General features: G+C 67.7%; 52 protein-coding genes and 3 pseudogenes (2 of these 55 only partly in view). 28 read left to right on the top strand and 27 right to left on the bottom strand.

The features are described from left to right. The 3 genes from ppc to J7528_RS13740 all read left to right on the top strand — a co-directional run. On the top strand, positions 1 to 1,035 hold the final stretch of the coding sequence (ppc, locus tag J7528_RS13750; protein WP_291875252.1) for a phosphoenolpyruvate carboxylase. The gene continues 1,695 nt to the left of window position 1, outside the view; 1,035 of the gene's 2,730 nt are visible here — the last part of the coding sequence; its start codon lies beyond the left edge, outside the window; the stop codon is at positions 1,033 to 1,035. A 668-nt stretch (positions 1,036 to 1,703) separates the two neighbouring features. Continuing rightward, positions 1,704 to 2,378, top strand: a complete 675-nt coding sequence (locus J7528_RS13745) for a bifunctional 4-hydroxy-2-oxoglutarate aldolase/2-dehydro-3-deoxy-phosphogluconate aldolase (RefSeq protein WP_099582329.1) — start codon at positions 1,704 to 1,706, stop codon at positions 2,376 to 2,378. A gap of 6 nt (positions 2,379 to 2,384) precedes the next feature. Beyond that, complete coding sequence (locus tag J7528_RS13740; RefSeq protein WP_099539265.1) at positions 2,385 to 3,491, top strand: sugar kinase; 1,107 nt, start codon at positions 2,385 to 2,387, stop codon at positions 3,489 to 3,491. Here the strand turns inward: J7528_RS13740 and J7528_RS13735 are convergent. After that, positions 3,488 to 3,769, bottom strand: coding sequence for a hypothetical protein (locus tag J7528_RS13735; RefSeq protein WP_291875245.1), 282 nt, complete (start codon positions 3,767 to 3,769; stop codon positions 3,488 to 3,490). The genes J7528_RS13740 and J7528_RS13735 overlap by 4 nt on opposite strands. 687 nt (positions 3,770 to 4,456) lie before the next feature. Further along, positions 4,457 to 4,819: a hypothetical protein gene (locus tag J7528_RS13730; RefSeq protein WP_291875244.1), complete on the bottom strand. Its 363-nt coding sequence runs from the start codon at positions 4,817 to 4,819 to the stop codon at positions 4,457 to 4,459. Positions 4,820 to 4,961: 142 nt separating this feature from the next. Between J7528_RS13730 and pip the strand changes: the two genes are divergently transcribed. Together pip and J7528_RS13720 are read left to right on the top strand one after the other, a co-directional pair. Next, positions 4,962 to 6,047: a prolyl aminopeptidase gene (gene pip / locus J7528_RS13725; RefSeq protein WP_291875243.1), complete on the top strand. Its 1,086-nt coding sequence runs from the start codon at positions 4,962 to 4,964 to the stop codon at positions 6,045 to 6,047. 88 nt (positions 6,048 to 6,135) lie between these two features. Then, entirely contained in the window at positions 6,136 to 6,903 is a 768-nt protein-coding gene (locus tag J7528_RS13720; protein ID WP_291875241.1) for a hypothetical protein, read from the top strand. Between the two features lie 3 nt (positions 6,904 to 6,906). Here J7528_RS13720 and J7528_RS13715 read toward each other — a convergent pair whose 3' ends face one another. Beyond that, entirely contained in the window at positions 6,907 to 7,407 is a 501-nt protein-coding gene (locus J7528_RS13715) for a PIN domain-containing protein (RefSeq protein ID WP_291875240.1), read from the bottom strand. Next, a complete protein-coding gene (locus J7528_RS13710; protein ID WP_291875239.1) occupies positions 7,407 to 7,649 on the bottom strand; it encodes a type II toxin-antitoxin system Phd/YefM family antitoxin in 243 nt (80 codons plus the stop codon). The genes J7528_RS13715 and J7528_RS13710 overlap by 1 nt, the downstream gene beginning before the upstream one ends. A 208-nt stretch (positions 7,650 to 7,857) precedes the next feature. Between J7528_RS13710 and J7528_RS13705 the strand changes: the two genes are divergently transcribed. Beyond that, complete coding sequence (locus J7528_RS13705; protein ID WP_291875238.1) at positions 7,858 to 9,222, top strand: cation:proton antiporter; 1,365 nt, start codon at positions 7,858 to 7,860, stop codon at positions 9,220 to 9,222. 106 nt (positions 9,223 to 9,328) lie between these two features. Next, a complete protein-coding gene (locus tag J7528_RS13700) occupies positions 9,329 to 12,775 on the top strand; it encodes a hypothetical protein (RefSeq protein ID WP_291875236.1) in 3,447 nt (1,148 codons plus the stop codon). Here the strand turns inward: J7528_RS13700 and J7528_RS13695 are convergent. Beyond that, a complete protein-coding gene (locus tag J7528_RS13695) occupies positions 12,772 to 14,319 on the bottom strand; it encodes a tryptophan halogenase family protein (protein ID WP_291875234.1) in 1,548 nt (515 codons plus the stop codon). The two genes, J7528_RS13700 and J7528_RS13695, sit on opposite strands and share 4 nt — an antisense overlap. Before the next feature lie 112 nt (positions 14,320 to 14,431). Between J7528_RS13695 and J7528_RS13690 the strand changes: the two genes are divergently transcribed. Beyond that, a complete protein-coding gene (locus J7528_RS13690) occupies positions 14,432 to 15,541 on the top strand; it encodes an epoxide hydrolase (protein WP_291875232.1) in 1,110 nt (369 codons plus the stop codon). Here J7528_RS13690 and J7528_RS13685 read toward each other — a convergent pair. The 3 genes from J7528_RS13685 to J7528_RS13675 are packed head-to-tail and all read right to left on the bottom strand — an operon-like array spanning position 15,529 to position 18,350. Continuing rightward, a complete protein-coding gene (locus J7528_RS13685; RefSeq protein WP_291875230.1) occupies positions 15,529 to 16,200 on the bottom strand; it encodes a helix-turn-helix domain-containing protein in 672 nt (223 codons plus the stop codon). The two genes, J7528_RS13690 and J7528_RS13685, sit on opposite strands and share 13 nt — an antisense overlap. Beyond that, the gene (locus J7528_RS13680; protein WP_291875228.1) at positions 16,200 to 17,426 is read right to left on the bottom strand and encodes a PQQ-dependent sugar dehydrogenase; all 1,227 of its coding nucleotides are present in this window, start codon (positions 17,424 to 17,426) and stop codon (positions 16,200 to 16,202) included. The genes J7528_RS13685 and J7528_RS13680 overlap by 1 nt, the downstream gene beginning before the upstream one ends. Positions 17,427 to 17,459: 33 nt before the next feature. Then, a complete protein-coding gene (locus J7528_RS13675) occupies positions 17,460 to 18,350 on the bottom strand; it encodes a LysR family transcriptional regulator (RefSeq protein WP_291875226.1) in 891 nt (296 codons plus the stop codon). 111 nt (positions 18,351 to 18,461) lie between these two features. Between J7528_RS13675 and J7528_RS13670 the strand changes: the two genes are divergently transcribed. Further along, a complete protein-coding gene (locus J7528_RS13670; protein ID WP_291875224.1) occupies positions 18,462 to 18,854 on the top strand; it encodes a RidA family protein in 393 nt (130 codons plus the stop codon). Here the strand turns inward: J7528_RS13670 and J7528_RS13665 are convergent. The 3 genes from J7528_RS13665 to J7528_RS13655 all read right to left on the bottom strand — a co-directional run bounded on the left by J7528_RS13665 (position 18,851) and on the right by J7528_RS13655 (position 22,100). Beyond that, entirely contained in the window at positions 18,851 to 19,891 is a 1,041-nt protein-coding gene (locus J7528_RS13665) for an oxidoreductase (protein WP_291875221.1), read from the bottom strand. The genes J7528_RS13670 and J7528_RS13665 overlap by 4 nt on opposite strands. Positions 19,892 to 19,964: 73 nt before the next feature. Continuing rightward, complete coding sequence (locus tag J7528_RS13660) at positions 19,965 to 21,239, bottom strand: MFS transporter (protein WP_291875218.1); 1,275 nt, start codon at positions 21,237 to 21,239, stop codon at positions 19,965 to 19,967. Positions 21,240 to 21,278: 39 nt separating this feature from the next. Then, positions 21,279 to 22,100 (bottom strand): fumarylacetoacetate hydrolase family protein, encoded by an 822-nt coding sequence (locus tag J7528_RS13655; RefSeq protein ID WP_291875215.1) that lies wholly within the window; start codon positions 22,098 to 22,100, stop codon positions 21,279 to 21,281. Between the two features lie 352 nt (positions 22,101 to 22,452). On the opposite strand from J7528_RS13655, the gene J7528_RS13650 reads away from it, so the two are divergent. Beyond that, a complete protein-coding gene (locus J7528_RS13650) occupies positions 22,453 to 24,462 on the top strand; it encodes an ATP-binding protein (protein ID WP_291875213.1) in 2,010 nt (669 codons plus the stop codon). Here the strand turns inward: J7528_RS13650 and J7528_RS13645 are convergent. Genes J7528_RS13645 through J7528_RS13635 form a run of 3 tightly spaced genes read right to left on the bottom strand, consistent with a single transcriptional unit; the run spans position 24,377 to position 26,812 of the window. Beyond that, the gene (locus J7528_RS13645; protein WP_291875209.1) at positions 24,377 to 24,706 is read right to left on the bottom strand and encodes a hypothetical protein; all 330 of its coding nucleotides are present in this window, start codon (positions 24,704 to 24,706) and stop codon (positions 24,377 to 24,379) included. The two genes, J7528_RS13650 and J7528_RS13645, sit on opposite strands and share 86 nt — an antisense overlap. Before the next feature lie 29 nt (positions 24,707 to 24,735). Further along, positions 24,736 to 26,385 (bottom strand): pilus assembly protein TadG-related protein, encoded by a 1,650-nt coding sequence (locus J7528_RS13640; protein WP_291875206.1) that lies wholly within the window; start codon positions 26,383 to 26,385, stop codon positions 24,736 to 24,738. Position 26,386: 1 nt separating this feature from the next. Continuing rightward, the gene (locus J7528_RS13635) at positions 26,387 to 26,812 is read right to left on the bottom strand and encodes a TadE/TadG family type IV pilus assembly protein (RefSeq protein ID WP_291875204.1); all 426 of its coding nucleotides are present in this window, start codon (positions 26,810 to 26,812) and stop codon (positions 26,387 to 26,389) included. Positions 26,813 to 27,049: 237 nt separating this feature from the next. Between J7528_RS13635 and J7528_RS13630 the strand changes: the two genes are divergently transcribed. Beyond that, the gene (locus J7528_RS13630) at positions 27,050 to 27,943 is read left to right on the top strand and encodes a PAS domain-containing protein (RefSeq protein ID WP_291875201.1); all 894 of its coding nucleotides are present in this window, start codon (positions 27,050 to 27,052) and stop codon (positions 27,941 to 27,943) included. Positions 27,944 to 28,001: 58 nt separating this feature from the next. After that, positions 28,002 to 28,367, top strand: a complete 366-nt coding sequence (locus J7528_RS13625; protein WP_291875199.1) for a BlaI/MecI/CopY family transcriptional regulator — start codon at positions 28,002 to 28,004, stop codon at positions 28,365 to 28,367. 139 nt (positions 28,368 to 28,506) lie between these two features. Here the strand turns inward: J7528_RS13625 and otsA are convergent, their stop codons facing one another. The 5 genes and pseudogenes from otsA to J7528_RS13600 form a co-directional block, all read right to left on the bottom strand. After that, complete coding sequence (otsA, locus tag J7528_RS13620) at positions 28,507 to 29,994, bottom strand: alpha,alpha-trehalose-phosphate synthase (UDP-forming) (protein ID WP_291875196.1); 1,488 nt, start codon at positions 29,992 to 29,994, stop codon at positions 28,507 to 28,509. Next, entirely contained in the window at positions 29,991 to 30,770 is a 780-nt protein-coding gene (gene otsB / locus J7528_RS13615; protein WP_291875193.1) for a trehalose-phosphatase, read from the bottom strand. The genes otsA and otsB overlap by 4 nt, the downstream gene beginning before the upstream one ends. A gap of 142 nt (positions 30,771 to 30,912) precedes the next feature. Further along, a pseudogene (locus J7528_RS13610) lies at positions 30,913 to 31,026 on the bottom strand (hypothetical protein); the annotation flags it as partial. 11 nt (positions 31,027 to 31,037) lie between these two features. After that, positions 31,038 to 33,971 (bottom strand): TonB-dependent receptor, encoded by a 2,934-nt coding sequence (locus J7528_RS13605; protein ID WP_291875191.1) that lies wholly within the window; start codon positions 33,969 to 33,971, stop codon positions 31,038 to 31,040. Positions 33,972 to 34,069: 98 nt separating this feature from the next. Next, positions 34,070 to 35,878, bottom strand: a complete 1,809-nt coding sequence (locus J7528_RS13600; protein ID WP_291875189.1) for a glycoside hydrolase family 15 protein — start codon at positions 35,876 to 35,878, stop codon at positions 34,070 to 34,072. Between the two features lie 208 nt (positions 35,879 to 36,086). On the opposite strand from J7528_RS13600, the gene J7528_RS13595 reads away from it, so the two are divergent. From J7528_RS13595 to J7528_RS13575, 5 genes and pseudogenes are all read left to right on the top strand, one after another. Continuing rightward, entirely contained in the window at positions 36,087 to 37,571 is a 1,485-nt protein-coding gene (locus tag J7528_RS13595) for a L,D-transpeptidase family protein (RefSeq protein WP_291875349.1), read from the top strand. A gap of 72 nt (positions 37,572 to 37,643) precedes the next feature. Further along, positions 37,644 to 38,297, top strand: coding sequence for a DUF882 domain-containing protein (locus tag J7528_RS13590; RefSeq protein WP_291875187.1), 654 nt, complete (start codon positions 37,644 to 37,646; stop codon positions 38,295 to 38,297). A gap of 119 nt (positions 38,298 to 38,416) precedes the next feature. Continuing rightward, complete coding sequence (locus J7528_RS13585; RefSeq protein WP_291875185.1) at positions 38,417 to 38,761, top strand: hypothetical protein; 345 nt, start codon at positions 38,417 to 38,419, stop codon at positions 38,759 to 38,761. Positions 38,762 to 38,770: 9 nt separating this feature from the next. After that, positions 38,771 to 38,885: pseudogene (locus J7528_RS13580) on the top strand (hypothetical protein); the annotation flags it as partial. 123 nt (positions 38,886 to 39,008) lie between these two features. Beyond that, on the top strand, positions 39,009 to 39,368 hold the full coding sequence (locus J7528_RS13575) for a GFA family protein (protein WP_291875182.1): 360 nt from the start codon (positions 39,009 to 39,011) through the stop codon (positions 39,366 to 39,368). 55 nt (positions 39,369 to 39,423) lie between these two features. On the opposite strand, the gene J7528_RS13570 is transcribed toward J7528_RS13575, so the two are convergent. Continuing rightward, positions 39,424 to 40,464, bottom strand: a complete 1,041-nt coding sequence (locus tag J7528_RS13570; protein WP_291875180.1) for a substrate-binding domain-containing protein — start codon at positions 40,462 to 40,464, stop codon at positions 39,424 to 39,426. Positions 40,465 to 40,668: 204 nt separating this feature from the next. Here J7528_RS13570 and J7528_RS13565 point away from each other — a divergent pair, with 204 nt between their 5' ends. After that, positions 40,669 to 41,043 (top strand): VOC family protein, encoded by a 375-nt coding sequence (locus J7528_RS13565; protein ID WP_291875178.1) that lies wholly within the window; start codon positions 40,669 to 40,671, stop codon positions 41,041 to 41,043. 8 nt (positions 41,044 to 41,051) lie between these two features. Here the strand turns inward: J7528_RS13565 and arsC are convergent, their stop codons facing one another. From arsC to J7528_RS13550, 4 genes are read right to left on the bottom strand one after another with little or no spacing between them, the layout of a single operon-like run. Continuing rightward, entirely contained in the window at positions 41,052 to 41,471 is a 420-nt protein-coding gene (gene arsC, locus J7528_RS13560; protein ID WP_291875175.1) for an arsenate reductase (glutaredoxin), read from the bottom strand. Continuing rightward, positions 41,468 to 41,758 carry a hypothetical protein gene (locus J7528_RS25585; protein WP_363269847.1) on the bottom strand — a complete coding sequence of 97 codons (291 nt, stop codon included), beginning with the start codon at positions 41,756 to 41,758 and terminating at the stop codon, positions 41,468 to 41,470. Before J7528_RS25585 ends, arsC begins: the two co-directional genes overlap by 4 nt. Beyond that, the gene (locus J7528_RS25580; protein ID WP_363269845.1) at positions 41,725 to 42,135 is read right to left on the bottom strand and encodes an aquaporin; all 411 of its coding nucleotides are present in this window, start codon (positions 42,133 to 42,135) and stop codon (positions 41,725 to 41,727) included. Before J7528_RS25580 ends, J7528_RS25585 begins: the two co-directional genes overlap by 34 nt. Beyond that, complete coding sequence (locus J7528_RS13550) at positions 42,132 to 42,476, bottom strand: helix-turn-helix transcriptional regulator (RefSeq protein WP_291875172.1); 345 nt, start codon at positions 42,474 to 42,476, stop codon at positions 42,132 to 42,134. The genes J7528_RS25580 and J7528_RS13550 overlap by 4 nt, the downstream gene beginning before the upstream one ends. 55 nt (positions 42,477 to 42,531) lie before the next feature. Here J7528_RS13550 and arsH point away from each other — a divergent pair, with 55 nt between their 5' ends. Continuing rightward, positions 42,532 to 43,260 (top strand): arsenical resistance protein ArsH, encoded by a 729-nt coding sequence (gene arsH, locus J7528_RS13545; protein WP_291875170.1) that lies wholly within the window; start codon positions 42,532 to 42,534, stop codon positions 43,258 to 43,260. Here the strand turns inward: arsH and J7528_RS13540 are convergent. Next, positions 43,257 to 43,679, bottom strand: coding sequence for an Rrf2 family transcriptional regulator (locus tag J7528_RS13540; protein ID WP_291875168.1), 423 nt, complete (start codon positions 43,677 to 43,679; stop codon positions 43,257 to 43,259). The genes arsH and J7528_RS13540 overlap by 4 nt on opposite strands. A 141-nt stretch (positions 43,680 to 43,820) precedes the next feature. Between J7528_RS13540 and hmpA the strand changes: the two genes are divergently transcribed. The 7 genes and pseudogenes from hmpA to J7528_RS13505 form a co-directional block, all read left to right on the top strand. Then, positions 43,821 to 45,026, top strand: a complete 1,206-nt coding sequence (gene hmpA / locus J7528_RS13535; RefSeq protein ID WP_291875166.1) for an NO-inducible flavohemoprotein — start codon at positions 43,821 to 43,823, stop codon at positions 45,024 to 45,026. Between the two features lie 21 nt (positions 45,027 to 45,047). After that, complete coding sequence (locus tag J7528_RS13530; RefSeq protein ID WP_291875164.1) at positions 45,048 to 45,491, top strand: hypothetical protein; 444 nt, start codon at positions 45,048 to 45,050, stop codon at positions 45,489 to 45,491. 115 nt (positions 45,492 to 45,606) lie between these two features. Beyond that, the gene (locus J7528_RS13525; RefSeq protein WP_291875162.1) at positions 45,607 to 46,116 is read left to right on the top strand and encodes a sigma-70 family RNA polymerase sigma factor; all 510 of its coding nucleotides are present in this window, start codon (positions 45,607 to 45,609) and stop codon (positions 46,114 to 46,116) included. After that, positions 46,113 to 47,201 (top strand): FecR domain-containing protein, encoded by a 1,089-nt coding sequence (locus tag J7528_RS13520; protein ID WP_291875160.1) that lies wholly within the window; start codon positions 46,113 to 46,115, stop codon positions 47,199 to 47,201. Before J7528_RS13525 ends, J7528_RS13520 begins: the two co-directional genes overlap by 4 nt. A gap of 57 nt (positions 47,202 to 47,258) precedes the next feature. Beyond that, entirely contained in the window at positions 47,259 to 49,823 is a 2,565-nt protein-coding gene (locus J7528_RS13515) for a TonB-dependent receptor (protein WP_291875158.1), read from the top strand. 151 nt (positions 49,824 to 49,974) lie between these two features. Continuing rightward, a complete protein-coding gene (gene treF / locus J7528_RS13510) occupies positions 49,975 to 51,537 on the top strand; it encodes an alpha,alpha-trehalase TreF (RefSeq protein WP_291875156.1) in 1,563 nt (520 codons plus the stop codon). Positions 51,538 to 51,546: 9 nt separating this feature from the next. Continuing rightward, positions 51,547 to 51,662, top strand: a pseudogene (locus tag J7528_RS13505) (hypothetical protein); the annotation flags it as partial. Positions 51,663 to 51,665: 3 nt separating this feature from the next. Here J7528_RS13505 and J7528_RS13500 read toward each other — a convergent pair. Then, positions 51,666 to 53,990 carry a TonB-dependent receptor gene (locus J7528_RS13500; protein ID WP_291875154.1) on the bottom strand — a complete coding sequence of 775 codons (2,325 nt, stop codon included), beginning with the start codon at positions 53,988 to 53,990 and terminating at the stop codon, positions 51,666 to 51,668. A 189-nt stretch (positions 53,991 to 54,179) separates the two neighbouring features. Between J7528_RS13500 and J7528_RS13495 the strand changes: the two genes are divergently transcribed. Then, complete coding sequence (locus J7528_RS13495; protein ID WP_291875152.1) at positions 54,180 to 55,664, top strand: esterase-like activity of phytase family protein; 1,485 nt, start codon at positions 54,180 to 54,182, stop codon at positions 55,662 to 55,664. A gap of 23 nt (positions 55,665 to 55,687) precedes the next feature. Next, the gene (locus tag J7528_RS13490) at positions 55,688 to 56,092 is read left to right on the top strand and encodes a DUF1636 domain-containing protein (RefSeq protein ID WP_291875150.1); all 405 of its coding nucleotides are present in this window, start codon (positions 55,688 to 55,690) and stop codon (positions 56,090 to 56,092) included. Positions 56,093 to 56,231: 139 nt separating this feature from the next. Here the strand turns inward: J7528_RS13490 and J7528_RS13485 are convergent, their stop codons facing one another. Further along, positions 56,232 to 56,575, bottom strand: partial view of a PaaI family thioesterase gene (locus tag J7528_RS13485; protein WP_291875149.1) — the 3' portion only. Its footprint extends 121 nt past the window's final position; the window shows 344 of its 465 coding nt (coding positions 122–465); its start codon lies off the right edge, out of view; the stop codon is at positions 56,232 to 56,234.

Here is a 56,575-nt window from a genome sequence, read left to right as displayed (position 1 = left end):
GTGCAGGAAATCATGCTCGGCTACTCCGACAGCAATAAGGACGGCGGCTATGTCGCGTCCCGTCGTGGGGTGGCGCGCGGCGCCTCGGCCCTGGCGTTCGAGGCTGACCGCATGGGCGTCGGTTTGCAGCTGTTCCACGGCCGTGGCGGCAGCGTCGGCCGGGGCGGGGGCCCCGCCGCCGAGGCCGTGCTGGCCCAGCCGGCTGGCACAGTCCAAGGACGCATCCGCATGACCGAGCAGGGCGAGATGATCGCCCGCCGCTTCGGCGACCAGCCCACCGCCCGCCGCAACCTGGACGGCCTGGCCGCCGCTGTGCTGATCTCCAGCGACCGCCCGGTCCTGCAGCCCGACCCCAAGGTCGAGGCCGCCATGACCGCCCTGGCGGAAGCGTCGTTCCACGGCTTCCGCGCCCTGGTCTATGACGACCCGGCGTTCGAGGACTTCTTCTGGTCGGTCACCCCGATCAGCGAGATCGTGGGCCTCAACATCGGCAGCCGTCCCGCCAGCCGCACCGCCAGCCGCAAGATCGAGGACCTGCGCGCCATCCCGTGGGTGTTCAGCTGGTCGCAGGCCCGCTTCATGCTGCCCGGCTGGTACGGCTTCGCCTCGGGCGTCGAGCGGGCCAACCTGTCGGTCGAGCAGCTGCGGGATCTTGCCGGAAACTTCGATTTCTTCGCGTCCCTCCTGTCCAACATGGAGCTGGCCCTGGCCCAGAGCCACATGGGCATCGCCGCCCGCTACGTCGCCCTGTCGCCCGACAAGGCCGACGCCGAGCGGATCTTCGCCACCATCCAGCGCGAGCACGACGCGGCGACGAACCTGGCCCTGCAGATCCGGGGCGGTTCGGCCCTGCTGGACAACCAGCCGGACCTGGCCGAGTCGGTGGCCCTGGCCGGCCGCTCGGTCGACCCGCTGAACCACCTGCAGCTGGAACTGCTGTCGCGCCGCCGGGCAGGGGACCAGGACGAAGAGCTGCGCCTGGCCATCCAGCTGACCGTGGCCGGCATCGCGGCCGGCCTGCGCAACACGGGCTGATCTCGCTTACCTTCCTTCCGTTTCCCCGGCGAAAGCCGGGGCCCAGATCGAACCCGCAAGCGCGCCACGCGCTGACGGGGCGCATCTCGGATCAACCCCAACCCCTCCGGATGAATCTGGGCCCCGGCTTTCGCCGGGGAGGCGGGGGAGGGGGATATCCAAACCCGATGAATTTCAAAGTCTTGCTGGCTCTCATTTCCCAGCTTCACGGCGCTTGCGCTCCCTGGCGGTTTCTGGTTATCTCCACATGACACCGGTGGCGAAGTGGCCTGGCCACTTCTGGTAACCGGTGTCATAACGTTTCGGTCCGACGTCGTGGTTGGTCCGTCTCGTTTGCGGCTCTTTGAGCTCGCTCCTGCGCAAACTTTTGGGGCGTCGGCGAAATCCGACGCCCTCAATTTTGCGCCTCGGAGCGGAGCCCCGAAAGCCGAAAGGAAGAAGGTTCGGGGAAGGAAGCGACGATCAGAGACGGCACGCGGACGGGCTGAAATAGTCCGACAATACCGCGCCTTACGACCCTTTAGTTTGACGCTGCGGCAAGCCTGGTATGGCGCCCGCGCGCGACGCGGTCTAAGGGAACCCCCTGAGCCACTACCGGCGAAATATTGCGCGCGCGGCGGCCCTGGTGGCGGTCCGCGCAAGATCGATCCTTCGGGAAGGAGAATACGATGGTGAAAGACCGTATGGCGGTGCTGACCGCTCTGATGGACCAGGGCGTCATCCCGGTTTTCTATCATCCGGACGTCGAGGTCTGTAAGGCCGTGATCCAGGCCTGCGCCGACGGCGGCGCGCCCTGCATCGAGTTCACCAACCGCGGCGACTTCGCCAGCCACGTGTTCTACGAAGTGACCCGCTACTTCCACGAGGCCGACCCGCGCGTGATCATGGGCGTGGGCTCGATCGTCGATGCTCCCACCGCCGGCATCTACATCGCCAACGGCGCCAAGTTCGTCGTCGGCCCGATCCTGAACGCCGACGTCGCCAAGGTCTGCAACCGTCGCAAGATCCCGTACTCGCCGGGCTGCGGTTCGGCCTCGGAAATCTCGTACGCCGAAGAGCTGGGCTGCGAGATCGTCAAGGTGTTCCCGGGTTCGTCGGTCGGCGGTCCCGATTTCGTCAAGGCGGTGCTGGGCCCGATGCCCTGGACCCGCATCATGCCGACGGGCGGCGTCGATCCGGACGAAGCCTCGGTCAAGAAGTGGTTCGGCGCGGGCATCGTCGCCGCCGGCATGGGCTCCAAGCTGATTACGCAAGAGCTGCTGGACGCCAAGGATTACGCGGGCATCACCAAGAAGGTCCGCGAAACTGTCGACCTCATCAAAAAGGTTCGTGGGAAGGCCTAAAGACCAATGACCGATCAGATCCTCAACATCCGCCCGGCTTCGGAAACGAAGTGGGACTGCGCTTCCTTCGGTGAAGTGATGCTGCGCTTCGACCCGGGCTTTGGCCGGGTCCGCAACGCTCGCCAGTTCAACGTCTGGGAAGGCGGCGGCGAGTACAACGTCGCCCGCGCCTTCAAGAAGTGCTGGGGCAAGCGCTCGACGGCCGTGACCGCTCTGCCGGTCAACGACCTGGGTTGGCTGGTCGAGGACCTGATGATGCAGGGTGGCGTCGACACCTCGCACGTCATCTGGCGCGACTTCGACGGCCTGGGCCGCAACACCCGCGTCGGCCTGAACTTCACGGAAAAGGGCTTCGGCGTTCGTCCGGCCCTGGGCTGCTCGGACCGTGGTCACTCGGCCGCCTCGCAGATCCGCCCCGGTGAAGTGAACTGGGAAAAGCTGTTCGGCGAAGAAGGCGTGCGCTGGTTCCACACCGGCGGCATCTTCGCGGCCCTGGCCTCGAACACGGCCGAAGCCGTGATCGAAGCCGTCGAAGTGGCCCGCAAGTACGGCACCGTCATCTCCTACGACCTGAACTACCGCGCCTCGCTGTGGAAGTCGCAGGGCGGCAAGGAAGGCGCCCAGAAGGTCAACCGTCACATCGCCCAGTACGTCGACGTGATGATCGGCAACGAAGAAGACTTCACCGCCTGCCTGGGCTTTGAAGTCGAAGGCCTGGACGAGCACATCAGCTCGATCGACCCGGCCAACTTCAAGAAGATGATCGAGACTGCCGTGAAGCAGTTCCCGAACTTCAAGGTCGCCGCGACCACCCTGCGCAACGCCAAGACCGCCTCGGTCAACGACTGGTCGGCGATCCTGTACGCCGGCGGCGAGTTCTACGCCTCGATGATGCGTGAGAACCTCGAGATCTATGACCGCGTCGGCGGCGGCGACGGCTTCGCCTCGGGCCTGGCCTTCGGCTTCATGGAAGGCAAGGGCCCGCAGGCCGCCGTCGAATACGGCGCGGCTCACGGCGCTCTGGCCATGACCACCCCGGGCGACACCTCGATGGTGCGCCAGGCGGAAGTCGAAGCCGTGATGAAGGGCAAGGGCGCGCGGGTCATCCGCTAGTCCGCTAAAACTGTCATCCCGGACAAGCGCGTAGCGCGCCGATCCGGGACCTCGGCAAGCGCCTGCGTTTCCGGCGGTCCCGGGTCTTCGCCCGGGATGACAACATTGGATGAGCCCCCGGTCGCAAGGCCGGGGGCTTTTTCTTTGGCCGCCAGGCGCGCGAACTCGGCCGAGGCTCGGAACTTCCGCATCTTCTTCCAGATCGTCCGGCGTTGCTGGGCCTTGCGGGCGCGCGGCCATTCGGGATCGGGCGGGAAGCGGCAGGGATGTCGCGCCATGGGGTCTCCTTCCAGGCAGGGCGATACGCTCCGACGCGGTGCGCCGGAGTTGCGGGGAGGGGATGGGGCGCTCCGGACCTCGTCCGGAGTCATGAAGAGAAATACCGTTTCGACGAAGCGCAGCGCCCCGCGCGGTCGTTTTCCGGAAGCGTGACGCCGTGATGCTGTTCGCACCCCGACGTCCTTGAAGCCTCCGACGGGCGGGCCTGGCCGCGAAGCCTGGTCCCGGCCACGGACCTTTCGATCCGCCCGTCGCGCCGCCGACCCGCATCCCCCGTCGTTTCTGTGTTCCAGGGCCGACCGCCGTAGGAGGGATGCAGTTGCGGAGCTTCCCCCGCGCCGACGAGCACGCCCGCTCGACCGCCCCCCGAAGCCGCGAAGGTCGCTGGCCGCGCGCCCTCCCCAGTGCTTCGAGGTGGAGACAGGATAGGGCGGGATTTAGGGCGGGGGATGGAGGGGCGTGAACGCTCGTCACTTACATCACCCTCTCTCATAGAGAGAGGGAGGGGCCCATGCGCAGCATGGGAGGGTGAGAGGTTACACTCTCAGCCGAATAAACTCAGGAAGTTCAGCTGCTTGATCAAGGCGGTCACCGGCTTCGCCTAACCTCTCACCTTCCCACGCCTACGGCGCGGGCCCCTCCCTCTCTCTATGAGAGAGGGGTTCAATCCCCGTATCCCGACGAGCTTAGTGCGCCGAGAACCGCACCATCGCCGGCTTGGCCGCCACTCCGTCCAACGACTGGAAGCCCTTGAACCGCTCGCTGTTGAAGCCGATCCAGTAGTCCTTCCCGGCCTCGACGGTGCAGTCCAGGGTGAAGGTCCGGCCATCCGCCGACTGCACCGGGGTCTTGGCGCAGTCGGGATAGCTGGCCGGGTCGCGCATCACGAAGGACCAGCTGGCCCGCATCGGCTGGTCGAAGGTGACCTTGATCTGGATCTTGCCCGCCGCGATCTCGGCCCCGACGGCGGGGGAGACCGCTCGCACCAGCGGGATGGCGCCGGCGGGAGGGCCGGCGAGCGCAATGACGGCGACGGCGAGGATGATCATGGCGGGTTCCACCTGAGGGCGAGAAGGCAGATCAACACGCCTTCAAGACCGCTGCAACGCTCGGCGAACCCTGTTTCTTCTGGAGTCTGGCGCGGCGGGGCGCGAAACTGCCGGCGAGTGTTTCGACAGGGACTTGAGCGTCATGGATTTCTCGCGGCTGCGCACGACCAGCAAGGTCACCACCGAGTGGACCTACGAGCAGGGCGCGGCCCTGAGCAGCGGCTGGCTCAAGGTCGACAGCGCGCCCGACCACGAGCTCTACTGGGAGGAATACGGCAACGCTCATGGCGAGCCGGTGATGTTCCTGCATGGCGGTCCGGGCGGGGCCTGCGCGCCGGTGATGTCGCGGTTCTTCGATCCCAAGCGCTATCGCGTGATCCTGTTCGACCAGCGCGGCTGCGGCAAAAGCCGTCCGACCGTGGCGGCCGATGGCCCCGCCGTGGCCCTGGCCAACAACACCACCGACCACCTGGTGGCCGACATCAACGCCCTGCGCGACGCTTTGAACATCACCGGCAGGATGCACGTGTTCGGCGGCAGCTGGGGCAGCACGCTGGCCCTGGTCTATGCGATCCGCAATCCGGAAAAGGTCGCCTCGCTGATCCTGCGCGGCATCTTCCTGGGGCGGAAGGAAGACCTGCTCTACATGTACCAGGGCAATGCGGCGACGTTCGCGACGCAGCCCTACGCCCTGACCGAGCCGGGCGCCTATATCGCCTATCCCGACGAGTGGAAGGCCTTTGTCGAGGTGATCCCAGCCGAGCAGCGCGGCGACATGATGGGGGCCTACAAGGCCATCTTTGACATGGTCCCGGCCACCGATGCTGAACGTGAGTTGCAGCTGAAGGCGGCCCTGGCCTGGTCGGTGTGGGAAGGCACGATCTCGAACATGATCCCGGCCGACGAGGACGCGGGCAAGTTCGGCGAGGCGGAGTTCGCCCTGTGCTTCGCCCAGATCGAGGCCCACTTCTTCGCCAATCACCTGTTCCTGAAGCCCGACGAGATCACGGAGGGGGTCGGGGCGCTGAAGGGCGTGCCGGTGCACATCGTCCACGGCCGGTTCGACCAGGTCTGCCCGCTGACTCAAGCCTCGCGGCTGGTCGAGGCGCTGGAGGATGCGGGCATGCCGCCGGCGACCTATGTGCGCACCGATGCGGGCCACAGCGCCATGGAGGCCCAGACCGTCCTGGCGCTGACGGCGATCATGGACGGGCTGGACCGGATCTAGGCCGCTCATCACGAAAGCGCGCCTGACGGAACGGCTGGGGCGATTCCCGGGTTGAACCGGCATGGAACAACCGTGCGAGTTCACGAAGATGTCTTCGCCAGTTCAACAGCCTAACCCCGTCGGCGCGCTGCGCCGCTGCGGCGTGGCCATGCTGGCGCTGTGCGTGGGGATGGGGGCGGCCGACGCGGCGCTGGCGGGCAAGCAGGAGGCCAAGGTTCCCAAGACCTCGGCCGAGGCCAATACCGACAGCCTGGGCTCGGCCGTCGTGTCGCCGCTGCGCGACATCAATGTGGTGCGCTCGCAGATCCCGGATTTGCTGACCAAGGCCGTCGCCGATCCCTATGCCCCGCCCAAGACGGGCTGCGAGCCGCTGAAGGCCGAGATCGACAGCCTGGATGCCGTCCTGGGCGACGACTACGACGACCCCAAGGACGACAACAAGGCGCCGGGCATGTCCAAGCCGGTCCTGGGCGTGGTGGCCAGCACCATCACCGACGTCATCCCGATGCGCGGCTGGGTGCGCCGCCTGACCGGGGCCGAGCGCCACGACCAGCAGGTGCGCGAGGCGATCAAGGCCGGCTTCGTGCGGCGCGGCTACCTGAAGGGCCTCTACAACGCCGGCACCTGCAAGAGTAACCGCATCGTCTTCGTCTCGGCCAAGGCCGCGCCCAAGCCGGTGTTCGTGGCGGCCTCGGCGGTTCCGCCGCCGGCGCCCGTCCAAGTCGCGGCCAATCCCGCGCCGCCTCCGGCCCCGCCGCGCGACCCGGGCCTGCCGCCGCCGGGCGCCAGCGTTCCGTTCGGTCCCGCCGCGCCGCCGCTGGCCGTGGCCTCGGCCGCCGTCAGCGGAATCCAGTAGGCCTTAGCCCCGGACGAAGATGTTCCGCAGCCACTGGGTCCCGGCCTTGGCGGCCTGGCCCCAGTCTTCCTCATCGTCCAGCGCCTCGGGCTTGTAGCCCCAGGGATTGAACACCTTTAGCCTTGGGACCTTGGCGAAGGCGGAGAGGTCGCGCGTCGTCAGGGTCAGGCCGTGTTCGAGTGCGGTGGCGGCCAGCAGGGCGTCGCGGCTATCCGTGAGCGGCACATGAGCCCGGCGGCGGACCACGGCGGCGTCGATCGACAGGATGCGCCCCTCGAAGGCCGGCGCGACGCGGTTGTCCAGCCAATCCCGGAGCACCGCGCCCTTGGCCTTGTCCTTGCGCTCGGCGCGGGTCGTGGCGGTTTCCAGTTCGAGCAAGGTGAGGGCCGAGACGAACAGGCTGGAGCGCGCGGCGCGCGCGGCCCAGACGGCCAGGCCCTGATCGGTCGCGCCGGCCTTGGCGTTGCGCAGCTCGAAGACGACGTCGGTGTCGAGCAGATGCATCAGTCGTCTCTCCGGCTGTCCCAGGCCTCGGTCGAGCGCGGCAGCTCCACGGCGGGCAGGCCGGGCATGGCCAGCAGGTCGACGATGGTCTCGGTCTGGCCGGTCAGACGGCGGTAGTTCTCGACGCTCATCAGCACGTGGGTCGGGCGGCCGCGATCGGTGATGAACACCGGCTCGATTCTGGCCGCGCGCTTGGCCTGGCTGACATCCTGGTTGAATTCGCGGCTGGTGATGATCTTCACAGGCGTGCCTACGTACCCACAATGACAAGGCTGTTTTGTAGGTACGTTACTACCTTGTGTCGTTCTCGCAACAGAAATTTGGCCAGCAAAAACAATCGACTGACAAGGCTGTCAAAAATGGCCGCGCCGCATTGCGTCCGAAGCGGATTCCTGCGCGGCATGGGCTCAAGGCGAAAAGCCAGCAGACATCTATTAGGGGGCTAAGACAGTGTCAGACCTACTCGCGCAGACGATCGCCACGGCGGTCGACGTGTTCAACGCGCACGGACCGGTGACGAAAGCCGGGGCCAAGACGTTCTCTCCAACCGATTTTTCCGTGCACTTCTTCCTGCAGCTGGCCGTGATCGTGCTGGCGTGCCGCGTGGTCGGCTGGCTGGGCAAGAAGCTGCTGGCCCAGCCGCAGGTGGTGGGCGAGATGATCGCCGGCGTGATCCTGGGCCCGTCGCTGCTGGGCCTGCTGTTCCCCGACTTCCAGGCGACGCTGTTCCCCAAGGAAACCAAGAACGTCCTCTATGTCGGCGCCCAGCTGGGCGTGGGCCTCTACATGTTCATGGTCGGCACGACGTTCGAGGCCGGCCACTTCAAAGCCAAGGCCAAGAGCGCCATGAGCGTCTCGTTCGCCGGCATCGCCGCGCCGTTCGCGATCGCGGCGATCATCACGCCCTTCCTGCTGAAGGTCCCCGGCCTGTTCGCGCCGACCATCAGCCAGGGCAACGCCACCCTGTTCATGGGCGCCTGCATCGCCCTGACGGCCTTTCCGATGCTGGCCCGCATCATCAATGAGCGCGGCCTGGCCAAGACCTCGCTGGGCACGCTGTCCCTGACAGCCGGCGCCTTCGATGACGCGGTGTCGTGGTGCGTGCTGGCCCTGGTGCTGGCGACCTTCGGCGGCGGTCCCGGCGTGGCCGGCCTGGCCATCGGCGGCGGTCTGCTGTGGGTGCTGTTCGTCACCACCCTGGGCCCGAAGATCCTGGCCCCGCTGGGTCGCATCGTCGAGCGGGAGGGGGAGATGAGCACTCAGGTGCTGGCCCTGGTCATCCTGGCCTTCTGCACCTCGGCCTTCCTGATGGACGCCGTGGGCATCCACGCCATCTTCGGCGGCTTCATCCTGGGCGTGGTCATGCCGCGCGGCCTGCTGGTCGAGGAGCTGAAGAAGAAGGTCGAGCCGATCGCCGTCGTGCTGCTGCTGCCGATGTTCTTCACCTATTCGGGCCTCAACACCCGGATGGACATGGTCAACTCGCCGACCCTGCTGCTGATCGCCCTGGGCGTCCTGGCCTGCTCGATCCTGGCCAAGTGGGGCGCCTGCTACGTCGCCGCCCGCCTGACCGGCGAGAACCACTCGACCGCCATGGGCATCGGCGCCCTGATGAACTCGCGCGGCCTGATGGAGCTGATCATCATCAATATCGGCCTGCAGAAGGGCATCATCGGCCCGACCCTGTTCTCGATGCTGGTGCTGATGGCGATCGTCACCACGGTGATGGCCAGCCCGCTGTTCGAGGTCGTCTACGGCAAGAAGGCCCGGGAGAGCGGCGAACTGGGTGCGGTGCCGGATCCGGCGCGAGCCTGAAGGCATTTCAAAGAACGCTTCCCCTAGGCCCGCTTCGGCGGGCCTTTTTTCTTGAATTCCCACGCACGCGGCATCAGGCTGCCTCCACCAGAGGTGGAGAGTCCGAGTGGCGTATATTCAGGGAACGTCGGGCGCCGATACGCTTGTCGGTACGGCGGGTGATGATGTGATCGTCGGCGGCCTCGGCGCCGACACCCTGATCGGAGGCGCGGGCAACGATCAGATCGGCGGATCGGGAAACGGGCCGCGCGGGGCGGATGATCCCGACGACGCGATCGACATCCTGACCGGCGGCGCCGGCGCCGATATCTTCCACGCCGATCACTACGTCGCCGATCTGAAGAACCCCAAGATCGACGGCCTGAACATCATCGACCGGATTACCGATTTCTCGGCCGCCGAGGGCGATCGCATCGCGCTCGAACTGGACAACAACATCTACTTTCTGCAGGGCCGCTACACCACGTTTCGCGGGGCGGTGACGAACAGCGACTTCAGCCTGACCGCCGGCAAGGCGTTCGGCGACGTCTATCAGGCCGGCTATTCCGGGATCTTCACCTGGACCAGCGGTACCGTGAAGTACGTGATCGTCGACACCAATGGCGACGGGCTGCTGGATCGCACCGACTTCGTCATGGCGCTGGAGGGCGCGCCGCAGCTGGATCGCTACGCCTTCGTGGGCGACTACATCGTCGGGACGACGCCGAAGGCTGGCGGCAGCTGGACCGGTGCCGACATCGACGAGAAGTTCTTCGGTGGCGACGGTCCCGACGAAGCGTGGGGCCAGGGCGGCAAGGACGAGCTGCACGGCGCCGGCGGCGCGGACATCCTGCACGGCGGCGATGGCGACGATGTCTTGCATGGCGAGCGGGGCGGCGACACCCTGTACGGTGACGCCGGCAACGACATCCTGTGGGCCAGCCCGATCTATAACGGCTTCGTCGACGGCGCCGCGGACAAGCTCTATGGCGGCGCCGGCAACGACACGCTGTACGGCAGCGACGGCGCGGACGTGCTGGACGGCGGGGACGGCGACGATGTCATCGACGCCAATTGGCTGTCCGGGAAGACCGGTGACGTCATCTCCGGCGGCGCCGGCGACGACCGCATCCAAGCCTCGAACTCGGTCGTCTATGGCGGCGCGGGCAAGGACACGATCGTCATCGGAGGCAACGGCAGCATCTTGACCGGCGGGGAGGGCGCGGACCTTTTCAGCTTCGACTCGCTGTCGCCGCCGCACGCGCAGGTCCCGTCCTACCAGAACCCGAACCTGATCCGGGACTTTAGCATCGCCCAGGGCGACAAGATCAGCCTGCAGTCCACCTCCGGCGGCTTCTGGGCGCTGGCCTTCTATGGCGCGCTGGACAACAGCGCCTTCAGCCTGACGGTGGGCAGCAAGTTCTCGCTCACCGGCGCCGAATATGGTCCAGGCCTGAAGCAGGCCTGGACCTGGCAGAACGGCGGCTTCACCTACCTGATCATCGACGACAACGCCGACGGCGCGCTGGACGCCAACGATACCGTCCTGAAGTTCGAGGGCGCCGTGACGCTGAGCGCCGAAGCGTTCGTTGAAGGGTCCATCGCCAAGCTCGGCGGCGCCACCAACGGCGCTGACGTGATCACCGGCACGACCGGCCTCGACTACATCTATGGCCTCGGCGGCGCCGATTTCCTGCACGGTGGCGATGGCAATGACGAGATCTACGGCAACAACGGCGCCGACCAAGTGTGGGGCGACAACGGCCAGGACAAGCTCTACGGCGGCCCGGGCGACGACGTCCTCGATGGCGGTGACGGCGACGACTATATCCAGGGCAATGCTGGCGGAGACACCATCTACGGCGGCGCTGGCGACGACACGATCTTCACCCAGGGTTATATCCGGGGCGACCAGGGGCCGGGCGACACCGCCGACACCGTCAACATCGTTTATGGCGGGGCGGGCAACGACTCGATCTCCGGCGCGCAGATCGGCTACGCCGGAAGCGGCGCCTCCCTGCACGACCAGCTGAACGGCGGGGACGGCAACGATACCATCTTCGGCAATGGCGTGCTGCACGGCGACGCCGGCGACGACTATGTGCAGGGCAATGGCCAGCTGTATGGCGACGCCGGAGCCGACACGGTCCTGGCGGTCGAGTCCGCGACGCTTCATGGCGGCGACGGCAACGATGTGCTGATCGTCCGGAACGACTTCTACAACATCGTCGGCGTAGGCGTGCTGTACGGCGATGCCGGGAAGGACAAGCTCTACGGCGGCGCGGGCGCCGACACGCTCTACGTCGAGCTAGGGGATGAGACCGCGGTCGGCGGCGCCGGCGACGATATCCTGAACCTGTCCGATGTGCGGGCGGGCGAGACCGTGGCCCTCACGAGTGTTCAAGGGGGCGCCGACGCCGACACCTTCGTTGTTCAGTCCCTGCTCAGCGCCGCGCTCACCCTGGAGGGCGGCGACGGCGCCGATACGTTGGATCTGCGTCTGGCTTCGGGCAGCGTAAAGGTGGATCTCGCCGCCGACGCGCAGGACACCGGCTGGGGACGCCTGACTCTGCAATCCGTCGAAAACGTCGTCGGGGGCGACCATGGCGCGATCCTGTCGGGCAACAACGACGCCAACGTCCTGAGCGGCGGCGCCGCGGTCGACACCCTGAGCGGGGGCAAGGGCGGCGACACCCTGTCGGGTCGTGGCGGCGATGACCTACTGGACGGCGGCGAGGGGCTGGATACGGCGGTCTTCACCGGCGCGGCCGCCGACTACAGCTGGACGCGGTCAGCCGACGGCTCCTGGACGGTCACGGATCTCCGCACCGGTGCGAACGACGGTCGCGATACGCTGAAGAGCCTGGAAATCCTCAAGTTCTCGGACAAGACGATTTCGCTCACCCAGATCGCCGTCGATGCGTTGCTGCGCGGCGGAACGGGCGCGAAGACGGCGGACTTGGAAGCCAGCATCGCGACGGGCGCCCTGACGCTGGACGGAGCGGTCACGCAGATCATCAAGGCGGCCGGGTCCACGACCTCGGTGGCGACCTTGGCCTACGAGTTTTTCACCGGAAAGATCCCCGGGCAACCGGGCGTCGACTATCTGGTCTCGCCGACGGGCCCCAACGCCAACAACCTCAACAGCGCCTACTACCAGAGCTTCAATCTGGAGAACCGCTACATCAACTTCGCGGTCAATCTGGGCAAGGTCGGCGAGGGCAAGGACGCGTTCCTGGCCAAGTACGGGTCGCTAAGCTTCGTCGAGGCCACGCGCGAGGCCTACAAGACGATCTTCGGCGCGGCGCCGACCGACGCCAAGATCCACGCCATGATCGACACGCGCGTCGACTATTTCGCGGCCTATGGCGGCGATGGCGTGAACGGTATCGGGACCAAGGCGGCGATGGTCGGCTGGCTGCTGGCCGAGGCGCAAAAGGCCGACCTGGGCGTCATGGTGCGGTCCAACGACGCCTGGCTGACGGACCTGGCCGATGGCTCGGCCCCGTTCGCGATCGACATTCTCGATCCCGCCAAGGGCTACTACAAGGCCGACTTCATTTTCGGCGGCTAAGCCCCCTCCAGCACGAACCCGAACTTGTTGATCTGCGCGATCAAATCCCGGTGGCTGGGCAGGTCCTGCGTCGCCCGATCCGCGAAGCCGCGGATCTTCGCGAACAACTTCTGGGCGGCGGCGACGTCGGGGAACTCGCCCGCGCCGTCGGTCAGGTCGGTTTTGAAGTCCATGCCGTACAGGATGTACTGGTAGTTGAAGAAGGCGAAGGTCTCGAGGTCGAGGATGAAGTCGAACCGGGCCGGCGGGCGATAGCGCCATTGTTCCAGCAGGTCGACCAGGCGTTCGGGGATGGTCGCCGGGTCGGCGTTCTCGCGCCAGAACGGCTCGGGCCGCTGGCTGAGCGCGTAGTGCAGCTTCAGGAAGACGATGATGTTGTCGTAGCGCGCCGTCATCAGCTCGTTGAAGCGCCGGGCCGGCGCGCTGACCGGGCCTGAGTGCGGGAAGAGCTCGGCGATCATCGCCACGGCCGCTTCGATCAGCACGACGCCGGTGGACTCCAGCGGCTCCAGGAATCCGGCCGAGAGGCCGACGGCGACGCAGTTCTTGATCCACTGCTTCTCGCGATAGCCGGCGTCGAAGCTGATCTTGCGGGTCTCGATCTCGGCGCCGCCCAGGTGGTCGCGCAGGATCTGCTCGGCGCGATCGTCGTCGATGTGGTCGCTGGAATAGACGCAGCCGACGCCGCGGCCGTGGGCCAGGGCGATGTCCCAGATCCAGCCGGCCTCGTGGGCGGTGGCGACGGTGTAGCTCTGGATCGGCGCGTCCGGCCGCTCGTAGGGCGCGCGGCAGGCAATGGCGCGGTCGGTGAAGAGGATCGGCTTGCAGGACTTGAAGGGCGCGCCCAGGGCCTTGCCGATCAGTTCGGCGCGGAAGCCGGTGCAGTCGACATAGAGGTCGGCGGTGAGGTCGCCATGCTCGGGGCTGACCAGGTGGTCGATGGCGCCGGTCTCGTCCAGGACGACGCTCGACAGGTTGCCCTTCAGATGGCGCACGCCCAGCTCTTGAGCCCGCTCGGCCAGCACCGCCGCCAGCTTGGCCGCGTCGAAGTGGTAGGCGTAGTTCAGCGGGCCGGAGAAGTCGCTCTCGTGCGGGCGCTTGGGCGCGCGCTGGGCGTCGGCGACGCGGGCCTGGATGGTGACAGCCTCGGCGAACGGAGCGCGGGTGGCTTCGTTCTGCAGCAGCCAGTAGGGCGCGAGGCTGGTCCCCTCGGTCGAGAACGGCGCCTCGAAGGGGTGGAAGAAGGCGTGATGCTTGTCGCCTTCCGGCGCCTGGGCCCAGTCGACGAAGCGGATGCCCTGCTTGAACGTCGCCGAGGTCTCGCGGATGAACCGCGCTTCGTCGATGCCGAGGAACCGCAGGGTGTTGCGGATGGTCGGGAAGGTGGCTTCGCCGACGCCGATGATGCCGATGTCGGGCGACTCCAGGAGGGTGATCTCCAGGTGCGCCTGCTCGGCCACGCGCAGGGCCTTGGCCAGATAGGCGGCCGTCAGCCACCCGGCCGTCCCGCCGCCCACGATCAGAATGCTTCGCCTGCGTTGCATGGAGGATTGATAGCAGAGTTCGGCGAGGGGCGAGGGTTTTCGCATTTCTACAATTAGCGGCCGGGGGCGGTCGGTAGCCTGACTTCACTGAAACGAAGACAGGACCCCCGCCATGACCCCGACGCCTTTCACGATCGCCATCCCGGACGCCCAGCTGGCCGACCTGAAGTCGCGGCTGCAGCACACCCGTTGGCCGGACGAGCCCGCCGATTCCGCGTGGATGTTCGGGACCAGCCTGGGCTACATGCGGTCGCTGACCGACTACTGGCTGAACCAATACGACTGGCGCAAGGCCGAGGTCCAGCTGAACGCCCTGCCGAACTACAAGGTCGCCCTCGACGGCATCGATCTGCACTTCGTGCACAAGCCGGCCAAGAAGGCGAACGCCCCGGCGCTGCTGCTGGTGCATGGCTGGCCCGACAGCTTCTATCGCTATCACAAGGTGATCGACGCCCTGTCCGAGGACTTCCACGTCGTGGTCCCGTCCATCCCCGGCACGGGCTTTTCCAGCCGCGTGGCCCAGCCGGCCGACCAGACCGCCGACCTGTTCGTTGATTTGATGGGCAAGGTGCTGGGGCATGAGCGGTTCATGGTGGCCGGCGGCGACCTGGGCTCGGTGATCGCCATGTCGCTGACCCAGCGCCACGCCGACAAGATCATCGGCATCCATGTCACGGACGTCGGCTATCCGGACCACACCACCGACTTCTCGGTGCTGAGCGGGGCCGAGCAGGCCTATGCCGGCGCCATCCAGCAGTGGTTCTTCGCCCATGGCGCCTTCAACCTGGTGCAGGCGACCAAGCCGCAGAGCCTGGCCTTCGCGGTCAATGACTCGCCGGTCGGTCTGGCGGCGTGGATCATGAGCTTCATGGGCGGCATGGGTCTGGGCGACGGCGTCGATGAGCGCTTCGGCCGCGACGAGATCCTGACCAACATCATGATCTACTGGCTCACCGAGACGGCGGCGTCGTCCTTCCGGATCTACAGCCAGAACGCCATGAACGCCCCGACCATCAAGGGCGCTGGGACCAAGGTCCCGGCAGCCGTGGCGACCGAGGCCCCGATCCCCGGCGGCGTGCGCCTGCCGCGCGAATGGGCCGATCGCCAGACGGGCGGCAATGTCGTGCGCTTCACCGACATGGAAACGGCCGGCCACTTCGCGGCCTGGGAGGATCCGGCGTTCTACGTCGCCGACCTGAAGGCCTTCGCTCAGATCTTGTGAACCAGGTCGAGGTTCGAGGGCAGGGCGCCCATGATCTTCTTGATCGACTTGATCATGTGCGGCTGGTCGGTGAAGCCCAGGTCGACGGCGACGCCGGCCGGCGCTTCACCGGCCTTCAGCCGTCGCACGGCCTCCTGGGCGCGGCGGATCTGCTGGAAGCTCTTCTGGGTGATGCCGGTGGTCTGCTTGAAGTGCTGCTGCACCGAGCGTGGCGAAGCGGCCTTGGGGGTCTCGCTGAAGGCTCGGGCCACGAGGTCGTTGGAGAGCAGCAGGCCCGCGGCGATCATGGCGTCGACCAGGGGCTCGACGGTCTCGAAGTCAGGCAGCGGGAATTCGACGCCGTCCAGTTCGAAGGCCTCGCCGCGCACCGGCAGGACGCGGATCGCCGACCCGGTCCGCGTTTCCTTGTCCTGCGCCAGATAGACGTGGGCGGCGAAGGAGAGCACCACCGAGCTCTCCCCCGCCTTATACGGAACCTCGACGGGCTCGGTGGCCTGGCCGCTCAGGAACACGAACGACCCGCCGTCCGGCGCGATGCTGCGGATCAGGTCCCACGAGCCGTCAGGCGTCGCGGAATAGACGCCGTCGCTGAGGCACACCGTCTGCCAGACCGTGTCGATCCAGGGATGCGGCGACTGCCGGGCCGTGTGCTTCTGCATCAGCCTTTCGGCGTGATCTTGATCAGCTTGCCGTCGTCCTCGTCGGTGACGACATAGATCGCGCCGTCCGGGCCGGTGACGACATCGCGAACGCGGCCACCGATGTCGGTGAACAGGCGCTCTTCACCGACGACCTTGCCGTCCTTGAGGACCAGGCGGTCGACATGCTGCTCCTTCAGCGAGCCGATCAGCACGCTGCCCTTCAGGGCCGGAAACAGGCTGGCCTCATAGAAGGTCATGCCAGACGGGGCGATGACGGGATCCCAGTAGTAGACGGGCTGTTCCAGGCCGTCCTTCTGGGTGATGCCGTCGCCGATCGGCTTGCCCGAGTACTCCTCGCCATAGGTGATGGTGGCCCAGCCGTAGTTCTTGCCGGCCTCGGGGTGGTTCAGCTCGTCGCCGCCCTTGGCGCCGTGCTCGACGGTCCACAGCTTGCCGCTGGGGTCGAGGGCGGCGGCCTGCAGATTGCGGTGGCCGTACGACCAGATCTCGGGCTTGGCGCCTTCTTTACCCACGAACGGGTTGTCCGAGGGGATCGAGCCGTCGGCGTTGATGCGCACGACCTTGCCCAGGGTGGCGTCCAGCTTCTGGGCCTGGACGCGGCCTTCCTGGATCGAGCGCTCGCCGGTGGTGATGAAGAGCTTGCCGTCCGGCGCGAAGACCAGGCGGCCGCCGAAGTGCAGGGCGCTGTCCATCTTGGGCGCCTGGCGCCAGATGACCTGGACGTTCTCCAGCTTGGGCGCGGCGCCCAGCACCAGCTTGCCGCGCGCGGCGCTGGTGCCGTTCACGCTGCCGTCGGCCTCGGAGAAGGTCCAGTAGACCAGGCCGTTGCTGGCGTAGTTCGGGTCGATCGCCAGGCCCAGCAGGCCGCCCTGGCCCTCGGCGAACACGGCGGGCAGGCCGGTGACGGCGGGCGACAGCTTGCCGTCCTTGCCCAGCACCCGCAGGCGGCCGGCGCGCTCGGTGACCAGGATCTCGCCGGTCGGCAGGAAGGCCAGGGCCCAGGGGTGATCAAGGCCGCTGGCCAGGGTCGTGTACTGACCTTGCGTGTTCGAGTTCAGCCCCGGCGCGCGGGTCTGGTTCGCGAAGGCCGGCTTCTGCTCGGGGGCGTTGGCCGCGCGGGTCTCTACAGGCGGGCCGGCTTGTCCGGGCTGGGCGGGAGCGGGACCACAGGCGGCCAGAGCGGCGGCGAGGGCGGCGGAGGCGGTGAGCAAGGAAGCGCGCATGGCGCGACCTTAGGATGATTTCCGTGACGGCGGCTAGCGGGTCTGCCGCACCACATCCAGGAAGGCGCGCAGGGCAGGGGGCACGGCGCGGTGGCCGGGATAGTAGACCGTGGCGGGCTCGGCGAACCGCAGCCAGGGCGACAGGACCTCGCGCAGCTGGCCGGCGGCCAGTGCGGCGTGCGCGGCGGTTTCGATCACATAGGCCACGCCCAGGCCGCGTACGGCGGCGTCGACCATCAGCTCTTCGTCGTCCAGCGCCGCGGGGCCGGTGACGTCGAGCGTCATCGCCTGGCCCGCCCGCTCGAACTCCCAGCGGTACAGGCGACCGCTGGGTAGGCGGTGGCCGATGCACTGGTGGCGGGCGAGATCGTCAGGCGTGGTCGGGGTCCCGGCGCGCTCCAGATAGGCGGGCGAGGCGACGCAGACGAAGCGCAGCGGCGCGCCGATCGGCACGGCGATCATGTCGCGCGGGACCGAGCCGGCGAGGCGAACCCCGGCGTCGAAGCCGGCCTGGACGATGTCGATCAGCTGGCCCTGGACCACTAGGTCGACGGTCACCTCGGGATGGCGCTGGGCCATCACCGGCAGGACCTCGCGGACCAGGATCGCGGCGCCCACGCGCGGGGCGTTGATCCGCACCACGCCGGCGACCTGGCCCCGGAATGGCGCGACGCTGTCCAGCGCCCCGTCCAGGGCGGCCAGGGCCGGCTGCAGGCTCTCCAGCAACTGGAAGCCGGCCTCGGTGGGCGAGACGCTGCGGGTGGTGCGGTTCAGCAGCCGCACGCCCATCCGCTCCTCCAGCGCCCGCATCGCGTGGCTCAGGGTCGAGGGCGCGGCGCCCAGCTCGTCGGCGGCGCGGCGGAAGCTGCGGTGGGTGGCCACCGACACGAAGGCGGCGAGGTCGTTGAGGGAAGGGCGGGACACTGCTGGTGATTTTGCATCAGCCTATGCCGATTTCAATGTCTACAGCCGCAAGCGCGCGCCGCTTAACTGGGTCTGGCCGGAGCGTTTCCGGTTCCAGAAGGACCCAAGACTATGTCCAAGCCCCAGACCGTTTTCCCCGCCGGCCGACAGGCGCTGTACGAGAAGTACCGCTACTCGGCCGCGATCCGCACCGGCGACCTGCTGTTCGTCTCCGGTCAGGTCGGCAGCCGCGAGGACGGCTCGCCCGAGCCGGTCTTCGAGGACCAGGTGCGGCTGGCCTTCGCCAATCTGAAGGCGGTGCTGGCCGCCGCTGGGGCGAGCCTGGAGGACGTCGTCGACGTCACCACCTTCCATACCGACCCCGAGGCGCAGCTGGCGACGATCCTGGCCGTTCGCGACGAGGTCATCGGCGCGCCGCCCTATCCGAACTGGACGGCGATCGGCGTGAATTGGCTGGCCGGCTTCGACTTCGAGATCAAGGCGATCGCCCGGATCCCCGCTTAAGTGACCGGCAGCTCGCGCCGCTCGTCCGAAGCGCGCTGCGCGAGCTCCAGCAACTCCATGGTCCGCAGGGCCTGCTCGACCGGCACGGGCGAAGGGGCGCCGTGCAGGATCGCCTCGCGGACGCCGGCATAGAACTGGCGATAGCCGGTGACCTCGGGCCGGACGTCGGCATTGACCGGGACCTCGTCGACCACAGTGGTCAGCACCCCATGACGACTGTCTCGGCCCCAGCCGGAGGCGCCGGGGGTCATGCCGGCCTTCAGCTGGGCTTCCTGCGGATCCAGGCCGTGCTTGACGAAGCTGGCCTTGGTCCCGTGCACGGCGAAGCGCGGACCCGAGGCGGCGGTCAGCAGGTTGCCGTGCAGGATCACCCGCAGGACGGGATAGCGCAGGGTGACGTGGAAATAGTCGTCCGCCCTGGCGCCCTCGCGCTGCGCGCCGATGTCGGCCGAGATGCCCAGCGGCTCGCCGAACAGCACCAGGGCCTGGTCCAGCAGGTGCGGTCCCAGGTCGATCCAGGCGCCCGAGCCCGGACCGGCGCGTTCACGCCAGCGGTCGCGCACCTCGGGGCGGAAGCGGTCGTAGCGGTTCTCGCACAGCACGATCTCGCCCAGCACGCCCTCGGCCAGCAGGCGCTGGACGGTCAGGAAGTCGCTGTCCCAGCGGCGGTTGTGGAACACGGCCAGCAGCTTGCCGGCGGCCTTGGCGGCGTCGGCCATGGCCTTCGCCTCGGCGGCGGTGACGGCGAAGGGCTTGTCGACCACCACGTGCTTGCCGGCGGCGAGGGCGGCCAGGGCCTGGGGCGCGTGCAGGACGTTGGGCGTGGCGATGACCACCAAGTCGATGGCCGGATCGGCCAGGGCCTGATCCAGCTCGGCGACGACCTGGACCTCGGGCAGGTCGGCCGCCACCTTGGCCGGGTCGCTGGAGACCACGGTCCGCAGCGCGAAGCCCGGCGTGGCAGCGATCAGCGGGGCGTGGAAGGTCTTGCCGACATAGCCATAGCCGACCAGGACGACGTTCAGGGTCTCGCTCATGGGATCGCCTTCTAAAGAAAAGGGCCGAGGATTGCTCCCCGGCCCTGATCGCGTTTGCGTGAAACGATAGAGATTAGATCTGCACCGGTTCCATCTTGGGCGTCAGCAGGTGGATCACCAGCAGAGCGACCAGATAGACCGAACCCGCCACGATGAAGATCGGGGTGTAGGTGCCGATCTGCTCCAGCACGTTGCCGATGTACTTCGAGAAGGCCATGCCCCCGAAGGCGCCCAGCATGCCGCCGATGCCGACGACCGAGCCGACCGCGCCGCGCGGGAACACGTCCGACGGCAGGGTGTACAGGTTGGCCGAGAAGCCTTGGTGCGCGGCGGTGGCGATGCCGATGATCAGCACTGCCAGCCAGACGCTGTCGGCCTTGGCGGCGAACATCACCGGCAGGGCCAGCAGGGCGCAGACCAGCATGGTCAGCTTGCGAGCCTTGTTGATGGTGGCGCCGTTCTTCATCAGCGTGGAGGACATCCAGCCACCGGCGACCGAACCAACGTCCGACAGCAGGTAGATGGCGATCAGCGGCGGGCCAAACGACTTCAGGTCCAGGCCGTAGCGCTTGCCCAGGAAGTCCGGCAGCCAGAACAGGAACATCCACCAGATCGGATCGATCAGGAACTTGCCCAGGGCGAAGGCCCAGGTTTCCTTCTTGGTCAGCAGCTTGCCCCAGCCGATCTTCTCGACGGGGTCGGCCGGATCCTGCTCGATATAGGCCAGTTCCGCGGGCGACAGCTTCTTGGCTTCGCGCGGACGGCGATAGACGATCAGCCAGATCGGCAGCCAGACCAGGCCGGCGAGGCCGGTGACGATGAAGGCCATCTGCCAGCCGAAGGCCAGCACGATGCCCGGCACGACCAGGGGCGTGACGATGGCGCCGATGTTGGTGCCGGCGTTGAACAGGCCGGTGGCGAAGGCGCGTTCCTTCTTGGGGAACCACTCGGCCACGGCCTTGATGCCGCCCGGGAAGCCGCCGGCCTCACCGATGCCCAGACCCATGCGGGCGGCCACGAAGCCGCCGAAGCCCGACGCGCAGGCGTGCAGGATGTGGGCGACCTGCCAGATCGCGAACGCGACACCGAAGCCCCAGCGCGCCCCGATCTTGTCCATGATCTTGCCCCAGGCCAGGTACGCGATCGCGTAGGCCAGCTGGAAGTAGAACACGAGGTCGGCGTAGTGCTTCTCGTCCCAGTTGAACTGAGCCGACAGGTCCGCCTTCAGGAGGCCGATCGTCTGGCGATCGACGTAGTTGATGACCATCGCCGCGAACAGCAGCGTGACGACCACCCAGCGATACCGTCCGATTTTCTCGGACGGCGCGGGCGCTTTTGAAAAGTCCATGGACGCCTTCCTTCCCCCTTGTTGTCGGGTCTTTTTCTTTTATTTCGCCGGAACAGCTACGCAGTCCACGGTTCCGAACGGGCCGAAATCGATGTGGGCCACGTCGCCGGCCGCCACATCGTGGATGCCGGTGGTCGCGCCGGTGGTGACGATCTGACCCTTCTTCAAAGGCTTGCCGCGAGCCGCGACGGCGCCGAGCAGGAAGGCCAGGGCGGCCAGCGGAGAGCCCGGGATCGTCGCGGCGGTCGCCTTACCGACCGACTTGCCGTTGATGATGGTCTCGACCGGCATATCCTCCCAGGCGATGTCGCGCCAGTTGGAAATGGCCTGACCAATGATCTGACCATCGTTGTTGCCGAAGTCCGAGCAGACGACCGTCGGGCCCAGGGCGTTGATGGTGGCCAGCGGGCTGCCGGCGATCTCGACGCCGACCAGCAGTTCGCCGACATATTCGGCGGCTTCCTCGGCGGTCCATTCGGTCTTGTCGGCCGGAGCATCCTTGCCCAGGCGGATGATGAACTCGGCCTCGACGGCGCAGAAGCCGCCTTCAATGGCGCGGAACTCGTTCGGGGCGCCGACCTTGGCGTCCTGGACCTTGCTCTTGAAGATGCAGCCGGCCAGGCGCTCGGCGCCCAGGCGTTCACGGTGCTGCGGGGGGACCAGGCCCACCTTCCAGCCGACCAGTTCGTCGGGCCACAGGTCGATGGCGATGTCCTGGACAGAGTAGCCCTCGGCCATGCTCGAGGGAATCACGCCGCCCGGATAGCCGGGGACCGAAACGCCATCCTGGCGCGCCTTGACGAATTGGGGGGCGATGGCCGCGGGGGTGAAAACCACGCTGTCGGCCTCAGAAACGGTCACGCCGTAGATCCTCCCTCGAAAATCGGCACAGGTCCCGCTTGGCGGGTGTTGTGACGTCTCTAGTGGAAACCGGTGTCATTGACAATGAGGCCTTAACGCCAGGCGCGAGCCGCTCGAGGTCGCATACCCGACATGGGGTCGCGTGGCGGTGGAGCTTACTCGACAGCTTCAATTGGCGGGCGCAAAAGGTCGCCAGATTTGTGGATAGAGCAGACAGTAGATTTCTTGTCTTCTGTGTCCTGAACATTGCCGCAAGTCGTGTTGTATGGGGTGCAACTCAGTGGTGTATCGCGGGGCAGAGCTGATCGAATACCTCGAGAAGCGAAATCGCCATCTACTTGAAATTTGCCGCGTGCAATCGAAGCTTGTGGCGGCGGACTTCGATCTCGATGAATTCATGCAGATGTCGGTCAATCAGCTGCGCTCGGTATTCCAGTCGGGCGGGGTGGTTGTCGAACTCGTGGACGGCGACGAGATGGTCTATGTCGCTATCGACGCCGACCATGCCGGCTATCATGGGCTGAGGCTGTCGAAAGAGGCTTCGCTGTCGGGCCGCGCCGCCACCGAGGGGCGGCTGATGCACTGCGATGACTCTCATAAGGATCCGCGCGTCGACCGGGCCAATTGCGAGAAGATCGGCATCCGCTCGATGGTCTGCGCGCCGCTGTTTCAGAACGGCCATGCCGTGGGCGTGCTCAAGGCGTTCGACGCAGCGCCTGGCGCCTTCGACGAAGACGACATCCAGACCGTGACCCTGGTTGCCGACACCCTGGGCGCGGCCCTGGCCAAGCAGTTGGAGCATGGCGACCGCGAAGGCCTGATGCTGGAACTGGCCATGGCGCGGGACGAGGCCGAGGCCGAGGCACGTCGGGCCCACATGGCCGAGGCGATGGGAGGGCTAGGCCGCTGGCGCTTCGACTACACGACAGGCCGCAGCGACTGGTCCGATCAGATGTACGACCTGCACGGCCTGCCGCGGGGTGCGGTGCTGAGCGGCGAGCAGATCATGAATATGGTCCATCCCGACGATGTCGATCGGGTGCGGGCCCTGGTGCGTGAGCCCAGCCCGCTGGGCGCGGCCCGGCCGTTCATCGACTTTCGCCTGGCCCGCGCCGACGATGGGCGCGAGCGCCGCATGCAGGCCATGACCACCATCGAGCTGGACGCCCGTGGCGAGCGCACGGCGGTGATGGGCGTGCTGCGCGACGTCACCGAGCAGTACGAGCGCGAGCAGCAGCTGGCCGAGGCCCGGCGCGAGGCCGAGGCCGCCGCCCGCACCAAGGCCGCCTTCCTGGCCAACATGACCCACGAGCTGCGTACGCCGCTGACCGCCGTGCTGGGCTTCTCGCGCCTGGTCGAGCGCCGCGCCGATGTCGGCGAGGAAAGCCGGGCGATGGTCCGCAGGATCCTCAACGCCGGCGAGGCCTTGCTGCACACGGTCAACGACCTCTTGGACTTCTCCAAGCTGGAGGACGGCCAGGTCGAGATCCGGCCGCGCCCGGTGGCGGTGGAGGCCTGTGTCCGCGACACCCTGGAGCTCCTGACACCGCAGGCGGGGGCAAAGCGTCTGGACCTGGAGCTGGTCATCGATCCGGCCACGCCCGCGCGCGTGATGCTGGACCCCGACCGGGTGCGCCAGGTGCTGCTGAACCTGACCGGCAACGCGGTGAAGTTCACCGACGCGGGCGCGGTGGTCGTGACCCTAACGCCGTCGGCGGACCGGCAATTCCTGGTCTGGAGTGTGCAGGACTCCGGCCCTGGCATTTCGGCCGACGGGCTGGAGCGATTGTTCGTCCGCTTCTCGCAGGTCGAGGGCGGCGGCCAGAGCGGCGGCGCGGGCCTGGGCCTGGCGATCTGCAAGGGGCTAGTCGACGCCATGGGCGGAACCATCGGCGTCGAGAGCCGGCCTGGGCAGGGCTCGCGCTTCTGGTTCTCCTTGCCAGCGGTGGCGGTCGACGCCGATGAGGCCGAGGACGACTTCGCCGTCTGTGTCGATGGCCGCAAGGTGCTGGTCGCCGACGACAATCCGGCCAATCGGCTACTGCTGCGCACCATCCTTCAGGCCTTCGGGGCCGATGTCGCCGAGGCCTGCGACGGCGGCGAGGCGGTGGACCTGGCCTGTCAGGCCCGGTTCGACCTGATCCTGATGGACCTGCGCATGCCGGGCCTGGACGGGATCAGCGCCGCCCGCCGGATCCGCGACGCGGCCGGCGAGCGTCCGGTCTCGATCCTGGCCTTCTCGGCCGAGCGCGACCCGGTGATCGACGCGACGCTGTTCAGCGGGGCGGTCCCGAAACCGATCGAGCCGGAAACGCTGCTGAGCGCGATGGCGCGGGCGATGACCTGGAAAGCGATGAGCTAGCCGCGTCGGGCCGCCAGCCGTTTTCCAAAAGGTCCAGCGCCATCAGGTGCGCGACCTCCAGGGTCAGGGCCTCCAGCCCATCCAGCAGTTCCTGCCGCCGCTCCTGTACGGGGGTGTAGGCATAGAGCGCGCAGATGGCGTGCAGCCGGGCGCGGATGTTCGGCGGCTCGAAGGTCGAGCCCAGCAGGCTGAACTCGGACGGCGGAGCTTGGTTGAGGCGCAGCTGGTGGTAGGCGAGGGGCATCGGGAGAGACTCCTTTCTAGAGTAGGGGTTCAGGCGACCAGGGCGGCGTCGCGGCAGCGCAGGCCGTTCATGCGGACATCGGCTTGGCCCAGGCGCACGCCAACCAGGCCGGTCAGGCTGTTCAGGACGTCGTCCAGCGGCCGGGCTAGCGGGGTGAGCAGGGAAGCGACGGCGCCCGTCAGGGCGCTCTCGCCGAGGCCCAGGTTCAGCCCCAGGGCGGGAACGGTGGCGTCCAGCGCCAGTTCGCCCAGCAGGGTCGAGACCGTCGCCTGGGCCAGGTCCCTGGTCGAGACGGTCTTGACCACGCGGCCGCGCACCTCGTCCTGGCGGAAGCGCACCGTTTGCCAGGCCTGGCCGCCCAGGGATGCCGAAGCCTTGCCGGTCACCGTGAACAGCGGGGCCTTGGCGATCGTCGCCGGCGCGGGCGTCAGCGGGGTCTTGAAGTCGTCCAGCTTGGCGGTGTCGACCTCGCCGATCATCAGCGAGCCCAGGCCGGGGGCGACCTCCAGGGCCGCCTCGTCGGTGGCGCAGGACATCGACTTGAGCCGGGCCGCGCCCGAGGCGGCTTCCACCAGGATCGGCAGCTTGACCTGGGCGGGGGCTAGCAGGCCCGAGCCGCCGACCTTGGCTTCCAGATAGAGGCGGGTCTGGGCGGTGCGGACGATGACGTCGCGGCTGGACGTGATGGCCATCCAGGGGGCGTTGTTCGGGGGCTCGCCAATCGCCAGCCAGGCCGTGAGATTGGCGACGCCGGGGACGGCCGCGCCCAGGTCCAGCTGGACCTGGCGGGCGCCGTTCGACAGTTCCAGCACCGCCTTGGACAGGTTCAGAGCGTCCAGCTGCACCTTGGCCCCACTGCCGCCCAGCACCCGGCCTTGCGCGCCATAGGGGCCAGGGTCGAACAGGCGGGTCATCTGCGCGGGCGTGCGATCGCCGGCGGCGCTGGCCAGGGTGCGGGCGGCTTGCGAGGCCCGCGTCTGGCCCTTGTCGGCTAGGGCGCGCGACAGGGCCTTCAGGGCCCTGCCGGTGGTCAGCTTGGCGTCCAGCACCTCGTCATAGGTGGCGGCGGTCAGGTTCAGCTCGGTCTTCAGGGCGTCCATGTAGTCGAAGAGGTCGACATCGGCGTCGGCCAGGGCGTCGTAGTCCATCACCGACAGGCTGACGCTCGAGCCCGTCAGGCCGCTCAGCAGGGCGTTGGCCAGACCGCCGTCCAGGGCCGCCAGACGCGTGCCGATCGAGAAGCTGGCTAGGTCGGCGCGGGCGGCGGTGGCCTGGCGGGCGATCGAGACGCCGTCCTTGCCGGTCAGGGCCTTGCCGAAGTGCAGGGGCGTCTGACTCTCGATCCGCACGCGCACGGCGTCGGGATCGGCGGCGCCGGACTGAAAGCGCGACTGGACGGCCTGGTCGGCGGCGTAGCGACCCTTCTCGACCGTCACGCTCAGCGGACCGTCCCAGCCGTTGGCGCGGGCCGTGGCCAGGGCGGCGGCCTGGGCGTTGTCCAGGTCGCGGGCGGCGGCCAGCGCGGCCAGGTCCGCCGTGCCCTGCAGGCGACGGGTCTGCAGGAACACCGAGCCCAGGTCGACGGCCAGGGCGGTGGTCCCCAGCAGGGCGGACATGGCGACCGCGCTGATCAGCGCGATGCCGCCATTCTCGTTACGGGCAAAATCGCGGCGGGCCATCTCAATACCCTCCCAGACGGACCGAGGCCTGGCGCAGCACGGTCTTGGGCGGCGAGGGGACCAGGCCGTCGAAGGCCCGGAAGGCGTCGTGGGCCGTGTCGTAGCGGATCGACACCGTCAGCCGGTCGGGCTGGTTCTCGACCACCACGGCGGCGGCTTCGGCGCGCAGGCTGGGATAGTCGGCGACCTCGGCGGCCAGGGTGGCGCGGGCCAGCTGTTCGCGCTCGGCGGTATTGAGGCCCGCCAGGGCCGCGCGGGCCGAGTCGTTGGCCAGCTGCTGCACCGTGTGCGAGATCCAGAAGTACTGGCCCCAGACCAGGATCCCGACCAGCAGGACCAGGAACAGCGGGCCGGTGATGGCGAATTCGACGGCGACCGCGCCACTTTCGGGCCCGCGAACCGTTTTGTTTTTCGTACGTCCTTTCATGTGACGTCTCCTCCCTAGGAAGAGGAGTGTGCGAATGCACGCCTTGGAATTGGTAAGGCGAGTGAACGTCGGATTTTCCGCAATAAGTGCGACACCCTGCCGCACAGGCTCTGCGCGCAACGGGTGTTGTGGCATGCGCAGTGCAACGATAGCGTGATCTCGTCCGAGTTTGGGGAAACGTCCTTAAGGCGAGCGATTAGGCGTTTTGCGTATTTTGCGGAAAGCCGGGAGGTCGCGATGAAGTCCTTGAATTCCGAGCCGCTGTCGGTGACGGCCGGCGAGATAAGCCGCAACTTCGGACACTGGCAGGACCGGGCCCTGGAGGCGCCGGTGATCGTCACCCACCATGGCCGGCCGCGCGTGGCGGTGGTGTCGGCGGGCCTGTTCTTCGGCCTCACCGATGACGGCGGCGGCGGTCGCGAGGCGCGCGAGCGGTCCGAGACGGCGCTGGCCGCCGTGCTGGGCGCGATGAGCGAGGCCTTCGTGGCCTTCGACGAGCACCTGCGGGTCGCGGCCGTGAACCACCCGTTCGAGGCGTTGGCGGGCCTGGGCGCCGGGCAGCTGGCGGGACTGAGTTGCGCCGACCTCTTCCCCGCGCCGTGCCAGGCCCTGATCGGCGAACAGCTGCTACGGGCTTTGAAAGCTGGCGAGGTCGTGGAGTTCGAGGCCAACGCCTCGCCCGACGGCGCGCGCCGTTGCAGCATGCGGGCCTTTCCGTATCCGGGCGGCGCGGCCCTGTTGCTGCTCAATCGCAGCGAGGAGCGCGACCTGCGCCGACGGTTCGAGGCGGCCGAGGCGTTCCGCACCGCGACCTCGAACCTGCATGACCTGGGCGCGGCCCGGCTGAACGTGCGCGGGGCCTTCGCCGAGCTGGACGAGCGCTTCGCGGCCATGACCGGCTTCAAGGTCGAGGAGTTGATCGACTATCGCCTGACCGACGTGGTGCGCCCGGCCGAGCGTCACGCCCTGTCGGCGCAGATCGAGTCGGTCCTGCGCACCAACGCGCCGGCCGTGACGCTGGCGACCTTGCTGGTGAAGAACGGCGGCGAGCGCTCGGTGGAGCTGAGTCTGGCCCCTGTTCTCGAGGATTATGCGCCCGCGGGCCTGATCGCCGCGGCGAGAGCCGCCTAGCGGCTTGACACACGTAATAGCGGGTATAGCGTCACGCGTTGAATTACGGGTGTACGTCATGCACATCACCGCCGCCGAAGCCCACGTCATGGAAGCGCTCTGGCGCCGTCAGCCGCTGTCGGCCGACGAGCTGGTCGCCGAGGTTGGCGCCTCCCAGCAATGGGGCGAGGCCACCGTCAAGACGCTGATCAATCGCCTGCTGAAGAAGAAGGCGATCAAGTCCGAGCGCGCCGAGGGCAAGCACGGCTATCGCCCGCTGGTCGACCGCAGCGCCTATGTCCATTCGGAAAGCCAGGGTCTGCTGGATCGTCTGTTCGACGGCCAACTGGCCCCGCTGATCAGCCACTTCGCCCAGCACCGCCCGCTGCGCGCGGATGAGGTGGAGAAGCTGAAGAAGCTGATCGATCAGATGGGCGAGAAGTAACTCAGACCCGTTTTCCCGGCGAAAGCCGGGACCCAGATCGTAGAGCTGGGTGGTGCATGCAGAAACGCCCGCGATCCTGTCCGGAACGCGGGCGCTCTTGCATCTGGACCCCGGCTTTCGCCGGGGAAACGGTGATAGCCTAAGCCCGCATCGCCTTCGCTTCGGGCTGCGCCCTCAGCTTCTTCGCCGCCACGTCCAGGCTCTGCACCGGCGATGACGCCTCTTCGCGATCGTCATTGTCCGGATCCGGCCGCGACCGCAGCGCCGCGACGAAGTTGTCGCGCCAGGCGGTGACGTCCTCGCGGGTGACGTTCTCGAACAGGGCTTCCCAACGGCGCTTGCGCTCGTCGACGCCCATCGACAGGGCCCGTTCCAGCGCGTCGGAGATCTCCTCCGGACTGTTGGGATTGATGATCAGGGCGTCCTTCATCTGCCGCGCCGCGCCGGCGAAGCGCGACAGGATCAGCACGCCGGGATCTTCCGGGTCCTGAGCCGCGACATACTCCTTGGCCACCAGGTTCATGCCGTCGCGCAGCGGCGTGACCAAAGCAGCCTTGGCGGCGCGATAGATCCCCGCCAGCTCGTCGCGGCGGTACGAGCGGTTGACATAGCGGATCGGCGTGAAGTCCATCTCGGCATAGGCGCCGTTGATCCGGCCAATCAGGCCGTCCAGCCGCCCGCGCAGATCCTGATAGGCCTCGACCTCGTCACGCGAGATCGGGGCCACCTGCAGCAGCATCACCTCGCGGCGCATGTCGGGATGGTCGTGCAGGAACCGCTCGAAGCCGATCAGGCGTTCTTCCAGGCCCTTCGAGTAGTCCAGGCGGTCGACGCCCACGACCATCTTGCGGAAGACGCTGTGGGCCATCATCCGGTCGTAGGTCTTGCGCGCCGTCTCGCCCTTGACGACCTGGGCGAAGTCGTCGGCGTCGACGCCAATCGGGAAGGCCGAGGCGTCCAGCTTGCGCCCGAAGGCCTGCAGCTCGCCGCGCTCGTTCTTGGAGCCGTGCACCTCCGAGAAGACATAACCCTCGAAGGCGTGCAGCGACTCCTCGGTCTGGAAGCCCAGGAGGTCGTAGTCGAACAGGGCTTCGACCAGCTGCCGGTGGCGGGGCAGGGTGACCACCAGCTGGTGGGCCGGCCAGGGGATGTGCAGGAAGAAGCCGATCCGGTTGGTCACGCCCATCCGCCGCAGCTCCCGCGCCAGCGGGATCAAGTGGTAGTCGTGCACCCAGACGATGTCGTCCGGCTCGATCAGCGGCAGCAGGGTCTCGGCGAAACGCTTGTTGACCCGGTCATAACCCTCGCCGAACGAACGGTCGTAGGCGGTCAGGTCGACGCGGTAGTGGAACAGCGGCCACAGCGTCTTGTTGGCGTAGCCGTTGTAGTACTCCTGGTAGTCGGTCTCCTCGAGGTCGACGGTGGCGACCGTGACGCCCTCGATCCGCTGCATGTTCAGCTGGCCGGTGAATTCCGGGATGGTCTTGCCGCTCCAGCCGAACCAGATGCCGGAATATTCGCGAAGCGCGGCGGCCAGGGCCATGGCCAGGCCGCCCACCGAACCTTCGCCATCCGCCGCGGGGTTCGGCGGATTGACGCGGTTCGACACCACGATGAGGCGACTCATGCGTGCACCGGGGCGCTAAGGCCCTCCAGCCATTTGAAGACGGCGTCCGTGTCCTCGAGGCAGTAGCGCGCCTCGGTCGGGCGACGGTGGCCGACCAGGATCCCGAAGCCGCCCAGGCGATTGGCGGCGGCGAAGCCGTCCTCGTCGGTCAGGTCGTCGCCGATGAACACCGGCATGGACCCCAGGAAGGGGGCTTCCCGCAGGAAGGCCGTCACCGCCGCGCCCTTGTCGGCGCCGGGGGTGCGCAGCTCGACGACCATATCGCCCAGTTGCAAAACAAGGCCGGTGGCTTGCGACAGGCGCTCGCCGGCCTCGATCACCGCTTCGGCGCAGGCGGGGGCGTTGCGGTAGTGCAGGGCGACAGACAGGCCCTTGTCCTCGAACAGCAGGCCGCGTTCGCAGTGGGCCAGCTCGACCAGGATGCGGCGGGCGTCCGCCAGGCCGGGATGCGGTTCGCGGGCGATGACCGCGCCGTCGGCGGTGCGGCGCACCAGGCCGTGGACGGCGCCGATCGCCTTCATCTCGCCGGCCAGGATGTAGTCCAGGTTCGGCAGATCGCGGCCGCTGACCACGGCGACGCGATCCTCGAACGCCTGCCGCAGGCGCGCAAGAACCCGCGCGCGGCGCGGGTCCGGGCCGACATCGTCGGGACGGGGCATGATCGGCGCGAGCGTGCCGTCGAGGTCGAGGAACAGCGCCGTACGGCGCGGCAGGTCGACAGGCGGGGGCGGGAGATCGACAGATTCCAGGCGCGAGACCGTGTGAGCCGCGGTCATGGCGAGAACCCCCTCATCAATAAGCAACATGCGCCAAGAACGTCGGACGGCCCGGTTCGATCCCGCGATAAACTGAAGCTCACGGGTTTTTGCGCATGTGCCTGCGTGATGAGCAGACTTTGCGCCCCCTCCGTCACGTCGCCTATCGGCGCCGCGCCACCTCCCCCGTTTCACGGGTGAGGAGGAAGCGGCTCTTCTCCTGCCCCGCTTGCGGGGGAGGTGGCGCGCTGCGGATACGCAGCGTGACGGAGGGGGCGCTTTTCGGCGTTAGAACAACAGCTTCCGCACGTTGAACTGGATCACCCGACCCCGCGGATCCAGATAATCCTGTTGATACGTCAGCGGCGTCACGCCCGTCGCGTCGCGCACCGTCTGCTGCTGGTCGAACAGGTTGTTGACCGACAGGGTCAGGCGGGTGCCGCGCAGCAGCGGATGTTTCTGGACCAGCTCGCGGCGCACGCCCAGGTCGGCGAACAGGCGCAGATTGATCGTGGCCAGGCTGGAGAAGTCCAAGTCCGTACTGGCGCCGCCGGCGCTGGCGTTGACGTGGGTGCCGCTCTTCCAGTTGGCGGTCATCCGCGCGCCCAGGCCATAGCGGGTGATGCCCGCCTGGGCCTCGATCTCGTTGCGAGCCTGGCCGCCGCTGGAGCCGATGACGTCGCCGTTCAGCAGGTCCAGCACCGGCACGCCGTCGGCGATGGTCACCGTCTCCTTCAGGTGGACGGTGTGGAAGAGGGCCAGTTGCAGGCGTGTGGCGCGCGGATTGCCGCCACCGCCGCCCCGACCGCCGCCGCCGAACCCACGGCCGCCGCCGCCACCGCCGCCGCCGAAGCGAGGGCCGCCCTGGCCGCCACCTTCGCCGCCGAAGTTGGGGCGCGGGGGCTCTTCGCCAGTCGGCTGGGTCTGGTTGGCCTGTTGTTGCTGGGCGTTGGGATCGGAGGGCGTGTCAGGCTGAGGCGCGCGCGGGGCTTCGGCATTTTCGCCGCCTTGGCGAGGCGTGCGTTGCAGAAGCTCGGCGCCGGGCGGTTGCGCGCCGCCTTGGCCCTGGCGACCGCGCCAGCCGCCCGGAGGGGGCGGCGGCGCCTTGCCGATCTGGCGCGAGAAGTTGAAGCCCCAGCGGATCTGCTCGCTCTCGCGCTTCTGGAAGTTCACTGGCCGGGTGTCGATGCGGGTCAGGTTGCCATCGGCGTCGCGGGTGAAGCGGTCGGGGAAGGCGGCCTCGACCGCCGCCGTGGCGGCCGGGAAGCCGGCCACCGGATTGTCGATGCGCGAGCGGGTGTAGTTGGCCGTCAGCGACAGGCCCTGAATCTTCTCGGGCTTGTAGCTGGCGCCGAAGCGCAGGACGTTGCGGGTCTCGCCCTTCAGGTCGGGATTGCCGCCGCTGATCCGGGTGACGTCGACGCTGGTCCCGCGCACATAGTCGAAGACCTGGCTGTTGGGCGTGGTGATCAGCGGATTGCCCAGCTGGCTGATGCTGGGGGCGTTTTCCTGGCGGTTGGCCGAGACGATGAAGCTGACCGGCTTGACCGGCGACCAGTTCAGGCCGCCGCCGATCGTGGTCAGGCTACCGTAGTCGGCCACCTGGCGCACGGCCAGGTTCAGGTTGGTCGACAGGTCGCCGATCTGCGCCAGCACGCCCTTGCGGCGGCTGGCCAAAGGCAGGTCGAAGCTGACCTGGGCGCTGGCGTCGCCGCGCGACTGGGTGCTGTCGCTCTCGACGCCCGCGCGGATCGAGTGCGCCACCAGGCGCGAGCCGCTGACGCCCAGCTTCAGGGTCGAGGACAGGTCGCCGGCCGGCAGCTTGGCCAGGGCGCGGTTGGCGACGAACTGCAGGTCGGCGCTGTCGGTGGTCGACTTGGCCCGGTCGCTGTTGACCCGCTGGCCCGGCAGCGGCCTGAACGGATTGAAGGTCGGGTCCAGGGCGGTCAGGCGAGCCTGGGTGTCCGTCAGGTCAACGCTGCGGTCCGTCTCGGTCTTGTTGATAGAATGGTCGTAGTTGCCGGTCAGCGACAGGCGCAAGGTCTCGGTGTCGCGGTTCAGGGTGAAGCCCGCGTGTCCCGCCAGGTTCTTCGACGTTTGACCCAGCGCCGCCTGATCGCCCAGATAGCGGTAGAGCGCGACGTCCTGCCCGAACGGCGAATAGGGATTGGCCCCCGGGATCAGCAGCCGCGCTCGCGCCGGGCCCAGCAGGGAGTCGCTCTGCGATCCGGTCAGGCCCAGGTTCAAGGTCGCCGAGACATTGTCCAGGATGTAGCGGTTGGTGACGCTGTTGATCGACACCTGGGTGTTGCGCGGCAACAGGGTGCGGTCGTCGGTGATGTCGGAGACATTGGCCTTGTTGGCCGTCGGCAGGAAGCTCGCCAGGTTGGGCGCGCCCGATCCCAGGCCGCTGGGTACGCCCGCGACCGTCACCGGCGTGCCGGCCAGGCCGCTCAGGGCGTTCAGGTTGCTGCCCGAGGCGGGACCGATATTGCCGACATAGTCGTAGAGACCGCTGTTGGTGCGGCTGATCAGGTCGCGGTCGCTTTCCAGCAGATGGTCGGCGTTCTGCAGCTTGATCGATAGGTTGGTGCGGCCCTGGCGGTTCAGGCGCAGCTGGCTCCAGTTGGCCTGTTCGGTGATTTGGCCGCCCTTGGCCGAGCCGCCGACCGTGGCGTCGATCGTACTGGCGCGGAAGCGCTGGCGCAGGACGATGTTCACGACCTTCTGGTCGGCCGAGTAGCCGTATTTGAGGGCCACTTCCTCGGGCAGGATCTCGACGCGCTGGATGGCTTCGGTCGGGATGTCGCGGATCTCGCCCTGGCCCGAGATGCGGCGGCCGTTCAGCAGCGTGACGGGATCGCCGCCCAGGCCGCTGGTGGTCTGGGGCGCCAGCTCGGTCAGCAGGTCTTCCATCGACGAGACGCCGAACGAGCGCACGTCGGCGGCGCTGAAGGTCTCTTCCGGCGGGATGTCGCCCAGCACCGCGCCATAGGGCTTGCCGCTGGCGGTGATGGTGACGGCTTCGACCTCGGTATCGAGGTCTTCGGGCGTGACGGGCTTCTGGGCCGCCGACGGCGCGGCGGCGGGCTTGGCAGCCGGCTTGGGCGCCGGCTGAGCGGGAGCAGGGGACGTCGTGACGGGCGGTGCGGCCTCCTGCGCATGGGCGGTCGTCGTCGCGACACACCCCAGGATCCCGACCAGGGCCAGCTTGCGGCTCATCAAAGAGCGTCTCCGAATTCTCTACGTCCCACGATTGCGGTGCCTGTCCGATGTGACGGCCAGATTTCAAAGTCGCAACACTGGCGGCGGCCGAAGGTCTAGCGAACAGATGTCCAGGGCCGGCTGAGCAGCACCGCGCAGTTGATGATGCCCACCAGCGAGTAGGTTTGAGGATAATTGCCCCACAGTTCGCCGTCCGCGAAGCCGATATCTTCTGACAGCAGTCCAGCGCCCGTGCGACGCGAAAGCATATCCTCGAAAAGCTCGCGGGCTTCATCAGTGCGACCTGACAGGTGCAGGGCCTCGACCAGCCAGAAGGTGCAGATGTTGAACGCCGTCTGCGGCGAGCCGAAGTCGTCGGGAATGGCGTAGCGCAGCAGGTAGGAGCCCCGCCGCAGGCCGTCCTCGATGGCCTTCAGGGTGGCGACGTTGCGAGGGTCGTCGGGCTTGTGGAAGCGCAGGTCGACCAGCTGCAGCAGGCTGGCGTCCAGGGTGTCGCCCTCGAAGGTGGCCGAGAAGCGGCCCAGTTCCTCGTTCCAGGCGCGGTCCTCGATGACCTGGCGCACCTGGGCGGCGCGGCCGCTCCACAGCGCGGCCTTCTCGGTCAGGCCTAGCTTCTCGGCGGCGTTGCCCAGGCGGTCGCAGGCGGCCCAGCACATGGCGGACGAGTAGGTGTGGACATTGGCTCGGCCGCGGAACTCCCACAGGCTGGCGTCGGGCTGGTCGTGCATCCGATAGGCCTGCTCGCCGACCGGCTCCAGGGCCTCGAAATCCTCGACCGTGGCCGGGCGCAGCAGGCGCTCGTCGAAGAAGGCCTGCACGGTCGACAGGATGATCTGGCCGTAGACGTCGTTCTGGATGTGCTCGAAGGCCTGGTTGCCGACCCGTACTGGCCCCATGCCGCGATAGCCGGGCAGGTCGGGGGCGAAGCGCTCGGTCAGCTGCTCCTCGAAGCCCACACCGAACAGCGGCTGGATATGGCCGCCGTTCGCCCGGTCGACGATGTTGCGCAGATAGCCGAGGTAGTTCTCCAGGATGTCGACCGCGCCCAGCCGGTTCAGGGCCTGGACCACATAGTAGGCGTCCCGAAGCCAGCAGTAGCGGTAGTCCCAGTTGCGGCCGCTGTCGGAATGCTCGGGGATCGAGGTGGTCAGGGCCGCGACGATGGCGCCCGTCTCCTCGTGCATGCAGAGCTTCAGCGTGATCGCCGCGCGGATCACGGCGGTCTGGTAGTCCAGCGGCACGGCCAGGCCGCGCACCCAGTGCTTCCAGTAGAGGTCGGTCTCGCGCAGCATCCGCTCGCAGGTGGCGCCGATATTGGCGTCGAAGCCTTCGTCCGCGCCCAGGAACATGGCGATCGGCCGTTCCAGCCGGAACGTGCGCTCTTCCAGGATGTGCGAGACCGGCGCATCGGTGGACAGGCGCAGGGTCATGTCCGAGCACAGGAAGCGGATGTGGTTCGAGCCCGAGGTGTGCTCGGCGACCTTGGCGCCCCAGCCGGCGGTGGGCTTCACGCGCAGGGTGACGCGAGCCACGCCCACGATCGGCCGGATCAGGCGGATGAAGGCGGTCGGGCGGAAGGTGCGGCCGTGCTGGATGTAGCGGGGGGAGAAGTCGATGATCTCGAACCGCGCGCCGTCCTCATCGGCGATCTCGGTGCGCAGGATCGGGGTGTTGCGCAGATAGCCCTGGCGGACCTCGGCCCGGCGGTCGACCTGGATGTCCCACAGGCCCTTGGCGTCGCCGCTGTCGGCGTCCGTGTCGTCCAGCAGGGCGCTGAACACCGGATCGGAATCGACGCGTGGGGCGCAGGCCCACACGAAGCGTCCCGCGCTGTCGATCAGCGCGCTGACGGCGCAATTGCCGATCGGAAACAGGTCGAGCGTCTTTTGCGAGCTTCTGTCCATAGAGACCCCGGATGCGTGCTTTTGGGCTTTCCCCATTTCGGGTGAAACCGACGGTGTGGCTTGCGGGTTCCTGTTCTCGAAAAACGTCTTGCTGGGGGCAGGGGAGGGTTCGCCTTTCGCGCTACTCGCGTTGACGCAGCAGGCCGGTACCGGCCATCTGGTTTCCTTAACGCGGCAAGGCCGCGAGCGTGCGGTGGGCTGTTCGACGGTGATGCGATTTACGAGAACCTGCGGCGTCCTGGCGGCGGCGATGAGCCTGCTTTCCCTGGAAGTCGCCCAAGCTCAATCGCAGCGTCCGGCCCTGGCCGGCGGCCGTCCTCCTCAAGCCGCCCCTCAGCAGGCCATTCCGCTGGTCCAGCCGCGCGCGACGGTGTTCCAGCCTGACTTGTCCGCCGTCCAGCTGCGTCCCGACCAGGCCGACATGCTGCGCCGGGTGCTGGGGGACGCCTACACCCACGGCTTCGACCCCGCGACCTTCTCGCCCGAGCGCGTGACCACGCAAGCCCAGCTGATCGGCCTGACCCTGGCCTACGCCAAGGCCGTGCGCAGCGGCCGCCTGCCGGTTGATAAGTTCATGAACGAGTGGGGCCTCAAGCCCGCGCCGTACGATCCGACCATCGACTTCATCAACGCCGTCCAGCAGGACCGCCTGGGGCCGTGGCTGGACACGTTGCCGCCGCCCTATACCGGCTACCAGACCCTGCGCGGCGGCCTCGCGACCTACCGCGACATCGCCGCGCGCGGCGGCTGGCAGCCTATCGCCGCCGGTCCCGACATGAAGGAAGGCGCGACGGGCGCCCGCGTCGTGGCCCTGGAAGCGCGCCTGGCCGCCGAGGATCCGACCATCGCCGTCGACGCCGCCCCGATCTTCGACGCCGCCCTGACCCAGGCCGTGCAGCGCGCCCAGAAGCGCTTTGGCCTCAATCCGAACGGCGTCGTCAACAAGGCCACGCTGGACGCCCTGAACATCCCCGTCGAGCGGCGCATCGACCAGATCGTCGCCAATATGGAGCGCTGGCGCTGGCTGCCCCAGACCCTGCCGGCCGAGCGGATCCAGGTGAATGTCGCCGCCGCCATCCTGTCGGTGTTCAGCCACGACACCCCGACCCTGACCATGCGCGCGGTCACCGGCCGTCCGGGCGACGAGACGCCGATGCTGTCGTCGATGATCCACTCGATCGTGCTGAACCCGCCGTGGAACGTGCCGTCGTCGATCGCCTCCAAGGAGCTGTGGCCCAAGGAGCGGAAAAGCCCCGGTTATCTGCGCCGCAATGACTTCATCGTGATCCCGACTGGCGACGGCGGCTCGCGCCTGCAGCAGAAGGCCGGCCCGCTGGCCGCGCTGGGCAAGCTGAAGTTCGACTTCGCCAACCCCTACGGCGTCTATCTGCACGACACCCCCAGCCGCGCCCGCTTCGACAGCTTCAGCCGCCTGGCCAGCCACGGCTGCGTGCGCCTGCAAAAGCCCACGGAACTGGCCAAGGCGCTGCTGGACGGCGACGCCACGTGGACGCCGGAAAAGATCGACGCGACCCTGGCTTCGGGCGACACCGTGCGCGCCAAGCTGCCTCAACAGATCGCGGTCTTCCTGCTGTACTGGACGGCCTATGTGACCCCGGACGGGCAGGTGAACTTCCGTCAGGATCCGTATGGCTGGGATCGCGAACTGGTGCAGCGGATCGCCGCACTGTGATCCTGCTCAGCTTGCTTTCTTAACATTCTTGCGGTGTCCTCCCGGCTCTTAGTGTCGGGATAGGGCGTACGCATGCATCGACGTAAGCTGCTCCAGTGGGGGCTGGGCGCTATTGGCGCGGGGCTAGTTCCCCTGGCCGCACGGGCTGATGACGACATCATCGGTGCGATCCTGGAAGGAAAACAGGTCGGCGTGCCGGTGGTTCCCACGGCGCCGGTCGACCTGCGTCCGACGCCGGTCGAAGCTCCAATTGTAAAATCGCCGGCGCTGGTCGATCCGCGCTGGGTCAAGCTGCGCAACATCCACACCGACGAGAAGCTGGAAGCCGTCTACTGGGAAAACGGCGAGTACGTTCCCGACGCTGTGAAGGCCCTGAACCACGTCCTGCGCGACTATCGCAATGACGAGAGCCACCCGATCGATCCGGGCCTGTACGACATCCTGGGCAAGATCGCCCAGAAGACCGGGACCAAGGCCCACTTCCAGGTGATCTCCGGCTATCGCTCACCGGCGACCAACAAGATGCTGGCCGAGCGCAGCGGCGAAGTGGCCAAGCGCAGCCTGCACATGGACGGCAAGGCCATGGATATCTTCCTGGAAGACATCGCCCTGGAGGATATTCGCGCCGAGGCCCTGGGCCTGCAGCTGGGCGGCGTCGGTTACTACCCCAAGAGCAAGTTCGTGCACGTCGATGTCGGCCCCGTCCGCAAGTGGTCGGGTACCTGAGGTCGTACTGTTCGCCTGCCAGGCGAGCCCCTTGGCGAAACGGGTAACCAAGCTCTAGTTCGCACGTTTAGAGCATGGTAGCCGACGCAGTGTCGGTAGCGTCAGGGGAAGCACGTCAGATGAGCGAGCGTCGCAGCAATCCGTTCGGCTGGATGATCCTCGGCTTCATCGTCGGCGTCCTGGTGACGTTCGGCACGATCCTGTTCCTGACCTCCAGCGGTGGCGGCTACGAGGACGGTCCGTCCGAGACCCGCACCGCCGCAGACGACGCCGCCACCGCGGCGATGAGCGCCTCGTCGACCGGTTCGCAGCCGGCCCCCCACAAGATGGAAACCTCGGCGCCGGTGGCGACGGACCCTACCGCCGCGGCGCCTCGCGCGGAGCGTCAGGCCCCGGTGCAGGACCTCGACCCGCAGGTGGCCGACGATGCGGCGGCCGCCGGGATGACCTCGCGGACGCGCTAACAAAACACTCCGTCATTCCCGCCCTTGTGGCGGGAACCCCTCTGTACGCCGCAGGTGCAGAGGGCGGCTTGTATCTCACGTATCAGCTGAACCAGGGGTTCCCGCCACAAGGGCGGGAATGACGGTGGTTTAGGGGCACGCGGTGGTGAGCCTGCGACACCTCGCCCCACCCGTTATCCACAGCCTGCTGCCACCAAGCTGGCGGCAGGGGAGGCGCAGAACCTTGGGTGTCCAAGGAGATGCGCATTTGTCGATCAAGGGAAGTTGCTGCTGCGGCGGCGTCCGTTTCGAGCTGTTCGAGCCGCCCCTGATGCTGGGGACCTGCCACTGTTCGCGCTGCCGCAAGGCGGGGTCTGGCGCCTATGCCTATGTCCGGGCTGAAGCCTTCCATTGGCTGGCGGGCCGGGAGCTGGTGGCCCGCTATCACCCCAAGCCGCCGATGAAGTTCAACCGGTCGTTCTGCAAGCGCTGCGGCACGTCGCTGGGCGATCCCGACAGCGGCCGCATCCTGGCCATCGCCGCCAATTGCCTGGACGATGATCCGGGCGTCGCCGTCAGCTTCGAAGAGTTTACGCCGGACGCGCCGCCCTGGGAGAAGCCGGCATAGAAAAAGGCGGCCGCTGAAGCGACCGCCTTCTCCAAATCAAAGCTAGTGGAGAGCTTTATTCCTTCGGCATCGGCATGGCCGGCATCGCGCCCGCCTTGCCCTTCATGGCCTGGTGCTGCGCCGGGGGCAGCGGGATCAGGCCACGGCCTTGCAGGTAGCCGCCACGACCGGTGGCCGCGTCCGAGACGAACTCGTTGACGAACTCCTTCAGGCCCGGCGTGACGCCGACCTGCGACTTCTTCACGTAGACGTACAGCGAGCGCGACAGCGGATATTGGCCGCTGGCGATGGCCGCCGGGGTCGGCTTCACGCCGTTGACGGCCGCGCCCTTGATGCGCGAGGCGTTCTCTTCCAGGAACGAGAAGCCGAACACGCCCAGGGCGTTCGGGGTCTTCTCGATGGTGCCGACGATGGCGTTGTCGTTCTCGCCGGCGTCGACCCAGCCGCCATCGGTGCGCATCGGCGACACGGTGGCCTTGAACTTCTTCTCGTCGTCCTTCTTCAGCTTGGCCAGCGTCGGCAGCTTGGCGGCGCCGCCTTCCATGGCCAGTTCGGCGAAGGCGTCACGGGTGCCCGAGGTGGGCGGCGGGCCGTAGGCCAGGATGCGGGCCTTCGGCAGGCCTTGGCCGACCTCGTTCCAGTTCTTGTAGGGCTGCTTCACCAGCTGGCCGCCACGCAGGGACTGGTCGGCCAGGCCCAGGTACAGCTGCTCGAGCTTGAAGTTGAAGTCCGGACCCTTCTTGTCGACCGCGACGACGATGCCGTCGAAGCCGATCTTGATCTCGACGATGTCCTTCACGCCGGCCTTCTGGCAGGCCTGGAACTCGGACTTCTTCATCGGACGCGAGGCGTTGGCGATGTCGGGGAACTTCTCGCCCGTGCCGCCGCAGAACATCTTGATGCCGCCGCCGGTGCCCAGGCTCTCGACCTTGGGCGACTTCTTGCCGGTCTTCTTCGAGAAGTTTTCGGCCACGCGCGTCGAGAACGGGAACACGGTCGAGGAGCCGGCGGCCCACACGTAGTCGCGGGCGGCGTGTGCTTGGTCGGCGACGGCGAACAGGGCCAGCGTGGCGACCGCGCCAAGGAGCTTTTTCATGTCGTCAAATCCTGAGTGATCCGGGGACGCGGAGAACGTGCCGGAGCAATGCAGGGGCTTTTGTCACGGTTGCGCGACAGTTTTACGACACGCATTCCGTAGGCGGATGATCAAGCGCTCAGCGCCGGCGGGCAAGGGGCAGCAAGGCGGTTGCGGATGCGTCTGGGCCGGCTAAGGTTTTCCCATGCAGGTCGGAGCGCGGCGATGCTGGACCATATCACCTTCGGCGTATCGGATTTCGATCGGTCGGTTCGTTTCTATGACCGCGCCTTCGCGCCTTTAGGTATTCAACGGTTGTTCGACGACGAAAGCGGTCCCGCCAAGGCCACAGGTTACGGCGACAAGCGTCCCTGGTTCTGGATCGCCGAGCACGATCCGACGTCGGGCAAGCTGCACATCGCGATCCGCGCGGCCAGCCGGGAGGCCGTCGACCTGTTCCATCAGGAAGGCCTGCTGGCGGGCGGCGTCGACAACGGCGGGCCTGGTCTGCGGCCGCACTATCATGCGGGCTACTACGGCGCTTTCGTCCTGGATCCGGATGGCCACAACATCGAGGCCGTGTTCCACGACGTGGCGTAGACGGCCTCCTATCGGACGATCTCGCCGTCTTCCTTGGTGAAGGATTCCGGGGTGTTTTCGAGCAGGGCGTAGACCGTCTCGGAGGGGCGAGCCAAGGCGACGCCTTTCGGGGTCTCGACGATCGGGCGGTTGACCAGGATCGGGTGCTCGACCATCGCCGCCAGGATCGTCTCGTCCGAGACGCCGTCGGCCAGCAGGCCCAGTTCCTCGGCCGGCGTGCCCTTCTCGCGCATCAGGTCTCGCACGGACAGGCCCGAGCGGGCCGACAGGCTCAGCAGCTGCTCGCGGGTCCAGCCGGCTTTCAGATACTCGACGACGGTCGGCGTGTAGCCGGCCGCCTCGACCATGGCCACGACGTTGCGCGAGGTGCCGCACTTGGGGTTGTGGAAGATGGTGACGGGGAAGCCATTCTTGGAAGAGGTCGTCATGCGGGTTCCTGCTTGAACATCCAGTCGAACACGGCGAGCGCCAGGGCGGCGCCGACGACCTGTCCCAGGAGAAAGCCCGGGATCGAGGCGGGCGCTATGCCCGAAAAGGTGTCGGTCAGGCCGCGCGCCAGGGTCACCGCCGGATTCGCGAACGAGGTCGAGGCGGTGAACCAGTAGGCGGCGGTGATGTAAAGCCCGACGCAGACGGGCGTCGCTTCCGGCTTGACCCGCGAGGCGCCCAGGATGGTGACGATCAGCCCGAAGGTGGCGACCGCCTCGGACAGCACCTGGGGGGCGCCGTCGCGGGCGTGGGTCGAGACCTGCACGATCGCCCGGCCGAACATGCGTGAGCGAGGACGACGCCGGCCAGCGCGCCGACGACCTGGGCGCCGGCGTAGAGGATGGCGTGCTTGGGGGCCATCTGGCCGCGCAGGGCCATGACCGTCGAGACCGCCGGGTTGAAATGCGCCCCGCTGCTGGGGCCAAAGATGGTGATCAGCACCACCAGCGCCGCGCCGGTGGCCAGGGTATTGCCCAGCAGGGCCAGAGCGTCCTGATCCGGCGCCAGGGCCTGGCCCATGACGCCCGAGCCGACCACCACGGCCAGCAGCAGGGCCGTGCCCAGGGCCTCGGCGGCGAGGCGGCGGCTGAGCGTGGCGTTCACGGGCAGCAGGCCTCGGCCTTGGCGACGATCGCGCCTAGCGGAGCGCAGATCTGCGGCGCGCCGTGGCAGCAGTCCTCCATCAGGAAGCCCAGCAGGCCGCTCATGGCGCTGAAGTCCGCCGAATAGATGATCGACCGCCCCTCGCGTCGGGAGGTGATCAGGTCGGCGTGCGAGAGGACATTAAGGTTGGCCGACAGGCTGTTGGGCAGCACCTCCAGCGTCCGGGCGATGTCGCCGGCGGCGATCCCGACCGGGCCGGCCTTCACCAGCAGGCGGAAGATCGCCAGGCGACCCTCGTGGCCCAGGGCGGAGAGCATGTTGACAGCGGACTTTGATTCCATATTTCCAATATGATCGAATTATTCGACAGTTCAATGACGCAGTTTGGAGTCGCCCGTGACCGAGTTTCCCGCTCTCGAGCCGCAGTTCCTGGCCCAGGTCGATCAAGGCCGGCTGGCGGTGGCGGCGCCGGCGACGCATCCGCCGCGTATCCTGCTGCTGTACGGCTCGCTGCGGGCGCGCTCGTTCAGCCGGCTGCTGGTCGAGGAGGCGGCCCGCATCCTCCAGGCCCTGGGCTGCGAGACACGGATCTTCGACCCTCGCGACCTGCCGCTGCCCGACGCCACAGGCCCCGATCACCCGAAGGTCCAGGAACTGCGGGCGCTGTCGCAGTGGTCGGAGGGGCAGGTCTGGTGCAGCCCCGAGCGGCACGGCGCGATCAGCGGGATCATGAAGGCCCAGATCGACTGGATCCCGCTGGAGATCGGCAGCGTCCGGCCGACCCAGGGCAAGACTCTGGCGGTCATGCAGGTCAGCGGCGGCTCGCAGTCGTTCAACGCGGTCAACACCCTGCGCCTGCTGGGCCGCTGGATGCGGATGATCACCATCCCCAACCAGTCGTCGGTGGCCATGGCCTACAAGGAGTTCGACGAGACCGATCGCATGAAGCCGTCCAGCTACTACGAGCGGGTCGTCGATGTGATGGAGGAGCTGGTCAAGTTCACCCTGCTGACCCGCGACCGGGCCGACTATCTAGTCGACCGCTACAGCGAGCGGAAGGCCAGCGGGCGGATCCCCGAGCATGTCGCCCTGGCCGCCGAGGCCATGCGGCACGAAACGACCTAGTCCGCCAACGCCAGCAGCCGTCGCGCGCCGGTCTTGTCGGCCAGAATCTGCTCCAGGGTCTGGGCGTCCAGCACGGCCAGGAAGGCGGCGGTGGCCTGGTTCAGGGCGCGGGGCAGGCCGCAGACAGGGGCGACCTTGCAGCTGCCGCAGTCGACCAGCTGGAAGCCGTCCTCGGTCTGGCGCACCACGTCGCCGATGCGGATCGCCGAGGCCGGACGACCCAGCCTCAGACCGCCGCCGCGTCCGCGCTGGGCGGCCACGAAGCCGGCCTTTGACAGCTGCTGCACCACCTTCATCAGGTGGTCCTTGGAGATGTCGTAGGCGCGGGCGATCTCCTGGATCGAGACCGTCTGGTCGTCGTGCGCGGCCAGGTGCATCAGCACGCGGATCGCATAGTCGGTGTAGCGGGTCAGGCGCATCTGGGTGTCGCTTACAGGTCCGTTCCGGCCGCGTCGAGCGGGTCGGCTAAAACAGGTACTTAAGGAGCATCTTTTCTTGTTCCAGCTCTGGCGTGGGTATAGATGCATTTTGTCTGCATATTATAACCGAGAGCAACCCCGATGACGACCCCGCTGAGCGGCAAGACGATCGCCCTGGTCAAGGCCACGGTTCCGGCCTTGACGGAACATGGCGCGACGATCACCGGCGCGATGTACAAGCGCCTGTTCGAGACTGACCACATCCGGGCCCTGTTCAACCAGGCCAACCAGGAGTCGGGCGCGCAGGTGAAGGCGCTGGCCGGCGGCATCCTGGCCTATGCCCGCAACATCGATAACCTCGGCGCGCTGGGCGAACTCGTGGAGCGCATGGCCCAGAAGCACGTCGGCTATCACATCCTGCCCGAGCACTATCCCTACGTCGCCACGGCGCTGCTCGAGGCCATCAAGGAAGTCCTGGGCGAGGTCGCCACCGACGAGATCCTGGAAGCCTGGGGCGAGGCCTACTGGTTCCTGGCCGTCATCCTGCAGGGCCGGGAAACCGACATTCGCCAGAGCGTGGAGGCCCAGGAGGGCGGCTGGAGCGGCTGGCGGGCCTTCGTGGTCGAGAGCAAGGTCCGCGAGAGCGCGGTGATCACCTCGTTCGTGCTGCGGCCCCAGGACGGCGGCAAGGTGGTGGCCCACAAGCCCGGCCAGTTCCTGACCTTCGCCTTCGACACGGCGGTTCAGAAGGGCGTCAAGCGCAACTACTCGATCAGCCAGGCCGCCAATGGCGAGACCTATCGCATCTCGGTCAAGCGCGAGACGCACGGCGTGGCCTCGGGTCACCTGCATGACGCCATCCAGGTCGGCGACGTCCTGATGGCCACCCCGCCGGCCGGTGATTTCCACCTCAAGCCCGCCGAACGTCCCGTGGTGCTGCTGAGCGGCGGCGTCGGCATGACCCCGATGGTGGCCATGCTGGAGACCATCGCCGCCGAGCATCCGGAGCTGGAGGCCCACTTCGTCCACGGCGCGCTGAACGGCGACGTCCACGCCATGGCCGGCCATGTGAAGGCCCTGGCCGCCGCGCATGGCGGCACGCGGGTCTCGACCTTCTACAGCGAGCCGACGGCCGGCGACGTGCTGGGGCAAAGCCACGATGTCGAGGGCTTCGTTTCGATCGCTTGGCTCAAGGCCCAGACGCCGTTCGACACGGCCGACTTCTACCTTTGCGGGCCCAAGCCCTTCCTGCGGATTTTGGTGCAGGGCCTGGCCCAGGCCGGGGTGCCGTCGGACCGCATCCACTACGAGTTCTTCGGCCCCGCCGACGAACTTCTCGCAGCGTAGAGCTTGAAAGGAGCTCGCATCATGGAACACGCGCCTTACACCGTCTTCGTCACCGGCGTTGAGCCTTATGAAGGTCCTCCGGTTATCGCGCCCCGCTTCGGCGAGGCCGCCGCCGACCTGCCCAAGGCGGTGGGCTGGATGATCGTGGCCTCGTACGCCTCGATTCTGGTCGCGTTCGGCGTGGTCTTCCTGGGGCAGGGCGACGTCCTGTTCAACCTGGGGGTCTGCGCGGCGTATCTGGCCATGTACCTGGGCGTGCCGTGGGTGTTCCTGAAGGTCGAACCGAAAGGCGGCTTGAAGAGTGAAGAGGGGCGCCCCGACCTCGCCGACTTCCTGGAGCGGGGCCTGTCGACCTGGACCGGCCATGTCAGCGGCGCCAGCGCCCTGGCTCAGATCCTGACCATCCCCGTCGCCGTGGCCGTTGCGGCCCTGGGCATCGGCATCATCGTTCGACTGAGCGCCTGATCCCTCTCCCAGCCAGGCGCTCAGAAAGCCGGCCCTGCGAAAAATCTTCGCGGGGCCGGTGTGCGTCAGGGGGCGATGTGCGTCATGACTGTCGAGAGCAGTCATGAGGTGAACCGTGGGGCAGGCGACGCCACACGATCTTCGAGGGTTGGATCGGCGCTACAGGCCAGCGCTGATGGCCTTTTTCATGCGCCGCGCCGCCACCCACAGCGACGCCGAGGACATGACCCAGGAGCTGTTCGCCAAGCTGGCGCGGGCGGAAGACCCGGCCATGCAGAACCCCGACGCCTACGTCTTCCAGATGGCCGCCAACCTGCTGCGCGACCGCCATCGGCGTGAGCGGGTGCGGGCCGGCTACCGCGCCGCCATGGCGGCCGGCGACCCGGTCGACCTGGAGCCGATCGATCCCGCCCGCATCCTGCAAGGCCGCGAGGACCTGGGCGAAGTCTCCCGCGCCCTGCGCGAGCTGCCCGAGCGGACGCGGGCCATCTTCCTGCTGTATCGTCTGGAAGGCATGAAGCAGGCTGAGCTCGCCACCCTCTACGGCATGACCACCAGCGGCGTGCAGAAACACATCCTCAAGGCCATGGGCCATTTGACGCGACGCCTGAGGGCGAACCCATGAGCGAGGCGATGGACGACAAGCTGGACCTCGCCGCGGACGCCGCCGCCGAATGGTGCGTGCGCCTGTCGGAAGGCGACCTCTCGCCCGCCGAGCAAGCTGACCTGGACGCCTGGTTCGCCGCCGATCCGACGCACCGCGAGCTGCTGGAAGACGCCGTCGCCGCCTGGCGAGCCGTGGACAAGCAGGCCTCGCTGCCCGGCATGATCGCCCTGCGCGGCGAGGCGCTGAACGACCTGCGCCGCGCTCAGCGTAAGCAGTGGAGCCGCAAGCCCGGTCCGCGCGTGGCGATCTGGAGCGCCGCCGCCGCGGTGGTCGCCGCCGTCGCGCTCGGTGGGGTTTTGACCTGGCGCGCCGGCCTGCCGGACGTCTATCGCACCACCGAGGGCGAGCGGCGCATCGTCGAGCTGGCCGACGGCTCGCGCGCCTCGCTGGACGCCGACACCGTGCTGAAGGTCCGCTACGACGGCGACCGTCGCCGCCTGTGGCTGGAGCAGGGCCGCGCCAAGTTCGCGGTGGCCAAGGATCCGCTGCGGCCGTTCTCGGTCGCGGCCGGCGGCAAGCTTGTGGTCGCCACCGGCACCACCTTCAGCGTCGAGCGCGTCGCTGACCAGATGCGGGTGGTGCTCTACGAGGGGCACGTGGCCGTGCTGGACGGCGAGGGCGCCAAGGGCCGTCCGCCGCCGCTGCTGCGGGTCAACGGCGCGCCGACCGAGAAGTCGTTGACCCCCGACCACGAGCTGGTCGCCCAGGTCAATTCCGAGGCCGCCTCCGTCTCGCCCACCGACCCGCTGCGCGCCGGCGCCTGGGAGACCGGGCAGTTGGTCTTCCAGGACGAGCCCATGTCGCTGGCCGTCGAACGCGTGAACCGGTACGCCCGCGACAAGCTGCGGATCGGCGATCCGGCCGTCGCCTCCTTGCGGATCAGCGGCGTCTTCACCTCGGGCGACACGCGCGCCTTCATCGACGGCGTCACCGCCGTGCTGCCCGTCCGCGCGGTGAGCGGGCAGGGCGGCGAGACCGTGCTGCGGGCTTTCCAACGCCAGCCAAAAAACTTCACCGAAGGCGGTGAGTCCTCGGTGGAGTGAGGCGTCTCACTTACCGAAAGCGCCGATAGACAAAACAAGCGGCGCAGGGAGGGACGTATGAGCAAGTCTTTCGACCAACGCTGGCTGCTGGGCGCTTCGGCGGCCGTGCTGATGGCCCTGGCCGCGCCGGGCGCGGTCTCGGCGCAAGCCCGTGAACAAGCCTTCGACATTCCGGCCCAGGACCTGGCCGGCGCCCTGCGCGCCTTCGGCCGCGCCTCGGGCAAGCAGCTGGCCTTCGACGAGAGCCTGACGCGCGGCAAGAAGGCTCCCAAGCTGAAGGGCGCCTATACCGCCGACGAGGGGCTTTCGCGCCTGCTATCGGGCTCGAACCTGGTGGTTCAGGCGACCGCCAGCGGCGTCTACGCTATCCGCGAGCGGCCGCTCTTGGTCACCGCCAGTGCCGCCGGCCAGTCGGCCTCGCCCGCCACCGCCGTAGAACAAAGCCGCCCCGAAGAGCCGGCCGAAGTCGAGGAAGTGATCGTCGTCGGTACGCCCGGCGGCGCCGGCATCGACAAGCTGTCGGCCAGCTTCGCGGTCACCACCGTCAACGCCCAGGACATCCTGAAAGCCTCGCCCAAGAGCAGCGCCGAGCTGCTGTCGCTGGTGCCCGGCGTCTGGGTCGAGACCTCGGGCGGCGTGGCCGGCGCCAACGTCTTCGTGCGCGGCTTCCCGGCCACCGGCGACGCCGAGTTCCTGACCATCCAGCTTCAGGGCTCGCCGATCTATCCGCCCTCGACGCTGTCGTTCCTGGAGAACTCGTCGATCTTCCGCGTCGACGAGACCATCTCGCGGATGGAAGCTCTGCGTGGCGGTCCCAACCCGATCTTCTCGAACGGCCAGCCGGGCCTGACGACCAACTTCATGCTCAAAGAGGGCGGGCCGGAAACGAAAGGTCTGATCAAGGCTGCGACCTCCGACTACGGCCTGCGGCGCGTGGACGGGGTGATGAGCGGCAAGTTGGCCGACGATCTCTACTTCATGGCCGGCGGCTACGTAACCCGCTCGCCGGGCATCCGCGACACCCAGTTCGACAGCGAAAAGGGCCAGCAGTTCACGGTCAACCTGACCAAGCGGCTGGATCGCGGGAAGGTCAATGTCTACGCCCGCTTCACCGACGACCACGGCGCCTGGTACCTGCCGTTCGCGGTCAATGTGCCCGGCATCGACAAGGGCGAATATACTCAGCTGGGCGAGCTGTCGCGCCAGCAGACCCTGCAGGTCCACGCCAACGGTCGCACCCGCGACTTCGATCTGGCCCACGGCCGGGGCTGGAAGGGCTACGTCGCCGGCGGCAGTTTCGAGCACGAGTTCGGCGACGGCTGGACCATCCGCGACCGCTTCAGCTTCACCAAGGGCAGCGCCGACACCTACGGCCTGGTGCCCGACGGCGGAGCGGTGACGGCGGCCTCGGTCGCCGGCCTCATCGGCGGCCCGGTCCGCCTGCGCGGCGGCGCGACCCTGGGCGCGGGCGACTACGTCCAGAGCTGGGGCGCGTGGATCGTCGAGAAGGACATCGAGGCCTTCGTCAACGACTTCAGTATCAGCAAGACCATCGGCGACCACTCGGTCTCGGCCGGCTACTACGCGTCGAGCTTCTCGTCGGACGACTTCTGGACCATCGGCAACTTCAAGCCGATGCAGGTGAAGGCCAATGGCGACTACCTGGCGGCCAATGTCTCTTGCGCCAACCTTGTCACGGCCGGCAGCGGCGCCGGGTGCTGGAACTACGGCCTGACCTCGAATGGCGACGGCAAGGTCAACGCCTTCTACCTGGCCGACAGCTGGAAGATCAGCCAGGCCCTGCGCCTGGACGTGGGCGTGCGCCACGAGACCTTCGACACCGACTATGTCGTGGACGACGGCAATGGCTATCCGGACGGCTTGGCCATCCGCACGGTCGACTACAGCAAGAGCAAGCTCTCCTACACGGCCGGCCTGAACTATGACCTGAACGAGACCTCGGGCGTCTTCGCGCGCTACTCCAAGGGGTACAAGTTCCCGAGCTTCGACAACTTCCGCGAAAACCTGAACGACATCCTGTCGGTCAAGCAGTACGAGCTGGGCTACAAGCTGCGCTCGGGGCCGTTCGAGCTGTACGCCACGGGCTTCGCCAACAGCTTCGACGGCGCCAAGTTCGCCGATGTCGGCGGGACGCTGGAGACCAACAGCAACAAGGCGCGCGGCATCGAGCTGGACGGCCGCTGGCGCTCGGACTTCGGCCTGTCGCTGGCGCTGAACGGCACTCTGCAGAAGACCGAGATCAAGAAGTCCTCGATCGTGGCCAACAAGGGCAACAGCGCCCAGCGCCAGCCCAACTGGCAGATCCGCTTCACGCCCAGCTACGATGTCCGCTTCGGCGAGGTGGCCACCACCTTCTACGGCACGGTCAGCGCGGTGGACGATCGCTGGGGCGACAACGCCAACACCCAGAAGCTCAACGGCTACACCAAGGTCGACCTGGGCGCGATCTTCAATGTCGGCGATTTCAGCGTCCAGGTGGCCGCCGACAATCTGACCGACAGCCATGGCCTGACCGAGGGCGATCCGCGTTCCACCAGCGGCGCCAATGCTCGCCCGATCCTGGGCCGGTCGGTGCGGCTGTCGGTGGGATATAACTTCTAGTCTTTGACCCAAAACCCCGTTTCCCCGGCGAAGGCCAGGGCCCAGATCATAGGGCTGTGCGTTTCGGGTTATCGTCCCATGCTCAGGCTGTATCTGGACCCCGGCTTTCGCCGGGGAGACGGTGAATGTTTGATTGAGTCCGAGGTACTGAATGGCCCGCCTGATCGCCGTGACGCTCGCCGCTTTGACCTTGGCCTCTGCCGCCCAGGCCCAGGAGGCGGCGAAGGTCCCGACGCCGGCGGATACCTATCAGGAGCTCTTCCACCAGGTTCAGACCCGGCGGATCTTCCCGGACGGCAAGATTTTCGTCGACGCGGTCCCCAAGCGCGCGCCGGCCAGGATCCTGGCCGACTACCGCGCCCACGCCCGGTTCAGCGACGCGGAGCTCAAGCGCTTCGTGCGCGCCAACTTCATCGTCCCCGAGGCCGGCGCCGCCCCCGAGCCCAGCGCCGCGCGGCCGCCGATCAAGGCTCACATCGCCGCCCTGTGGCCTCACCTGACCAAGCCGCCCGTCAAGCCCGTGGCCGGCGGCTCGGCCCTGGCCATGGCCAAGCCCTTCGTCGTGCCGGGCGGGCGCTTCCGCGAGATCTACTACTGGGACAGCTACTTCACGATGCTGGGCCTGAAGGCCGACGGCCGCGACGATCTCGTGGAGAATATGATCGACGACTTCGGCGGGCTGATCGACGCCTATGGCCACATCCCCAACGGCGCGAGGACCTACTATCTCAGCCGCTCGCAGCCGCCGTTCTTCTACGCCATGGTCGGGCTCTCCAGCACGACCGACCCCAAGACCCTCAAGGCCCGCGTCGATCTGATGCGCCGCGAACATGCCTTCTGGATGGAGGGCGCGGATGGCCTCAAGCCCGGCCAGGCCCATCGCCGCGTCGTGGCGTTGGCCGATGGCACGGTGCTGAACCGCTACTGGGACGACCGCGAGACGCCGCGCGACGAGTCCTATCGCGAGGACCTGGAAACCGCCTTGAAGAGCGGTCGTCCGCCGGCCGACGCCTTCCGCGACCTGCGGGCTGGGGCCGAGAGTGGCTGGGACTATTCCTCGCGCTGGATGGCCGACGGCAAGACACTGGCGACGATCCAGACGACCTCGATTGTCCCGGTAGACCTCAACAGCCTTATGTTCGGCCTGGAGACGGCGATCTCGGTCGGCTGCGCCAAGCTGGCCGACACCGCCTGCGTCAGCGAGTTCGACGGCCGCGCCAAGGCTCGGGCCAAGGCCATGGATCTCTATCTGTGGGATGCGCCCAAGGGCGCCTATCTCGACTTCCAGTGGAAGACCGGCCAGCGCTTGGACCACCTGAGCGCGGCGACCTTCTACCCGCTGTTCGTCGGGGCGGCCGACGAGCGCAAGGCTCATGTCGTGGCCCAGAAAGCCTGGGACGAGCTCCTGGCCCCGGGCGGCCTGCGCACCACCACCGTCCGCACCGGCCAGCAGTGGGACACGCCCAACGGCTGGGCGCCGCTGCAATGGGTGGCCGTCTCGGGCCTGCGCCGCTACGGCGAGGACGCCCTGGCCGGCGAGATCGCCAAGCGCTGGCTGGCCACGGTCGAGCGCGAGTACCAGGCCAGCGGCAAGATGCTGGAGAAGTACGATGTCGAGGAAGCCAAGGCCGGCGGGGGCGGGGAGTATCCCACCCAGGACGGCTTCGGCTGGACCAACGGCGTCACGCGGGCGCTGATGGAGGGGGTTAAGTAGTCAGCATAAAATTCTCGTCATCCCGGCCGCAGCGAAGCGGAGAGCCGGGACCCAGGGGCAACCGCAGTGCGCCGGCCCCTGGGTCCCGGGTCGGCTACGCCGCCCGGGATGACGAGTTTTGGTCGTTTCTAGAACTCGAAGCCGATCGTGCCGAACACCTGGCGCGGAGCCGACGAGTGGAACACCAGGATGCTGCCGGCGGCGTCATCCGGGGCGAACACGCTGCTGTCGAAGTTGGCCGCGTGGCGCTCGTTCGTCAGGTTGGTGACGTTGAGCGACGCCTTGGCGCCCTTCATGAAGCCGGCCTGATTGAACTTGTAGCTGACGCCCAGGTCGAAGGTCGTGTAGCCGCCGAAGCCCTGGTCGTTGGTGTAGGTGTAGTAGCGGCGGCCGGTGTACTTGCCCTGCAGCATGGCCGAGAAGCCGCCCTGCTTGAAGGTCAGGACGCTGGCCAGCATTTCCTTGGGCGTATCGACCTGCTGCTTGCCCTTGGTCTGCTTGATCACGCAGGTGGTGGTGCACCAGTTCAGGTCTTCGTCGTAGGTCGACTTGCTGTACGAGACCGAGTTGTACCAGTTCAGCCACGACGTGGCCTTCCACAGCACGCCCAGCTCGGCGCCCTTGCTGGTGACGCCGCCAGCGTTGTGGAAGGAGTTGCCGCAGCCGGGGTTCTGCTGCTGGTTGGTCGGGCAGGGGTTGTACTGCAGCAGGCGGTTCTGGAACTTCACGTCATAGGCCGCGACCGAGACCTGCAGGGTGTCGCCGACATAACGATAGCCGACGTCGTAGCTCTTGGAGGTTTCCGGCTCCAGATAGCGGCCCTGGGCGTCCCACACGGCCTGCGAGACCGACTGCGGGCCCAGTTTGAAGCCGCCCTGGAACATGGCCATGTTCTCGGCGTAGCTGGCGAAGATCTCGTGGCCCGGCGCGATGCGATAGCGGGCGCCGATCTCGGGCAGGAAGTTGTCCGAGGCCTTCAGCGAGCCCGAGGCGAACTGGGTCGCGGCGGCGGCCGGGGCCTTGGCGATGCCGGGCAGGGCCTTGGCGTTCGACTTGGCGACGGTGCTCTTGAAGCCGAATTCCAGGCTCAGGGCGTCGTCCAGCAGGCTGACCGTGTCCTGGACGTAGAACTGCTGGGTGTTCCAGTCGGTCTTCTGCACCCACTGAGCGGTGTTGGGCTGGCCGTCCAGATAATGGGCCAGGCTGAACGGGCCGGTGACGTTGGTCCAGATGTAGCGGGCGGCGCTGCTGGTGTTCTGCTCCAGCCACAGGCCGGCCTGCAAGTGGTTGACGCCGTAGGTCCAGGCCAGGCTGGCGACCACGCCGTCACGGTCGATGGTGTAGCGCGTGTCGCGGATCTGGACGGGCAGGTCGTCGCTGGTGTCGGTCGTGCCCTGGTTGGACAGGCCTGTGATGAAGTTGTTGCCCGCGCCCTTGTCGGTGTGGCGGTAGACCTTCATTTCCGCCTTCAGGGTCGACGTGATGTTGAAGTCGCCGGCGATGTAGAACAGGTCGTCGTTGCGCAGGATCTGGCCGTTGGTGAAGGTGACGTCGGCCAGCTTCTCGGGAGCCTTGGAGGTCACGCACTTGGCGGCGAGCGAGGCCACGCCGCAGGCGGCGCGGGCGACGTAGTCGTTCCAGTTCGGCGCATAGCCGCCCCAGTCCCAGCCCAGGCGCGTGACCATGTCCTTGGACAGGTAGGCGTCATCGGCCTGGTTGGTGCGCGACAGGTCGGCGAAGGCGGTCAGCGAGCCGCGCTCGCCCTTGTAGGTCAGCTTGCCGTTGAACTGCTTGCCGGTCGACTTGTTGTAGGCCGGCTGGTTCACGAACAGGTCCTGCTGGGCGTACTGGCCCGAGACATAGGCCGACCAGCCGTTGTGCTCGCCGGTGTCGAAGCGGACGAAGGTGCGGGCGCTGTCCTCGCTGCCGACGCCGGCGTTGAACGACAGGCCCATGGCCTTCTTCGGGTCGCTGGAGGTGTAGATCAGCGCGCCGCCCAGGTTGCTGGTCGACGGGATCGACAGGCCGGCGATGCCGGTGGCCAGGTCGGCGCGGCCCAGGTTCTCCGAGATCAGGGCGCGGCTGATGGTCAGGCCGTTGTAGTTGTTGTAGGCGCCGTCACCCAGCGGCACGCCGTCCAGGCTGTAGCCCAGGTGGGTGGTGTTGAAGCCGCGAACCTGCAGCGACAGCGACTGCTCGTTGACGCCCAGGGCGTCGATCGACTGGGCGTTGACGCCGGGCAGGAAGTTCAGCGCCTTCTGGACGCTGGTGCCGGGCGGCAGGACTTCCAGGCTCTGCGGCGTCAGGGTGTTGACCGAGCGGGTCTGGCCGCTGCCGACGATGACGACGGCGTCCAGTTCGGTGTTGTCGGCGGCCGGGGTCTCGGCGGCGTTGGCGGCGGACGTCATCAGGCAGGCGGCGATGGCCACCAGGCTGGCGGTTCTGAGCAGCATTCTCGGATATCCCCTGATATCGAGCGCCTGCGCGGGATTCCCGTCTACGGCGCCGTTTTTGTGATGCGCCGCCTCTATTCCACGCGTCGATGACAGTTCTGCCGCGATCCTGTGACGCTCACCGTCACAAAACCTATGCAGTCGGGCCCTAAGAGCCGGCCAAGTTCAGAAAGCCCCTGGGAGCCCTCGATGTCGCGCCGTCGTCTTGCCGGAACCATTGTGGGTATCGCCGCCCTGGCCCTCGCGACGGCCGCCTCGGCCCAGAGCGCGACCTACACGACCGCGCATTGGGACAGGACCCCCGGCGACGTGACGGTCCAGTTCGGCGGCAAGACCTATGTGAACCACGGCCTGGTCGCCGTGGGCTGGCTGCCGGCCGCGACCCGCGACTTCAACGGCGAGAGCCTGGGCTCGTTCTCCAGCATGGCGGTGGCCGGCTGGAAGAAGGCCGCCGACGGCTCCTACACCGGCGTGATGCGCACCCTGCCGGATCGGGGGCCCAACAATGTCGGGCCGTTCAAGAGCACGACGGATTACGCCAACCGCGTCCACGAGCACGCCATCAAGTTGGTGCCCGGCAAGGGCCTGACCATCACCCCGACCGGCGGCTTCCTGCTGAAGGACCAGACGGGCCAGCCGTTCACCGGCATGGATCCAGGTTCGAACATCGTCGAGCGCGACGGCGTGCGTTATCCGTCGCCGGCCAGTGGCGAGGGCGCGGGCAAGCTCAGCCTGGACAGCGAGGCCATCGCCTATCTGCCGGACGGGAGCTTCTACATCTCGGATGAATATGCGGCGGGCATCTATCTGTTCGACAAGACCGGCAAGCTGACCGGCGCGATCCAGACCGTCCCGGCCCTGCTGCCGATCAAGAAGGGGCAGCTGAACTTCGGGGCCGAGAAGGCCCCAGACCAGGGCCGTCGCAACAACCAGGGCCTGGAAGCCCTGACCGTCAGCCCCGACGGCACGCGCCTGATCGCCGTGCTGCAAAGCGCCGCCATGCAGGACCAGGGCGCCAGCGCCGCCACGCGCAACAACACTCGCGTACTGGTCTACGACATCAGCAAGACCAAGCTGCCCAAGGCCCCGATCGGCCACTACGCGCTGCAGCTGCCGACCCTGCGCGAGGCCGGCGACGGCCAGCCGGCCGACATCACCGCCGCCCAGTCCGAGGCCGTGGCGCTCAGCAACGACCGCTTTCTGCTGCTGGCCCGCGACGGCAACGGCCGTGGCAAGGGCACGGCCAATGGGCCGGTCTACAAGAGCATCCTGCTGGTCGACCTGGCGGGCGCGACGAACCTGGCCGGAACGCCCTATGAGCAGACGGCCAAGCCGATCGCCACGGACGGCGTGCTCAATGCCGACATCAAGCCGGCCGCCCAGGCCGAGCTGGTGAACATCCTCAACCCGGTCCAACTGGCCAAGTTCGGCATGAACCTGTCGGTCGCGCCCTCGACCCCGACCAGCTTGCCCGAGAAGATCGAGGCCATGTCGCTGGTCCCGACCCTGGACAAGACCGGCGACGTCTTCCTGCTGGTCGGCTCGGACAACGACTTCGCCACGGCCAAGGGCCACGTCAACGGCCAGGACTTCGACGCCTCGCTGCACGGCGACACCGGGACCGGCGACAACGACAACCTGGTGCTGGTCTATCGGCTGTCCTTGCCGAAATGAGCGCGAGCCTCTAGGGGCGAGGCATGACCCTTCTGCGCGACGCCGACGACGGGACCGCCGTCGTGGTCTGCAACACCTGCCGCTTCTCGGCCGAGGAGCGCGAGACGCCTGAGGGCGTGCGCGGCGGAGCGGTCCTGGCGGCGGCGTTGCGTGAGGCGGCGGCGGGCAGCGGCGTGGCGATCCAGGAGATGCCGTGCCTGTTCAACTGCACCCAGCACTGCTCGATCCACCTGCGCGCGCCGGGCAAGATCGGCTACGTCCTGGGGCGGTTTGAGCCGACGGCTGAGGCGGCTAGAGCGATCGTGGACTACGCCGTGGCCTATGCGGCCAGCGAAGAGGGCGTGGTGCCGTATCGCCAGTGGCCGGAAGGCGTGAAGGGCCACTTCATCGTGCGGGTGCCGCCGGCGGGGAAGCTGGTGGGCGAGTAAAACCCTCTCTCATAGAGAGAGGGAGGGGCCCGCGCGAAGCGTGGGAGGGTGAGAGGTTACGACGTCAACCGGGGCGCCGGCACGCCGTCCAACCTCGTAACCTCTCACCCCAACCCTCTCTCTAAGAGAGAGGGAGCTTTCAGGTCAGCCCTTCGATCGCAGCCTTCTCTGCTGGCCATTGCTCGAAGCTCATCACGATCTGCTGCGCCGTCGCCTCGGCGATCAGCACCCCATCCTCCCGGCGGAATTCGGCGCGCGCGGTGATCAGCTGCCGGGTCCGCGCCACCACCTTCGCCTCGATCGCCAGCGGACCCTCGCGAGCGATCTTCAGGAAGTTCACCTGCAGGTTCACGGTCCGGAACAGCCGGTCCCCCGGCACGACCGTCATGGCGGCGAAGGCCAGGACCTGGTCGGCCAGCGCGGCCAGATAGCCGCCGAACAGCGAGCCGTCGGCCGTGGCCAGTTCGGGCGCGGGCGTCCAGG

The organism is Caulobacter sp. (genome assembly GCF_017744445.1).
Lineage (GTDB): Bacteria > Pseudomonadota > Alphaproteobacteria > Caulobacterales > Caulobacteraceae > Caulobacter.
Note: the sequence above shows the minus strand (reverse complement) of the source record. Positions and strands in the feature narration are given on the sequence as shown.

Coding starts and splice junctions, on each gene's coding strand:
- J7528_RS13660 (WP_291875218.1), bottom strand. CDS start 21,239: ATGGACTTTTCAAAAGCGCCCGCGCCGTCCGAGAAAATCGGACGGTAT.
- J7528_RS13645 (WP_291875209.1), bottom strand. CDS start 24,706: ATGCCCCTCGCCTACCACCAGCTGCGCCTCAACCAAGCTCCGCCGTCC.
- J7528_RS13495 (WP_291875152.1), top strand. CDS start 54,180: ATGTCGCGCCGTCGTCTTGCCGGAACCATTGTGGGTATCGCCGCCCTG.
- J7528_RS13585 (WP_291875185.1), top strand. CDS start 38,417: ATGAGCGAGCGTCGCAGCAATCCGTTCGGCTGGATGATCCTCGGCTTC.
- J7528_RS13630 (WP_291875201.1), top strand. CDS start 27,050: ATGAAGTCCTTGAATTCCGAGCCGCTGTCGGTGACGGCCGGCGAGATA.
- J7528_RS13715 (WP_291875240.1), bottom strand. CDS start 7,407: ATGCATCTGCTCGACACCGACGTCGTCTTCGAGCTGCGCAACGCCAAG.
- otsA (WP_291875196.1), bottom strand. CDS start 29,994: ATGAGTCGCCTCATCGTGGTGTCGAACCGCGTCAATCCGCCGAACCCC.
- J7528_RS13680 (WP_291875228.1), bottom strand. CDS start 17,426: ATGCGCGCTTCCTTGCTCACCGCCTCCGCCGCCCTCGCCGCCGCTCTG.
- pip (WP_291875243.1), top strand. CDS start 4,962: ATGGATTTCTCGCGGCTGCGCACGACCAGCAAGGTCACCACCGAGTGG.
- J7528_RS13605 (WP_291875191.1), bottom strand. CDS start 33,971: ATGAGCCGCAAGCTGGCCCTGGTCGGGATCCTGGGGTGTGTCGCGACG.
- J7528_RS13600 (WP_291875189.1), bottom strand. CDS start 35,878: ATGGACAGAAGCTCGCAAAAGACGCTCGACCTGTTTCCGATCGGCAAT.
- J7528_RS13695 (WP_291875234.1), bottom strand. CDS start 14,319: ATGCAACGCAGGCGAAGCATTCTGATCGTGGGCGGCGGGACGGCCGGG.
- J7528_RS13665 (WP_291875221.1), bottom strand. CDS start 19,891: ATGAGCGAGACCCTGAACGTCGTCCTGGTCGGCTATGGCTATGTCGGC.
- J7528_RS13500 (WP_291875154.1), bottom strand. CDS start 53,990: ATGCTGCTCAGAACCGCCAGCCTGGTGGCCATCGCCGCCTGCCTGATG.
- J7528_RS13740 (WP_099539265.1), top strand. CDS start 2,385: ATGACCGATCAGATCCTCAACATCCGCCCGGCTTCGGAAACGAAGTGG.
- J7528_RS13520 (WP_291875160.1), top strand. CDS start 46,113: ATGAGCGAGGCGATGGACGACAAGCTGGACCTCGCCGCGGACGCCGCC.
- J7528_RS13625 (WP_291875199.1), top strand. CDS start 28,002: ATGCACATCACCGCCGCCGAAGCCCACGTCATGGAAGCGCTCTGGCGC.
- hmpA (WP_291875166.1), top strand. CDS start 43,821: ATGACGACCCCGCTGAGCGGCAAGACGATCGCCCTGGTCAAGGCCACG.
- J7528_RS13735 (WP_291875245.1), bottom strand. CDS start 3,769: ATGGCGCGACATCCCTGCCGCTTCCCGCCCGATCCCGAATGGCCGCGC.
- otsB (WP_291875193.1), bottom strand. CDS start 30,770: ATGACCGCGGCTCACACGGTCTCGCGCCTGGAATCTGTCGATCTCCCG.
- J7528_RS13565 (WP_291875178.1), top strand. CDS start 40,669: ATGCTGGACCATATCACCTTCGGCGTATCGGATTTCGATCGGTCGGTT.
- J7528_RS13745 (WP_099582329.1), top strand. CDS start 1,704: ATGGTGAAAGACCGTATGGCGGTGCTGACCGCTCTGATGGACCAGGGC.
- J7528_RS13635 (WP_291875204.1), bottom strand. CDS start 26,812: ATGAAAGGACGTACGAAAAACAAAACGGTTCGCGGGCCCGAAAGTGGC.
- J7528_RS13490 (WP_291875150.1), top strand. CDS start 55,688: ATGACCCTTCTGCGCGACGCCGACGACGGGACCGCCGTCGTGGTCTGC.
- treF (WP_291875156.1), top strand. CDS start 49,975: ATGGCCCGCCTGATCGCCGTGACGCTCGCCGCTTTGACCTTGGCCTCT.
- J7528_RS13550 (WP_291875172.1), bottom strand. CDS start 42,476: ATGGAATCAAAGTCCGCTGTCAACATGCTCTCCGCCCTGGGCCACGAG.
- J7528_RS13730 (WP_291875244.1), bottom strand. CDS start 4,819: ATGATCATCCTCGCCGTCGCCGTCATTGCGCTCGCCGGCCCTCCCGCC.
- J7528_RS13540 (WP_291875168.1), bottom strand. CDS start 43,679: ATGCGCCTGACCCGCTACACCGACTATGCGATCCGCGTGCTGATGCAC.
- J7528_RS13590 (WP_291875187.1), top strand. CDS start 37,644: ATGCATCGACGTAAGCTGCTCCAGTGGGGGCTGGGCGCTATTGGCGCG.
- J7528_RS13530 (WP_291875164.1), top strand. CDS start 45,048: ATGGAACACGCGCCTTACACCGTCTTCGTCACCGGCGTTGAGCCTTAT.
- J7528_RS13640 (WP_291875206.1), bottom strand. CDS start 26,385: ATGGCCCGCCGCGATTTTGCCCGTAACGAGAATGGCGGCATCGCGCTG.
- J7528_RS13685 (WP_291875230.1), bottom strand. CDS start 16,200: ATGCAGAAGCACACGGCCCGGCAGTCGCCGCATCCCTGGATCGACACG.
- J7528_RS13720 (WP_291875241.1), top strand. CDS start 6,136: ATGTCTTCGCCAGTTCAACAGCCTAACCCCGTCGGCGCGCTGCGCCGC.
- J7528_RS13570 (WP_291875180.1), bottom strand. CDS start 40,464: ATGAAAAAGCTCCTTGGCGCGGTCGCCACGCTGGCCCTGTTCGCCGTC.
- arsC (WP_291875175.1), bottom strand. CDS start 41,471: ATGACGACCTCTTCCAAGAATGGCTTCCCCGTCACCATCTTCCACAAC.
- J7528_RS13670 (WP_291875224.1), top strand. CDS start 18,462: ATGTCCAAGCCCCAGACCGTTTTCCCCGCCGGCCGACAGGCGCTGTAC.
- J7528_RS13515 (WP_291875158.1), top strand. CDS start 47,259: ATGAGCAAGTCTTTCGACCAACGCTGGCTGCTGGGCGCTTCGGCGGCC.
- J7528_RS13690 (WP_291875232.1), top strand. CDS start 14,432: ATGACCCCGACGCCTTTCACGATCGCCATCCCGGACGCCCAGCTGGCC.